This window comes from Leeuwenhoekiella sp. W20_SRS_FM14, assembly GCF_052119605.1.
Lineage (GTDB): Bacteria > Bacteroidota > Bacteroidia > Flavobacteriales > Flavobacteriaceae > Leeuwenhoekiella.
Window position 1 is genome coordinate 1 of the sequence record NZ_JBGQOK010000001.1, and the last position, 57,671, is coordinate 57,671.

Genomic DNA, 57,671 nt, shown 5'->3' on the forward strand with positions numbered 1-57,671 from the left:
TTTTTTTGCCCTAAACTCAGATCGTAGACTTGAGATATTAGACTTGAGACAAGAGAAAATAGAGAACAGAAAATAGAAAAATAGAAAATAGAAAGCAGAAATTAGAAAACAGAAAATTACTACCTCACTGTTTTAGGGATAGTAGTGAAAATCCCTTCTAAAGCAACAGCTTAAATAAATTAAAGTCAAAAGGCTCGACCCTAAGGGTGAGGCTATAAAAAATATATTTTATAAAAATTCTATTCAGTAATTTTACCTAATGAATTTAGACTGGAGAAATAAGGAGTTTTGGAATGCCATATCTCATGCGGTAGGAACATTACTTGGTATTTTTGGGATGTATTTGCTCCTTACTAATGATAGTGACAAATCACCGTATAGTACTCTGAGTATATATTTATATACACTATCAATATTGCTTTTATATACTGCTTCAACTGTTTATCATTTAGTTGCGCATATTCCGTGGAAGACTCTATTTAGAAAAATTGATCATATTAGTATTTATTTTTTGATAGCTGGTACATATAGCCCTGTTGCTTTAATAACATTAGAACAGGACAATGGCTGGCTTTTATTTTCTATTGTATGGGGTATAGCAGCTCTAGGTACTATTTTGAAATTGTTTTTTACGGGTCGTTTTGAAATTATTTCTTTATTACTATACCTGGCAATGGGATGGCTTATTGTTTTTGATTGGCAGAGTTTGACACAGAATACAACAGAACAAGGTATTAATTTTCTAATGCTGGGTGGGGCTTTTTATACAATAGGTATATTATTTTATGCTATTAAGAAAATTCCTTACAACCATTTAGTTTGGCATTTCTTTGTATTAGGAGGAAGTATTTCTCATTTTCTCTTTATTTTTTTAGATGTAATCTAGGCTGTAATTATATCCTGATATTCATACCAGAATAATTCAAACTTAGGCATCGTGTTATTAAAAAATTCAAAGACTTCTGGCCAATGTTTTTTATTGTGAATATTCACCTCGTACTTCGTAATATAAATTCTAGAAATAATCTTTCCGCTACTGCGTAAGTAGTCTTTTTCTAATATTATATCCTCAGAAATTTCGGCTTTTAGAAGATTTTTTAAACTTAAAAATTTTTCAAAATAGAACTCTCTAAAGATTTCATCGCGTGTTTCAATATCAAAAGATACCATAGCTTTTTGATTGTCAAAGCTGAACTTTAGATTTATTTCCTTGACTTTAGTATCGTATAACAACCATTTACGAGGATAGCGTTTTCCGAAAAAAATCCAGAATTGTTCTCGTATTTGTTTAGATTCTTCTCTACTGAACATAATTAAAGCATATAAGCTAAACCAATTCCTAATAATATCACGCCAAATTTAGTAGCGTTGAATTGATGGTTTTTTGAAGATTCAAATAAAATTGTTGTTGAGACGTGAAGTAATACGCCTACTACGAGCGCATTTATATCATTCCTAATACTTTCTGACCAAAAATTTAAGGTTGCTAAGTAACTCCCCAACGGTGTCATTAGTGCAAAGAGTAAGAGAAAAAATAAAATTTGCATTCTGCTAATATTCGAAGCCAGTAAAAATGAACTTATAATTATTGCTATAGGTATTTTATGTACTACTATGCCGTAAACTAAATCTTGATTTTGAGAAAGTGGAAAACCTTCAAAGGCAGAATGTACACATAAACTTGCGAAAAGTAGCCATGGAATTGTTTTTGTATTTTCGTCTAAGTGCAAATGACCGTGTTCTGCACCTCTAGATAAAAATTCAAGAAGTATTTGAAGTAGTAATCCCGCCATTATAAATAAGCCTATATTTTTAGAACCTGAGGCGTATAATTCTGGAAGAAATTCAAAAATTGTTATTGAAAGTAAAAAGGCTCCGCTAAAGGCTAAAAGTAACTTAACTGCATTATTGATGGTAGGTTTGAAGAGTAAAGCAAGTATAAATCCCAGCAAAACTGCTGCAACGGGTAGTATAAAAATCATAGAAATATGGGCTTGGTCGCGTTAGTCGTAATTGACCGATAAAATTAACCTATTTTTGCAATCTAAATTTTTACAATGGAAGGGAACTTTAAAATGCTGGCCAAAACAATGTTTGGCTTTGAAGAATTACTAGCTCGAGAATTACGAGAATTAGGTGCAGGAGATGTAGAAATAGGTACTAGAAGTGTTTCTTTTAGTGGGGACAAGGGGTTTATGTATAAGGCAAACCTGTGCTGCAGAACAGCTATTAAAATTCTTAAACCACTTAAAACATTTACTATTAAGGATGAGAATGCCCTGTATGATGCGGTTAAAAGCATAGACTGGAGTCAATATATGCGTGTTAATGACACGTTTGCTATAAATGCTACCATTAGTGGTGAGGAGTTTACACACTCCTTATTTGTCGCTCAAAAAGCAAAAGATGCAGTTGTAGATCAATTTAGAGAAAACACTGGTGAGCGTCCAGATGTAGATCTTAAATTCCCTAGTTTAAGTATAGATATTCATATACGTAACAATACCTGTAATATATCACTTGATAGTAGTGGAGTATCTCTACATCAACGAGGTTATCGTCTGGCCACTAATATTGCACCTATTAACGAAGTTCTTGCCGCAGGATGTTTAATGCTTGCAGGTTGGAAAGGACACAGTGATTTCTTAGATCCTATGTGTGGTAGTGGAACAATGTTGATTGAGGCCGCAATGATCGCTTGTAATATTCCGCCTAATTTAAATAGAAAGCAATTTGGTTTTGAAAATTGGCATGATTGGGATCCAGATTTGTTTGATGTTATTGAAGAGTCTGCCCTAAAGAAAATACGTGAATTTCATTTCACCATCTCAGGTTATGACAAGGCGCCTTCAGCTGTTGAAAAAGCTATTGAGAACGTAAGAAATGCTGAATTAAGCGAATTTATTACTATCAAACAGGCAGATTTCTTTAAGACTGAAAAAGAAAAGGAACGTCATTTACATATGGTATTTAACCCCCCTTATGGTGAACGTCTTGAAATTGATATGGAGCCCTTTTATAAAAGTATAGGTGATACATTAAAACAAAATTATAAAGATACAGAAGCGTGGTTTATTACTTCTAATCTTGAATCTCTTAAACATGTAGGCTTACGTACCTCACGTAAAATTAAACTTTACAATGGTTCACTAGAATCACGATTAGTAAAGTATGATATTTATGCAGGATCAAAAAAGGCAAAATTTCAGAAAGAAGAAGAGTAATCCTCTAAATACACTTTATATTAAAATGGGCAACTTAATACTGATAAGTTGCCCGTTTTTATGTTTAAACTATCCTTTTAATAACTCTCAATTTGTGAGTATGCGTGCGTTTTTCTGCATTATAAATACCGGTATGATCTATACGATCTATGCGTACCTCCCCGTGGCAATGTATGATGTAATTATCTTGAAGCATTATACCTACATGCACAATTCGGCCTTCATCATTATCAAAAAAAGCAAGATCGCCCGGCTCGCTTTCTTCAATAAAACTTAAAGCTTCTCCCTGTGCAGCTTGCTGAGAGGCATCTCGTAACAATGCATGGCCATTAAGTCTATAAACCATTTGTGTAAACCCGCTACAGTCTAAACCAAAAGGAGTTCTTCCTCCCCATAGATAGGGACTTTTTAAATAAAGTAATGCTGTATTTATAAAAGACGACTTATCATTTACAGAACCTGCCATATTACCTTCATACAAATCTCCTGTTAAATCAAGATTTGCTAATTGAGCTCCCAATGGAATGCTAAGAATATGAGAGTCTGAAGATGTTACCATTTGTAATAAATCGCTGGCAAGTACCGGCTGTTTATCTTCTGCGGCAGCATAATTATCTTCAGAAATCTCTTTATACTGCTTATTATCTATCCACCCTTCATACTTATCGTGAGCAAGGCGAATGCGACTCCATTTTTTACGAATTTCGAGTACTTTAAAATGTTCACCATAAAGTACTTGGTTAATCATCTCAGCCTGGTCTGCAGGCTCTAAACGCATAGGAACAATACTTAATGGGCAAATGCCGTAATTCATCAGGCGGTTTTGAAATTTTTGTAAAAGTAATTCAAATGCTTTTTACCCACCAATGAGATTATTAACATCTGAACTAAATTGTAAATTATTACCTGGAAATTACCATCGCCGAAGCACCACCACCACCATTACAAATAGCTGCAGCACCTAGTTTAGCATTATTTTGTTTTAAGACATTAATTAGTGTAATTAAAATACGCACCCCACTGCAACCTAAAGGATGACCAAGTGATACAGCGCCACCATTAATATTTACATTGTCTGCAGTTAAGCCTAAAATTTTCATATTCGCTAAACCTACAACAGAAAACGCCTCATTAAATTCAAAGAAATCAATCTCATCCTGATTAACTCCTGCCTTAGCTAAAGCTTTAGGTAAAGCTTTTGAAGGCGCCGTTGTAAACCATTCTGGCTCGTGTGCTGCATCAGCATATCCTTTTATTGTGCACAAGACTTCAAGGCCTAATTCAGTTGCCTTTTCTTTGCTCATAACAACTACCGCACCGGCACCATCATTTATGGTAGAAGCGTTAGCTGCAGTTACAGTGCCATCTTTTGAAAAGGCGGGACGTAAACCAGCAATTTTATCTATTCTTACATTTTTAAACTCTTCATCTTCATTAACAATAATAGGTTCGCCGCGACGCTGCGGAACTTCTACAGGTATTACCTCGTCTTTAAATTTACCGGCTTCCCAGGCGGCAGCAGAGCGCTTGTAGCTTTCAATTGCAAACGCATCTTGATCTTCTCTAGAAAAATTATATTCTTTAGCGCATAGGTCTGCACATACTCCCATTGCATTACCATCATAAGCATCTACAAGACCATCTTTTTGCATTCCGTCTATAAGTGTTGCCGGGCCAAATTTGTTTCCGTTGCGCATATGTACATAATGAGGAATTTGACTCATACTCTCCATACCACCGGCAATAACAATCTCATTATCTCCAAGTGCGATTGATTGCGCTGCAAGCATTACTGCTTTCATCCCAGAAGAACACACTTTATTAATAGTTGTACATGGGACAGTGTCTGGTATTCCTGCATTTAAAGCAGCCTGTCGAGCAGGAGCTTGCCCTACACCAGCTTGTACCACATTACCCATAAAAACTTCAGTAACCAGGGTTGGGTCTAAATTAATTTTAGACAATGCACCTTTAATTGCAGCTGTACCTAAATTTACAGCAGTTAAGGATGATAAACTTCCTAAAAAACTCCCTATAGGCGTACGAACAGCTGATACGATGACAACTTCTTTATGCATAATAATTGATTTTTTATTTAAAATTTTAAGCTGCGTAAATTTAGGCATTTTATTACGAAAACGTTATCATTGGACAACAGACCTGTATATAATCTCAACCATTTAATTTTAGTACTTTTACTCTTGAATTTAAGTTGAAAAAGTACCTAATCTTAATGCTCGCAGTTTTCAAAAGGAGCATTTTGACTTATGGATTGGCTTAAAATGTTTTTTCTAGCTTCACACTATAAATACTATTGTTTTCATTAATAATATGAAAGATATTTTAAATAGGTTTTACAAAAATCAAGGATCGCTATACAAGATTTTGTTATGTATTGTGAGCACTATTCTTATTGTATATCTTTTTCCGAAGAGCGGAAAGTTTCAGTTTGATTTTCAACAGAATAAACCCTGGCAGTACGATAATTTATATGCACCAGTGGATTTTGCTATCTTAAAAAGTGAAGATCAGTTAGAGCGTGAGCGTTCTGAAGCTGAAAATAATATCATTCCTTATTTTATTTATGATCAGGATATAGCAAATGAATCTAAAGCAGCTTATGAAAACCAGTTTGCGTCTGTGTTTACAGATTCAATATTTAGAGACCGGCAGAAAGAGTTAAAGGCTTTTGGTTCAAAAATTTTGGAGGATATTTATAAATACGGAGTTATAAGTGACATTGCTTCTTTTGAAGATGGAAGAAAAGTATATCTGCGACGTGGTAATGAAATTGAAGAGACTTCTATTGAGAATTTAAATACTACTGCAGAAATTACTGTTTTAATCAATAGGCGATTAGTAAACGGACCTTACGTACAAGCTGTAAATAGATTTAAAGAATTATTTTTTGATGTAGTACAACCTAATGTTGTTTATGACGAAAAACTTACTAATAAGGAGTTAAGCGCAGAACTTAGTAAAATAGCACCTACTAAAGGAGTCGTTAATAAAGGAAGTCGCATTGTTGCCAAGGGAGAGATTGTAGAGCAAAACACCTATCAAATTTTGAAGTCTCTACAGGCAGAATATGAGTCTCAGACCTGGACGGCGAGCAAGTACAATTGGGTCGTATTTGGGTATGTTCTTTTAGTTTCGGTAGCACTTACAATGCTATTGCTGTTTATACGTAATTACAGAGAGGCAGTTTTTGAAAACAATACAAAAGTGACTTTCATATTTTTCAATATAATTTTAATGGTTTTGTTAACCACAATTATTGTTAAGTATGACGCAAATTACGTTTATGTCGTACCACTTTGTATTCTTCCGCTGGTTATAAAGGCATTCTTTGATGCTAGATTGGGTTTGTTTACACACGTAATAGCTATTCTTTTATTAGGCTTCATTGTGCCTAACACTTCAGAATATATGTTTCTGCAGGTAATTGCCGGAATCGTCACTATTCTTACCGTTTCAGAATTGTATAAGAGGGCTAATTTATTCATTTCGGTAGGACAAATAACCTTTATTTATATATTAGGTTATTTTGCATTTCACATTATTCATGAAGGAACGGTAGACAATCTCGAATGGGAGACATTTAGTATGTTTATTATTACAGGGCTTGCAACACTCTTTGTGCAACCTTTAATATATGCATATGAGAAGATATTCGGTCTGGTAAGTGATCTTTCACTTCTTGAGTTAACAGATACCAACTCAAAATTACTTAAGGATTTAGCAAATAAGGCCCCTGGAACGTTTCATCACAGTTTAAATGTGGCAAACCTTGCCGAAGCCGCTGCAAATGAAATAGGAGCTAACTCAATGCTTACGCGAGTAGGTGCGTTATATCATGATATAGGCAAAATGGCTAATCCTACAGATTTTACAGAAAATCAATCTACAGGTATTAATACCCATGAAGATTTATCTCCCTATGAAAGTGCTCGTATTATTATAGATCACGTAATTAATGGTATTGAAATAGCTCGTAAAAATAACCTGCCAGATCGCGTTATTGATTTTATACGTACGCACCACGGCACCAGCACTGTTTATTATTTTTATAAGAAAGCGCAGGAACAGGATGATGATGTAAAGATTGAAGATTTTAGATATCCAGGTCCTTTACCATTTAGTAAAGAAACTGCTATTTTAATGATGGCAGATAGTGTTGAAGCTGCGAGTAAGAGTTTAAAAAATCCAACATCAGTATTAATAGATTCTTTTGTAGAGAAAATTGTTAATAAGCAGATGGACGATAATCAGTTTTTAAATGCCAACATTACGTTTAAAGAAATACAAACGATAAAGAAGGTTTTAAAGTCAAAATTGAATAATATATACCATCTGCGTATAGAATATCCAGAATAATTTTTGTGGTGATAATCTTGTTTTCAGGCTATTAAAAAATGAGTCAAAAAAAAAGCAATTAATTCTTTCAAAACCTTTGGTTGATTTAAAAGTTAGATATATATTTGCACCCGCGTTTTGAGAGAGACGCTTCGTTCTTAAGGAGAGGTGCCAGAGTGGTAATGGAGCAGATTGCTAATCTGTCGACGGGTAACTGTCGCCAGGGTTCGAGTCCCTGTCTCTCCGCAAAACTTTTTAAATATACACCTCGGGGTGTAGCGTAGCCCGGTCATCGCGCCTGCTTTGGGAGCAGGAGGTCGCAGGTTCGAATCCTGCCACCCCGACAAACCACTTTACAGTGGGTATCTAAAACCTGTTAATCAATAGATTAACAGGTTTTTTTGTTTTATACCCTATCAATTGATAGGGTTTGATATCAAGCAGTTTAGTGAATGATTCGGTGAATACTTTTTTAACATCGATTCACTATCTTAGAAGAACATTTTGAAAGGTTTGACTCTCGTCTTTGAAAAACTAATGTTTCATTAAAAGACGCTCGAAATGCCTAATTTTACTACCTTTTCCGTATTATTCTTCACTAGAAAATTAAATCGGAACAAACCGGAATTATCTATTTACGCCCGGATAACCGTAGATGGAAAATGCTCAGAAATGAGCTTAAAAAGAAAAACTTCAGTGAATAATTGGGATCCTTCCAAGGGAAGAGTCCGGGGAACCACAGCAAAAGCAAAAAATTTAAACAGTAATTTAGACCAGTATACTCCAAGTTGCTGGATGCCCATAAAAAGCTTTTGGATAAAGACTCACTCATTACAGCAGATCGAATCAAAGCTTATTATTTAGGTTTTGACGAGGATCATATGACGCTGTTGAATATCATTGACTATCACAATAACAAAATGCAAGGGGTTCTCAAGTGGGGTACGCTTAAGAACTATTATACTACAGCGGAATACCTTTCCCGGTTCTTAAAAGTAATAAAGAAAACCGACAACATATACTTAAAGCAAATCAATTATCAATTCATAACCGAATTTGAAGATTTCCTGCGTAAGGTTAAACCCAAAAAAGGACAGAAACCATGTGGACCAAATGGAACGATGAAGCACTTAGAACGCTTTAAAAAGCTCCTGAACTTAGCTATTAAACTGGAATGGTTGGTTAAAAATCCATTCCACAGTTATTCTTTTAAATTTGAGAGGAATGACCGCCAGTTTTTAACGGAACGCGAATTGCATAAACTGGAAGAGACCTTTTTCAAAAGTGCATCGCTCGAACGGGTGAAAGACCTGTTTTTGTTTTCTTGCTATTCCGGTTTATCGTATATAGATTTAAAAGAACTGACCACAGATCAATTGGTCAAGGGAGTGGACGGTAAAGATTGGATTTATACCAAGCGCGAGAAAACCCAGCAGTCGGTAAAAATACCTTTGTTGCACTCTGCAAATACGATTCTAAAGAAATATAGAGGACATAATATTTTAGAGGATTCAAATGCGGTCTTTCCAGTGATCTCTAATCAGAAAATGAATAAGTATTTAAAGGATATCATGCTGGCTATTGGAGTTCGAAAGAAAATCACCTTTCACTCTGCCCGGCACACCTTCGCTACAGTGGTTATGCTGTCCAATGGCATTCCCATTGAAACCGTTTCTAAAGTTTTAGGACACACCAAGTTATCTACTACTCAGATTTATGTGAGGGTTATGGAAGATAAGCTTAGTAAGGATATGGGAAGATTGGATCAGATGATCAGGACAAGAGGGCTGCAACAAGAAGTTAAATAGAATTAGATGTTTTATATCATAAAAGACTTTTTCTATAAGATGTTGAACTCTGAATCCGTAGAAACCTTCTTACGACAGGCTTTAAAAACCCGTATCACATTTTCCATTAGTTTAATTTTTAAGATATGGGAGTTTGCTAATTTAGATCCTTATATAAAGAAATAATTCGAAACATTATTTTATTGTGCTCAACATATAGTTTAAACTATTTTTTTTATTTTTGACTCAAGACGATTTAAATATTCACATAATATTTCAGATTGTTTTTCTCACACGTTACAATCTTTTTATCTATAAGTAGCCTTATTTAAAGCAAGATGGTTATCACTATGCTTTTAAAATTTGGTTTTAATTTCTTTATACTAGTTTATTAAATACTTTTTTAGATGAAAAGAATCGGAATAGTTTTAGTGCTTTTTAGTGCGTTTTTAACCGTATCCTGTAAACAAAAAAAACAGGCCGAAAGTTTAAAAACTCCTGATGATCATATCGCGTTTATAGAAAGTCAATTAGAATTTGCAGATAAACAACTTAGTGGTTTGCTGGTTAAAGCAGAAGCTAAAAACCAAAATCCCCGTACTTTAGAAAAGGATTCTTCTATATATTTTATAGATAGTGCTTCATTTGATTGGACCGAAGGTTTCTTTCCGGGAAGTTGCTGGTATCTATATGAAGCTACGGGAGCTGATAAGTGGAAAGATGCAGCGATGCACTTTCAGGGATTATATAAGTCTCACAAAGAGTTACCGGCGTATCATGATTTAGGCTTTGTTTTTAATTGTTCATATGGCAATGGTTATCGCTTGCTCGATAAACCCGAATATAAAACGGTATTGATGGATGCAGCCAAAACTTTGGCTAATCGTTTTGATCCAAAAGTAGGTGCGATAAAAAGCTGGGATGCAGATAGAGGTTGGCAAGCAAAACGAGGCTGGGAATACCCGGTGATTATAGATAATATGATGAATCTTGAACTGCTTTACGAGGCAACTGCAATGAGTTCAGATTCGGTGTACGCTAAGATAGCTTCTGCACATGCAGATAAAACAATGGCACATCACTTTAGAGATGACTACAGCTCGTATCATGTTATAGATTATGATTCAATTACAGGTACTGTACGCAAAAAAGAAACAGCGCAAGGCTTTGCAGATTCTAGTTCGTGGGCTCGTGGTCAAGCTTGGGGACTTTATGGGTATACGATGTGTTATAAATACACTAAGGATCAAAAGTATCTTGATATGGCTAAAAAAATTGCCGACTATATTTTAAATGCTTCAGAAATCCCTAAAGATGGAATACCCTATTGGGATTACCACACATCAGATAAAGAAACAACACCCAGAGATGTTTCAGCAGCAGCTGTAACAGCTTCAGCATTGGTGTCACTTAACAATTTTACAGCTGGTAAATATGAACAAGAAGCGCTAAATCTTGTTAAAACCTTATCAACTCCTGCGTACCGTGCAGAACTAAATACGAATGAAAACTTTTTACTTAAGCATAGTGTAGGCAGTATTCCACACGATAATGAAATTGATGTGCCGCTTAACTATGCAGATTATTATTATCTGGAAGCGTTATTGCGAATAAAAACCTACTATTCAAAAAAAAAGAAATAACCAGATTTATGAATGATCCCGTATATCGTGTAAACCAAATAGAAAAAAACTTAGTAAAACTTACCGGTAGGGTAGATGCAGCACAATGGGCACAAGCTAATGCACTTACGCACTTTGTATCACCCTGGGATGAGCAGCCTATAAAACCTATAACATTTAAAGCGTTATATGACACAGACTATTTCTATTTTAGTTTTAGTGTTGAAGATGACTCGGTATTCACCGAATTAAAAGACGATTCTAAACCCAGCATAGCCCAATCAGATCGCGTAGAACTGTTTATGAGAGCAGATGCGCAAATGAGTCCATATTACTGTTTGGAGATTGATACACAGCCGCGTATTATGGATTTTAAAGCAATGCCTAATCGAAATTTTGACTTAAGTTGGAATTGGCCAGAAGGCGAAATTGATGTAAAATCTTCTGTATTAAAAGATCACTTTAAGGTAGAAGGAAAAATTAGTCTAAAATCGCTAAAAGCACTTAATCTCTTAAAACAGGATGCTCGAGGTACCTTTATGGAAATTGGTGTTTACAGAGCTAAATATAATCAAGACGAGAAGGGTAACAAACAAGCCACCTGGATTACCTGGGTAAATCCCAAAACTCCAGAACCTGAGTTTCATATAGCAGACTCTTTTGGAATTTTTCGCTTTGAATCTTAATTTAAGTATTGTGGGTAATTTTCGGTATTGATAATATCAATAGGAAGCGTTAAAGATTCTTGTAAAGGCTTATCAAATAAGAAAAACTCAATCAGATTGGTTAAACTTAAATACACTTGTTTTTTAGGATCTTGATGTATTAAAAAGGCAATTTTGTCTTCTTCTAAGTATTTGATATTTTCGGCCACGAGGTCATAACCTATAATTAAACTTTTTGGTAAATAAGCTGCAATATGATTTGCTAGTAAATAGGCTTTAGAAGTTGTAACAAATAATCCGTCAACGTCATCAATAGATTTTAAAAAGTTTTCTATAGTCTGGTCAAACGGAATTTTAGATTCTTTTTTAATGTTGTGAACGTTAATGGTAAAAGCTAATTCTTTTTGAGCAAAATAATCTTTAAAGCCGCGTTCCTTTTCCTGCATATGCGAGGCATTTTGAAAGGCCTCATCTATATGCAAAACAGCTAGCGTAGCTTTATTTCCTAATAGCATATTAAACAACTTTGCCGCAACACGTCCACTTTGAAACAAATCCTGACCAATCTCGAGGTTAATTTGTGGTTCTTTAATATAATTATTAAATGTAGCGATTTTAATACCTGCAGCTACACACATTTTTGCAACATGCTCTGCTTCCTTATAAAATAACGGAACCATTAATACAGCATCTGGTTTTTCGGCTATGACTAGATCGGCAGCTTTGGTAAATGATTTTGTAGACTTTGGTTTAAATACACCTTTATTTATTTTAATACCAAAATGACTAAATTCCTGCTCAACCTGCTTTATAGCTTCATAACAGGGAAGCCAGTAGGGGTCTGCATCAGCATCGGGTAATAATATGGCAATATTATAGATCTTATTATTTTTAAGACTTTTTGCAATAGGATTGGGTTTATACTCAATTTTATCAAGTACTTTATTTACCTGTTCCAAAGCTTTAGGAGATACTTTTCCGCGCTTATGAATTACACGATCTACAGTGCCTTTAGATACGCCAGCTAATTCTGCGATATCTTTAATGGTGTAATTTTCTTTCATTAAGACAAAGATAATAATCTATATGAATTATCAGACTAACTTGTGCTCGATAACATTTTTTAATGTGTTCGAGCACATTTTTATTGAAATTGCTTTTTTTTCACATTCTTTTTAGATAAATTGTACCAGATTTAAAGATTAATAACGTGTGAGAACAAATAATCTTTTAAATAATAAACTGATTTACAGGATTTTATGATTTGTAAATTAATAGGAAATCAAATCGTGTTAATACAGGTTTTTAAACTCAAGTTTGGAAAACTATTAACAATCAACCAAAATTTTTGAAAAACACATTTATGTCAACAGAAATGCAAAATTCTAAAGGACCTACACTTGTCATACTTGCTGCCGGAATAGGGAGTAGATATGGTGGTTTAAAACAGCTAGATACATTTTCGCCGCAAGGGGATACTATAATTGATTTTTCGATCTATGATGCAATTGAGGCTGGGTTTAAAAAAATTGTATTCATTATAAGAGAGAATTTATTAGAAGAGTTTAAGGAGGTTTTTGAACCTAAATTAAAAGGTAAAGCTGAGGTAGATTATGTATTTCAAGAATTAGACCGTGTGCCAGATCTCTATGTAGATTCTAATCGCACTAAACCTTGGGGAACAGGACACGCCTTATTACTAACTAAGGATGTGGTAAAAGAAAATTTTGCAATCATTAATGCAGATGACTTTTATGGGCGAGAGTCTTTTATAATAATGGCAAATGCTCTAAATAATATAGATAGGGATTCTTATCATTTTAATATGGTTGCTTTTCAGCTTAAGAATACAGTATCAAATCACGGGTATGTTTCTCGTGGCGAATGTAAAGTCTCTAAAGATGGCTATCTCGAGGATGTGACCGAACGTACACATATTGAGAAACAAGGGGATAAAATTTTAGTAAAAAACGAGAGTGGTGGCTTAGAGCCTATTGATCCGGAGACATTTGTGTCTATGAACTTTTGGGGTTTTACGCCTAAATGTTTTGAATTTGGATGGGAGCTTTTCAATGAATTTCTGGAGCGCAGTAAAGGCAATATAAAAGCCGAATTTTTTATACCTACCGTAGTAAATGAGATGTTACAATCTGATAAAGTAAGTGTAGAGGTATTAAGTACTCCCGAAAAATGGTTTGGAGTAACTTATAAAGAAGATAAAGCCATTGCGCAAACAGAAATTAAAAAATTAAAAGATAACACAGTTTACCCGGTGCACTTATGGGATTAAATACAAACGAATTAATAGCTTCAGTTTTTAATGCGTTTAATCATAACTGCACAATTACTGATATAGAAGAATTTTCTAGTGGTCACATTAATGATACCTATTTTATAAGCACTGCCGAAGGACAACAATTTGTATTGCAGCGTATAAATGATGAGGTTTTTAATAATGTAGAAGAGCTGGTTAATAATAAAGTTAAGGTGAGTAAGCATCTTGCTGCAAAACTTCCAGAATTAGATTCCGAAGAAAAAAACAGACGTGTTCTTACTTTTTTACCTGCCAAAACGGGTGCTTACTATTATCAAGATGCTTCCAATAAATATTGGAATTTAACTTACTACATAGCAAAGAGTGTTTCGTTTGATACGGTTACAAATAAAGAAATTGCTTATGAAGGCGGAAAGCTCTTTGGTAAATTTATCAGTCAGACTAGTGACTTTGATGCGTGCCAATTGGTAGAAATAATTCCGGGATTTCACGATGTTCCCAGACGGTTATTGCAATTTGAGCAGGCAAAGAAAAAAGCATCTGCAACGCGCTTAGAACTTGCAGCTTCTCAAATTGAAAAGGTAGCGGCATTACAAGAAGAAATGGTCTTATTACAGCAGTTAAAGGATGAAGGTAAAATTCCAACCCGAGTAACTCATAACGATACAAAAATTTCGAATGCGCTGTTTGACGCAAATAATAAGGGTTTGTGTGTTATCGATACAGATACCGTAATGCCCGGTATTGTGCATAATGACTTTGGAGATGCAATACGTACCATTTGCAATACTGCCGAAGAGGATCAAAAAGACTTAAGTCTGGTATCCTTTAATGTAGATTACTATGAAGCATATCTCAAGGGGTTTTTAGAGGAATTACGAGACTCATTAACAGAAATTGAAATCCAATTTTTGCCGCTAGGCGCAAAAACTATAATCTTCATAATGGGTTTACGATTTCTAACAGATTATCTGGCGGGCGATGTGTATTATAAAACTTCGTATGACGAGCACAATCTAGATCGGGCTAAAAACCAATTTAAACTTATCGAAAGTTTTGAAGATCAATATAACGAGATTTTAAAACTGAGTAAATCTATTGTAAAAGTAAAACAGCTATGAAAAAATATGTAATAACGGGTGGGGCCGGTTTTATAGGAAGTCACATTGCAGAACATCTTGTGGGAGAAGGTCATGATGTTGTTGTATTGGATAGTTTACGCACTGGATTTCAAAAAAATATCGATCCTTTTAATTTAAAATTTGAGATAGGCGATATTAGAAATATCGATACTGTAAATAAATTAGTTACCGGTGCATCAGCGATTTTTCATCTTGCGGCCTTAGTTAGTGTGCCAGAATCTATAAGTAAAATAGCCGAGTGTAATGCAATTAATGCTCAGGGAACAATTAATATTCTCGAAGCGGCAAAAAGGGCAGGAAATTGTAAAGTAATCCTATCTTCTTCTGCAGCAAATTATGGTGATAATCCGGTTTCTCCCAAAGTAGAAACGATGACACCAGAACCTTTAACACCCTATTCTATTACTAAGCTTGATGGGGAGTATTACCTCGATATGTACCGCAATCAGTTTGATGTACCTACCACCTCTTTGCGCTATTTTAATGTATTTGGTCCGCGTCAAAACCCCAAGTCGGCTTATGCTGCAGTAGTTCCTATTTTTATTTTAAATGCATTGCAAAACAAGCCACTTACAATTTATGGTGATGGGCAGCAAACGCGTGATTTTATCTATGTAAAAGATGTTGTAGCAGCAAATTTACTAGCATCACAAACAGGTAAAGGGGTTTATAACGTGGCATTAGGAAACAGTACTTCTGTACTGGAACTGGCAGAATTTATTATCAAAATAACCAATTCAAAGTCTGAGATACTATTTAAAGAAACGAGAGCTGGTGATATAAAGCACTCTCAGGCAAATCCAGAAAAATTTCAGAAAGAAGGGTTTAAACCAAAGTATTCTATAGAAGAAGGTTTAAAAGAAACTGTAGCATTTTATGAAAGTGAATTGCTGGCACAAGTAAAACAAGCATAATGGCCGATACTGCAACACATATAAAAGAACCACAGGATTCAAAAAAAGTTTCAATTGCTATCATAGCCGGAATGTTTTTTATACTGGGATTTGTAACCTGGATAAATGGGGCGCTTATTCCATTTATGAAAGCTATTAATGAACTCACCGACCAGCAGTCGTATCTGGTTGCATCTGCATCTTACATCTCGTTTGTGGTGATAGCGCTTCCGGCATCTGCCATATTAAAACGAATAGGCTACTGCAAAGGGATGTCACTGGGTTTATTTATTATGGGGTTAGGAGCATTGGTTTTTGTGCCGGCCGCAGAAGCACGTACATATTCTTATTTTCTCATAGGAATATTTATTCAGGGAGCAGGAATGACGTTGTTACAAACAGCGGTAAATCCTTATATCACCATTTTGGGTCCTATTAAGAGTGCTGCAAAACGCATTGCTATTATGGGGATTTCTAATAAAGTTGCCGGTGCTCTGGGATCTCTGATATTTGGTGCTTTATTACTTTCGGGGATTGAAGCAACTCAAGATAAAATTAAGCTTGTTGAAACTAGTGAGAAAAATGTATTACTAGATCAAATGGCAGATAGCGTGGTATGGCCCTATATTATTATGGCTATATGCCTATTTATTTTTGCACTGCTCATACGTAAAGCACCATTACCCGAGCTAGAAGCTACCGAATCTGATGAACCGGGAGCAGAAGTTTCAAAAAAAACGGTACTTCATTTTCCGCATTTGCTATTTGGGGTTTTAGCACTTTTTGTTTACGTAGGTGTTGAGGTTATTGCTGGTGATAGTATCATTTCTTACGGTTTGGCACAGGGGTTTCCTGCAGAACAATCTAAGTTTTTTACCTCTTATACGTTGCTTGCAATGGTTTGCTCTTATGCATTAGGAATATTTTTAATACCTAAGTACATAGAGCAACGCAACGCATTAATTATAAGTGCCACATTAGGTATTGTATTAAGTGTGTTAATCATTAATACCACAGCATTTACTTCGGTATTACTAATTGCGGCATTAGGTATTGCAAATGCAATGGTGTGGCCTGCAATATGGCCTTTATCGCTTAGTAATCTAGGAAAACATACAAAAACAGGTTCTGCATTGCTGGTAATGGGTATTTCTGGTGGTGCGTTAATTCCACCGTTATACGGTAGACTTGTAGATGTCAATAAAGCAGATTTAATACAAGAAGGAACTACCGCTGCAGTTGCTGCGGGAGAAGCAGCAAACTCAGGTTACATCTTATTAATCCCTTGTTACCTTATCATCCTGTTATTTGCAATTTGGGGATGTCGCATAAAAAGTTGGTCAAAATAAAAACAATAAAAAGAAAACAAGAATGTTCACTAGTACAATAGACACTGCTACCGAATTTGAAAAACGTTTTGAGAAAATCAATACTCATGTTTTTGATAATTCCACGAATGCGTCAAAAGCAGTAGCTCAACAAATAGCTGCACTTATTAAAGAAAAGCAAAGCCAAAATAAAACTTGTGTATTAGGATTAGCAACGGGCTCGTCGCCCAAGAGCTTGTATGCAGAACTGGTGCGATTACATCGAGAAGAACAATTGAGTTTTAAAAATGTAATCACCTTCAATCTGGATGAGTATTACCCAATGAAGGCAGAATCGATACACAGTTATGTACGATTTATGAATGAGCAGCTTTTTGATCATATAGATATTTTAAAAGAAAATATTCATATACCCGATGGAACGCTTGCAAAAAATGAGATTGCTGGTTTTTGTACTCAATATGAGGATCAAATCGAAAAAGTAGGAGGGATTGATTTACAAATCTTAGGAATAGGAGGTAACGGTCATATAGGCTTTAACGAATCTGGATCTTTGCAAAATTCTAAAACACGCCTGGTAGCACTAGACCACAGTACTCGTATTGCTGCAAGTAAAGAGTTTGAAGGCTTAAAAAACACACCCCGTACGGCAATTACACTTGGCGTTCATAAAATAATGGAGGCTAAGCGGGTTATACTTTTAGCCTGGGGCGAAAGTAAATCTGCAATTATTGCAAAAGCAGTAGAAGAAGGACTTACTAATCTTGTGCCGGCATCTTTTTTACAAGAGCATCAACATGTAGATTTTGTGTTGGATAAAGAGGCTGCGTCTAAGCTTACCCGTATTAACAAACCGTGGTTAGTAGAAGAAGTAAATTGGACGGATAAACTGATTAGTAAAGCGGTTTTAGATTTGGCCATAAGCTTAGAAAAACCCATTCTAATGCTTACCGATGCAGATTATATTGAGAACGGAATGAGCGATTTGCTGGCACAAATGGGCCTGGCATACGATATCAACATACGCATATTTAATAAACTACAAAATACCATTACGGGCTGGCCGGGAGGAAAACCGGGTGCAGATGATAGCAAGCGACCAGAGCGAGCACTGCCAGCTAAAAAACGCGTGTTAATTTTTAGTCCGCATCCTGATGACGATATCATAAGTATGGGGGGCACGTTTAAGCGATTACACGAGCAGGGACATGAAGTACATGTGGCTTACCAAACATCAGGAAATATAGCAGTAGCCGATGATGAGGCGATACGTTTTGCAAAATTTATCACAGATTATAATGAGGCATTTGGTATTTCTTGTGACGAAGCGCAAAGTATTTATAATAAGAGTTTTGATTTTCTAAAAACCAAAGAAATAGGAGGTATAGACATTCCCGAACTTCGAAAAATTAAAGGGATAATTCGTCGTGGAGAAGCTCGAGCTACCAGCCATTTTGTGGGCTTACCCGATAGTCAGATTCATTTTATGAATTTGCCGTTTTACGAAACAGGAGCAATTGAAAAAAATCCATTAGGTGTTGAAGATATAGCGCTTACAATAGATCTTATAGAGCAAATTAAGCCACATCAAATTTACGCAGCTGGAGATCTTGCAGATCCGCACGGAACCCACAAAGTGTGTCTTGATGCTGTTTTTGAGGCTTTGAAACAAATCAAGCATAAAGATTTTATGAAAGACTGCTGGTTGTGGTTATACCGTGGTGCATGGCAAGAATGGGGTATTGACGAGTTTGATATGGCGGTACCTATGGGACCAGATCAGGTAATAGAAAAGCGTTTTGGAATATTTAAGCACCAGTCCCAAAAAGACGGAGTTGTTTTTCAAGGGTCAGACAGTAGAGAGTTTTGGCAACGTGCAGAAGATCGTAACCGCGAGACCGCAGAGTTGTATGACAAGCTCGGACTTGCGCATTATGCAGCAATGGAAGCTTTTGTAAAATGGGAATATTAATAGAATAACAATGACATTAATAAAATCAATATCGGGAATACGAGGTACTATAGGCGGTGCTACGAGTGATAACTTAACACCTCTAGACACTGTAAAATTTGCAGCAGCTTACGGTACCTGGTTAAAAGCTGAGAATACAAACCAAAAAATAAAAATAGTAATAGGTCGTGACGCCCGTTTGTCTGGTAGTATGGTAAGCGGATTAATCAGCAACACATTACTAGGGCTGGGAATAGATGTGATAGATTTAGAACTATCTACCACACCTACAGTAGAACTAGCGGTCGTAAGAGAAGGGGTACATGGGGGAATAATTGTAACCGCAAGTCATAATCCCAAACAATGGAATGCCTTAAAATTACTTAATCATAAAGGCGAATTTTTAAATGCTGAAGAAGGAAGTAAAATTATAGCACTCGCTGAGAAAGAGGCTTACGATTTTGCTGAAGTAGATGATTTAGGTAGTTATTCTGTAAATACGAATGCAATTGAGGCGCATATCGATGAAGTATTGGCTTTAGAACACGTTGCTGTTGAAGCAATAAAAGCCAAAGATTTTAAGGTTGTGGTCGATGCCGTAAATTCTACGGGAGGAATCGCTATCCCTGCGTTATTAGAACGATTAGGCGTGACCTGTATACCATTGTACTGTGAGCCTACGGGACATTTCCCACATAATCCTGAGCCCCTGGCAGAACATTTAACAGCTATTTCTAAACGTGTAGTTGAGGAGCAAGCAGATTTAGGATTTGTGGTAGATCCAGATGTAGATAGGTTGGCTATTGTAAATGAAGACGGGACTATGTTTGGGGAAGAATATACACTCGTAGCTTGTGCTGATTATATTCTAGGTAAAACACCGGGAACTACAGTATCTAATTTGTCTTCAACACGCGTACTTAATGATGTATCTGTAGGCTATGACCAACCTTATTTTGCCAGCGCAGTAGGTGAAGTAAATGTGGTTACCAAGATGAAAGAAGTGGAAGCGGTAATAGGTGGAGAGGGGAATGGAGGTATTATTTACCCCGAATCACATTATGGACGTGATGCTTTGGTAGGTATTGCTCTGTTTTTATCGCATCTCGCCGAAACCGGAAAAAGCTGTAAAGAATTACGTAATTCTTATCCTGCATTTTTTATAGCCAAAGAGAAATTAGAGTTACCTGCAGCTACAGATATTGATGCATTATTAATGCAGATACAAAAGGTCTATGCCAACGAAGAAGTTAATACAATCGACGGGACTAAAATAATCTTTAAAAATAAAGAGTGGGTGCATATGCGTAAATCCAATACAGAACCTATTGTACGCATTTATGCAGAGAGTGCTTCACCAAAACAAGCAGAAGAACTTGCTCAATTGATGATAAAAACGATAACAGATTTAATTTAAAAAGCTACCACATTGCAAAATATGCGCTTCTATATATCACGTTTACTGGCTTTACTTCTTTTGATAAGTACGGCTATATATATGAGCGCATATACAGAACCGTTATTTTTTAATGATAAAGTTGATAAAGCCGTTATAAAAGCTTTTATAAAAGATTCTATTCCTGTGGAAATTGATCTTATTTATGATAATGACTCTTTGCCCGATCAATATTATAGTTATATCGAAACCCCAGTCTGTGAAGAAGGAATTTGTTACGATCTCAAAGTACATTTGTATTGGGATTTATTAGGCAACTTCGTTAACTATAAAGAGGTAGCTTCAGATCCTTTTACAAAATACGAGCACGAGCTTTTTACTGCTGAAGATCACAGTAAACTCCGTAAGATTTTAGCAGATAAAACTTCGCCACTTGCTAATTATAATCCGGATGATTTAGTCGATAAGAGTAAAACCTTGTATTCTCCATTAATAGATGCTGTGGTAGGGGCAACCTATCCTGCTTTAAAAAGTAGTGTGGTGCCGGGAGCAGTTTATAGTACACATACCTTATGGAATATTGTAAACGGTACTTTGGCAGATAAAATTAAAGCTTATACTATAGCACATAGTAATGAAGCTGTTTTATTAAAAATGGCACATTCTTCTAGTAAAGATTTACAACTTTATGCATTGCGAAATCTTGATACAACTAGTAACATTTACCCTAAAGTTTTAATACAACTTGCAAAAGACGGTATAGATTACGTTCCTTATTTCGCAATTGCGAAAATCACTCAAGAAATGTGGCTGGATGCATCCCTACAAAAAGAACTTATAAGCTTGCTTGCAACTACTGGTTTTGAAATGCAAAATGAAATATTAAACGGCTTGAGTGCTACACAGCTGAGTGCTTCAAATACTGCTGTTTTATTAGATCAATACGTTAGTTTAGAAAAGAGTCAGTTTAAAAAATTAACCTCAATTCTAAAAAATAATATTGCCCATTTCAGCCATAAAGAAATAGAAACATTACAAAAAATAGCTGCAGAAACTAACAATACGTTTGCTCCATTTGCTAACGAATTATTAAAAAGTAAAACTGAATAAACGGTTTAAAAATAACAGTATGAATAAGAGAAGAGGGTTTTTAAAAACATTAGGTATAGGGTCAGGAGCCGTTGCTCTGGGAGGTCCTATAAGTACTTTATTTGCTGCAAATAACAGCGAGTTCTCCTTTGATGGAGATAACAATACGATTAATAGAGGTGAATTTCTTTCAAAAACGGAAGCTTATACTAAAGTTACTTACAACGTAGATGTTTGTATCGTAGGCGGTGGAATGTCTGGTATTTGTGCAGCATTGGCCGCAGCGCGTAACGGTCAAAAAGTACTTTTAATGCAAGATCGTTCACGACTGGGAGGTAATGCCAGTAGTGAGATAAGAATGCATATCTCTGGAGCTAGTCAGCTTAAACAAGTATGGCGAGAAACAGGTATTCTTGAAGAGCTGGTTTTAACAGAAGCGGTAACAAACCCTCAGCGCTCTTATGAAATGTGGGACTTTGTATTGTATGATAAAATAGTTTCTGAACCTAATATAACTCTACTGTTAGATACAGCATTTTACGATGCAGAAGTAAGTAATAATACTATTAAGAAAATATGGGGAATCTGTTCTCCTACCGAAGAAATTTCAGAAATAACCGCTACCTATTTTACAGACTGTACAGGTGATGGTTCACTTGCTGCAAAAACCGGAGCAAAGTGTATGCGGGGTCGCGAAGCAAAATCAACTTTTGATGAGTCATTGGCTGTAGATGTTGCAGATCAAAAAACAATGGGTAACAGTATCCTGTTTATGGCACAACCTCATGAGGAAGAGATGCCTTATACACCACCTAGTTGGGCTCGTAAATACACAACTAAGGATTTTGTACATCGTAATATAGGTTCTTATGAGTATGGGTACTGGTGGTTAGAACTTGGTGGAGCTATAGATATAATTAGTGACGGTCAGCAAAACAGGCACGATTTACTGGCAACCTTGTTTGGAGTATGGGATTATATAAAAAATTCGGGTAATCATCCAGAATCTGCAAACTGGGCATTATCATGGGTAGGTATGATTCCTGGTAAGCGCGAAAGTCGTCGTATTGTAGGTCCTTATATTATGAAACAACAAGATATACAGGCGGCCACACTGTTTGAAGACCGAGTAGCTTATGGAGGATGGCCACTTGATGATCATCCGCCGGGAGGAATGGATACTACAGGTGATGTACCTTATGTTTCTATCCCGTTAAAAGAACCTTATTCGATACCGTTTAGATCACTTTTTAGTGTAAATATTGAGAATTTATTATTTGCAGGCAGAAATATTAGTGTATCTCACGTAGCCTTATCATCTACACGTGTTATGGCAACTTGTGCAACTTTAGGGCAGGCAGTAGGTACAGCAATGGCATATTGTTTAAACCATAAATTAACTCCGCTTAGCTTAGCAACTACCGCAGAGCAAATGTTTAAATTTCAGCAATTGCTACTTAAGCAAGATCAAGCAATTCTAGGAATACGTAATGAAGATAAAAATGATTTGGCTAAGAATGCTAAAGTAAAAAGTTCTTCTGAAACTCAGGATGGTACTGCTTCAAAAATAATTGACGGGATAAACAGAGACATAGCAGATGGCAAAGTACATCAATGGCGTGCTTCGCTAGAAGGAGGCTCACAGTGGATTGAACTGTCCTGGAAAAAGGCGGTAACGCTTAATCATATTCAGCTTACGTTTGACACAGGTCTTGATAGATTTTTACGCATGTCTCCACAAGATTGGGTTTATAATGATCAGGTGCGCGGACCACAACCCGAAACGATTAAAAGCTATACCATAGAAGCAGAAACCAGCAACGGAGCTAAAAAAATTATAGAGGTAGAAAATAACTTTTTGCGTCTAGCTAGTCACAGTTTTGATGATCTTAAGGTAAAGGCATTACGCATTACGGTAAGTAAAACTCATGGAGATAAACTAGCCAGATTATTTGAAGTGCGTTGCTACCGCGAAAACCAGATTTAATAAATATATAGTTAAAATATAAAGCCCTTTAAAATGGAAAATAAACGAAGAAAATTCATGAAGTTAACCTCTATAGGTGCAGTAGGCCTAATGGGAGGAAATATATGGTCTGCAGAAGCTGATTTATCATTGCAAAATTCTAAACGTTTAAACCCGGGTATTTCCTCTTTTAATATGTCTGGTTTTGCAGCACCAAAAATTGATGAGGTTCGTATAGGTTTTATAGGGCTGGGAATGCGTGGACCTGGAGCGGTAAAGCGCATGAGTTTAATAGAAGGAGTTTCTATAAAAGGCTTATGTGATTTGCGCGAAAAAAGTGTTTTAAAATCTAAAGAATTATTAAAAGATACCAAGCACGAACCTGATTTGTATTACGGCAGCGCCTATGCCTGGAAAGAAATGGTAGATCGCGATGATATAGATTTAATATACATCGCTACACCCTGGGATTGGCATACTCCTATGGCTGTTTATGCGATGGAAGCCGGTAAGCATGTAGCTGTAGAAGTACCAGCTGCCAAAACAATTGATGAAGCCTGGGAACTGGTAGAAACTTCAGAGCGTACGCAAAAGCATTGTATGATGCTAGAAAACTGTTGCTATGATTTCTTTGAGTTACTAACGCTTAATATGGCGCGTCAAAACTATTTTGGCGATATCATACACGGCGAAGGCGCATATATTCACAACCTGCTCGATCTTAATTTTGATAAAGAAAACGGGTATCAAAACATGTGGCGATTGGAAGAAAACGCTACCCGTAATGGTAATTTATATCCTACACATGGTCTAGGACCTGTATGCCAGATTATGAATATAAATCGGGGTGATCAAATGGATTATCTAAACTCTTTGTCATCGGCAGATTTTGATATGCAGCAACGTGCTAAAAATCGTGCAAAAACAGATCCATTTTTTTCTGATTATGCCAATAAAAATTTTAGAGGCAATATCAATACCACCCTTATAAAGACTAAAAAGGGTAGAAGTATTATGGTGCAACATGATGTGAGTTCGCCAAGACCCTACTCACGTATACATATGATTAGCGGTACAAAGGCATTCGCCCAAAAGTGGCCAACCCCGGGAAAAATTGCGGTAAACGACATCTGGCTTACCGATAAAGAAATGAGTGGAGTAGAAGATAAGTACACACCCGAAATTGTAAAAAAAGTAGGAAAGCTAGCCAAAAAGATTGGAGGACACGGTGGTATGGATTTTATTATGGACTGGCGCCTTATAGATTGTCTTCGTAATGGATTACCGCTCGATCAAGATGTATATGATGCTGCTTTATGGAGCGCTATAACTCCCCTAAGTGAGTATAGTGTTGCAAATAGATCTAACTCTGTAGATGTACCAGATTTTACACGAGGAAACTGGAAAACTAATGAACCTGTAGATATAGGCTTAAAAGGTGCTGGTAATACATCTGTGAATTTTAAGTAACAACTTATTTTATATGTTTAAGAATAGTTTTTTATTTGGCTTTTTATTCTTAATCCTTATGGAGTGTAATCCTGGGCTTTATGCTCAGGATACAACTCCTGTAAAACTTCAATTTGAGAATCCAGAAGTATTATTACAATTTGATAAAGATGCAAACAGTAAGATAGCGCTAAGCGATACGCATTATCATTTTGGCAAAAAATCATTGCAATGGGATTTTAAAAAGTCGAGCTATTTACAAACCCATAATTTTAAAATTTTATCTGAAGCTGAAAGTCCGTTGGCTTATGGAGATTATTTTCCAAACAGCCCTACAGTAGTTTTATCGATTTATAACGAACAAATTCAAGCCGGTAGTTTGCGTATATCTTATGGAGATCAAGCAAATCAAGAAGAAGTTTGGTTTGATATACCGCTTAACTTTACTGGTTGGCGCACCGTATGGGTGCCATTTTATGAAATGCAAGGGAATGCTCCACAACCCAATACTCAAATTAAATTTACCTCTTTTAAAATTCAAGCAATCGATGTAGTTGAAGGACGTGTTTTTCTAGACGATTTGGTGTTCTCTCAATATCAAGATGATCGGTATGCTTATCCAGATTTTTTAGTTCCTTTTATAAAGAAAAATTTCGCCCCCGAGCGTGATCATTGGATGCCGTCTTTAGCCTATTATGACAATTTATTAAAATTGCCCGTTAAGAGTTTATCACAATCCAGACAAGCTGAACTTGATACTATTGAAGCGCGTTTACAAGCTCGTTTAAAAAGTGCAGATACACTAGATGATAAATTAGCATATGCTACTCAAGTTTATCAGAAACTAGCGCTTGTAGAAGGAGAAACTATTAAAGGCAGACCTATAACCTTTAGAAATAGTGAGACTTATTTTGACGAAACCCCTAAATATGATGAGGATTATATTGAGGTGCATCGATTTGGTCAGATTATGTTACAATTGGCACAAATTTATAGTGTGTCTGATGCTGTAACTCAAGCTAAAATAGCCGATTATTTTACTACAGCAACACGCTATTTTTTAGATCAGGGATGGCAGGCAGGAGCTTCTGGAGGTACTCGACATCATATAGGTTATAGCCTTGAAGATATTGCTGTAGCTTTTTTTATTATGAGAAAACCTCTTGAAGATGCGCAGTTACTTAATGATGTAGGAGCAAGTATGCAATGGGTTTTTAATTTGGGTAAAATCTTGGCAGATGAAAAGGATTTTGTTGCAAATATTGATTACTTCAATACACAGTCATTTTATCATTTAATGATTATTTATATGCGTACAGACCCTGAGCAAATAGCCGCATTGCTTGAGCATTATAGTAAGTATATGTCTATCACATTGGCTCAGGATGATGTACATGGAGTTTTTAAGGTAGATGGTACTTCCTGGCATCACGGCGGACATTACCCAGCATATGGTATGGGCGCTTTTAAAAACTTACCAAAAGTATTTAGAACGCTTGCCGGCACGCATTTTCAGATAGGAACTGCAGGTCATAAAAACTTTAAAAAAGCACTTTTAACTACACGTTTATATAGCAATACCTATGATTTTGGATTTGCTAATGCGGGAAGACATCCGCTAGAAGATAACTCGATTGAATTTTTACAACCTCAATTTCTGGATATGGTTTTTTCGGGAAATCCTGAGCATACCGCTAAGGTTGATGCAGATTTTGGGAGTGCTTATTTAAGACTTTGGGGAAATGAAGATGCTAAAAATAAAGAGGTTTTGACAAACCACTATAATTTAAAACCAGAGCAGCTACCGGGATATCATACATTACCCTATGCTGCTACGGCGATACATCGTCGCAATACTTGGGCTGCAATACTAAAAGGTTACAGTAAGTATGTATGGGCATCAGAAATTTATATTGCTTCTAATCGATATGGAAGATACCCTGCAAATGGAACCATTCAATTACTATCTGAAAAAGGCGAGGAGCAAAGTGGGTACAGTCAGTTAGGCTGGGATTGGAATCGGTATCCCGGAGCTACGATTATAAATCTTCCGTTAGATAAATTAGAGTCAGATTTATCATTGTTGATGTTTAAATCAAATCAAACTTTTGCAGGAGCAGTACAGCAAGATGATAATGGGGTTTTTGCAATGATTCTTGATGAAAGCAGGGGTTCTAATGCTGATGGACAACGCGGAGCATATGGATTTTCAGGAAAATTGAAAGCACATAAATCGGTGTTTTCTTTTGGAGATAAATTAATCTGTATAGGAAGTGATATCTCAAGTGTAGATGCAAATCATGATGTAGAAACGGTATTGTTTCAAAACAACCTTGAGTATGCTATACAACAGCCTTTTAGCAAATACACAGGTACACTAGATAAATCGCCTATAGATAAGCATTGGGAAACCTCAAAACAAAAAGACTGGTTGATAGATTCTTTTGGAAATGCTTATCACATACTTTCAGATAACTCGGTACATTTAAAACAAGGTCATCAACAATCATATCATAATAAATATTCAATCAATACAGGGAAAATGAACCCTAAAGGAAATGGGGTTAAAGAAACAGAAGGAGATTATGCCGTTGCCTGGATTAATCATGGGAAAGCACCACAACAGGCAAATTATCAATATGTCATTTATCCTTTTATAAGTAAAGAGCGAATAAAAAGTATACAAACAGAAGCCTTTAAAGATGTTAGTTTTAAAATAAAAAGAGCAGATAATCAGGCACATATTGTTTATGATAAAATCTCACAATCTACCGGATATGCAATTTACGATGCCAGTTTAGATTTAAAAGAGGAGTTGTTGCAAAAAGTTAGTTTACCATCACTAATACTAATTAAAGAGGTAGATAAAAAAACCCGACAAATTAATATTGTACAGCCCGATCTTAATTTTTATGATAAAACGGGTGATTATACTAATGGATTGAGCCATCCTTTACCTTTAAAATTTAATCTAAAAGGAAAATGGAACATTGTAAATAAAACTAAAGAGGTGTCTATAGAATATAGTAAGAAGCACACCATTGTACATGTGAATTCAACACACGGTAAAACTTACGATTACATTTTTGTGAAGAACTATTAACATTACTATAGTCCCAAAAAATTATATTTAAAAATTAACTAGTGCGATAACGATATGTTAAATAAAAATTACAAAAAAATAATGTGTTCGAACACATAATTGAAAAATTATTAGTAGATTAGTAAAATATTAACAAAGTAGCTGTTGATATTTTGGGCAAGGAATCATAATCTACTCTTTATAAACCTTGAGAATACGAAAACAAATACATCAAATAATCTAAAGAAACACGAATACAAATCTAAAATCAATAATTATGAATCAACCTGCAATACGGAATTGTCTCAAAGCAAATTTCTTCAAATTCAAATTTCCTGTTCATTATGTATTAATGGGTCTGCTATTGCTTGTTTGCCAAAGTCAAGTATTTGCAGATTCTAAAAAAGATAATTCTCAAAACGAGGTACAATCTTTTTTAATTTCTGGAACTGTGCTCGATAACACTGGGATGCCATTACCTGGAGCAACGGTTATGGAAGTAGGAACTACTTCTGGTACACAAACTGATTTTGACGGAAAATTTAGTTTAAATCTATCAGCTGATGATGCAGTAATTAAAGTTACCTACGTTGGTTTTTTAGCACAAGAAATACCTGTAAATGGTCAAAAAACTATTTCGGTAAAACTTGAAGAAAATGTATCAAGTCTTGAGGAAGTTGTAGTGGTAGGGTATGGTACTCAATCTAAAAAAGATATTACAGGTTCTATAAGTGTTGTAAAAGGGGATGATATTACTTCTAGAAATGTAACAAATGTATCTAATGCATTACAAGGAGCTATAGCCGGGGTAAGTGTTACTCGAAGCAGCAGTGCTCCAGGTGCAGGTAATACAATTAATATTCGAGGTATAACCACTTTACAAGGAGACAGTTCGCCTTTAATTTTAGTTGATGATGTGCCGGTAGATAATATTAACGATGTAAATCCAGATCAGATAGAAAGTATCTCTGTATTAAAAGATGGTGCTTCATCTGCAATGTATGGGTCACGTGCTGCTGCTGGTGTAATTATTATCACTACAAAGCGTGGTAAAGAAGGTATTTATAAAGTTTCTTATAATGGAGAATTTATAATGAATACACCTACTGAAAACCGTAAAAATGTTGGGGTTACCCGTTATTTTGAAATGGATAACGAAAAAGCTTGGAATGATAACGGAAATACCGGAGTAGAAGATCCAACATGGGCTGCAGATTTTATTGCAAATTATGATGCAAATCATCTTGCAAATCCAGATCAGTATCCAGATACAAACTGGAAAGATCTTATCTTAAATGATGCTTCTTATGGTTACCGACACAATATTGCAGTAAGTGGTGGTTCAGAAAAAATTAAGTCTAGTCTTACTATGGGGTATGAGTATCAAGATGCTTTGTATGATCACAGCAACTGGAGACGCTATACCGCACGTATAAATAATGATATTAAGATTTCAGAAAAAATAGGTGCAAATGTAGATTTTGCGTTAAAGCTTACTACAAATAATAATCCTGTTATAGATCCTACTGATCTGGCTTTAAATTCTGGTCCAAATTATCCGGCTATATGGGAAGATGGAAGACTTGCTGGTGGCAAATCTGGCGAAAATGTATATGCTATTTTACAAAATGGAGGTTTTCAAACAAGTAAATCATATTTGTTTTATGGTAAAGTTGGAGCGTATTATAAGCCTACAGATTATTTAAAATTATCGGTGAATATTGCGCCAAATTTCAATTTTAATAAATACAAATTCTTTAATAAAGCGATTCCTTATTATGATTTTGATGATCCTAATCAAACTGGAGTACCTGCTTATATTTCGGGACACAATGCAAGTCAAAATTACTTGCTGGAAAACAGAACAAATGACAACACTTTAACAACACAAGCCCTTGTTAATTATGATAAAGATTTTGGTAAGCATTCATTAAGTGGAGTTTTGGGTTACGAGGAATTTGATGCAGATTATGAAACTTTAAGTGTGCGTGGTAATCAATTTGTAAGTGCAGATTATCCTTATTTAAGCCAGGCGCCTATAGATGGAGTTTTTGATAACGGTTCTACAATTTCAGAGAATGCCTATATCTCATACTTTGGAAGAATGGCTTACAATTATAATGATACGTATTATTTACAGGCAAATGTAAGGCGTGATGGCTCATCAAGATTTGGTAAAGATTACCGTTGGGGTTCTTTCCCCTCTGTTTCTGCAGGATGGGTACTATCAAACGAAAAATTTATGAGTCCGTTAGGTGAGACTATTTCTTTTCTTAAACTACGTGGTTCTTATGGTTCACTAGGTAATGATCGTCTAGGTAATTACTTATACTTATCTGTGTTGCAGTTTAGTAACGCATTAATTGCAAACGGAAGCAATGCAGAAGCTGTACGTTCTGCAGCACAGCGTTTTCTTGCAGTTGAAGATGTGACTTGGGAAACGACTATTTCAAAAAACATAGGTCTAGACCTGTCGATGTTTAATAATTCACTTTCTATTACAGCAGATTATTTTATAAAGGATACAGATGATATGTTACTTAATTTAAGTATTCCTTCATTAATAGGTTATGAAGATCCTACTGTTAATGTGGGTAGTATGAATACAAAAGGTTGGGAACTTGCACTTTCTTATAAAAATGCAATAGGAGATTTACAATATTCCGTTTCTGCTAATGTATTTGATTCTAAATCTATTGTAGGAGACATTAACGGAAAACGTTTAATATCTGGTAATGTAATTTCAGAAGAAGGACAAGAGTTTAGAACCTGGTACGGTTATGTATCTGATGGTATTTATCAAACCCAAGAAGAAGTAGATAACTCTGCTGTTACCAGTGCGTCAGTACGACCAGGTGATGTACGCTATAAAGATATAAGTGGTCCAGACGGTGTGCCAGATGGAGTTATTAATGAGCTAGACAAACAGTATCTGGGAGGTTCTTTGCCACGCTATCAATACGGAGGTACTTTAAATCTTAAATACAAAAATTTTGATTTTGGTTTAACGGTACAAGGTGTAGGAAAACAAAGTTTTTATTTGGCTCAAAATTACATACGTCCATTTTTATATAACTGGCAAGCGGTAAATACAATCTATGATGGTAATTATTATAGCGAGTATAATACTGCAGCAGAAAATGCAAATGCTACATATCCTAGATTATCAGAAAGTTCTTCTAGTAACAACTATCGTTTTTCTGATTTCTGGCTTAAAAATGGCGCCTATACACGTATAAAGAATATCACACTGGGTTATACTTTATCAGGCAGTGCAATACCTAATGCACCATTTACAAGCTTACGCATATTTGCTTCAGGAAATGACTTTTTTACGTTTGACAGCCTTCCAGACGGTATAGACCCAGAACAACAAAGCGGGTACTTAATTACCAAATCATTCATTTTAGGCTTAAAAGCTAACTTCTAAAAATTACAGAGATGAGAAAATATATATTCAATACCTATTATACGTTTTTAATATTAGGAGGTTTGCTTCTTAACTCCTGTACCGAGTTAGATCTTGTACAGCAGGATGCAGCAAGTTCGGCTACCTGGTATCAAAGCAAAGATCAATTTAGACAATCACTTAATGAGGGGTACCGAGAGGTTTTCTGGCCACTAGATGAGGTTTATGAAGGGATGGATGATGACTGGCAACGCCGTGATGTACTCAATGCTGTAAAAGCAGGAAATATATCTTCAGAGTATGCAAAGTCTAATACAGACTGGTCTAACCTATACAAAGGGATTGCTCGTGTACTTAAAGTTGTAAATCAACTGGAAAATCAAACCGTTCTTAATGAGGTTGAGGCTAGTCAATTTATGGGAGAAGCAAACTTTTTACGGGCTTCTTTTTATAGCTATTTGATCACCCATTTTGGCGATGTGCCTTTTTATGAAGAAGAGCTTACAGTAGATGAGTCTTTTGTAGTAGAACGTACATCAAAAGAGACTATAAAGCAAAAGCTTTATGAATATTATGATAATGCAGCTGCAAATTTGCCGGTCTCTTATAATGGATTAAAATATGCTACTAAAGGTGCAGCTTATGCAATGAAAGCTCGTCTAGCATTGTATATGGGTGATTATGAAATTGCCGCTGCAGCTGCACAAAATTGTATGGATCTTGATGAATATGAATTGTATCCCAATTATGCAGAGCTTTTTGCCCCTACTACAAAAAATTCGGTAGAAACCATATTCCATATTCCTCGTAATACCGATTTAAATATCATTAGAAATGACAATGTACGTGACTTTTTACCACGTAATCACGGGGGGTATGCAGGTCGTAATCCTACTTGGGAACTTCTTGCTTCATATGAATGTACAGATGGGTTGCCTATAGATGAGTCTCCGTTATTCGATCCGCAAAATCCTTTTAAAAACCGTGATCCAAGATTATTAGCTACGATAGCTCCTTTTGGCTCACTAGAAGATGGAGATGGTCTTGCGCCAGACTCAGGGTCAAACTTTATGGATATCGAGTACAACCCACATCCTGAAGCAAAACTAGTGCGTGATTATGAGAATAATGTAGATGTGCGTAACCAAGATACTCGTTCAATAGGTGCATTTGCGGCCTTTAACGGTCTTGTGTTTAAAAAAGGAGTTACCAAAGACTGGAAAGATTACAGAACAGATCCAGACCTAATTATTGTACGCTATGCAGATGTATTGCTCATGTATGCAGAGGCAAAAATTGAACTTAACCAGATAGATCAATCGGTACTAGAAGCTTTAAATGCTGTAAGAGACAGAGCCTATGCAAACTCATCATTTGTAAATCCAGAAATTACAACGACAAATCAAGAAGAGTTGCGTTATAAAGTGCGTAATGAACGTAGAGCAGAACTAGCTTTTGAGGGACGTCGCTATATGGATTTAATACGATGGAAACTGGCAGAAAAAGCGCTTACAGGCTTTACTTATGGCTTGCTAAATGTTACTGCAGATGCAAATACAGATGTTGCTCCTAGCGGTCCGTTAATGAGTGACCTGGTAGATAAAGATTTATGGTTCTGGGGTGAAACACCAGAAATAGATGAAGATGGCTTACCGGATTTTACAGGACTTCTTAACGCAGGATATTGCCGTACACTTAATGTAATTACATTTCCTGAGCGTCAATATTTATTTCCAATTCCCGAAGAAGATCGTTTGTTAAATCCAAATCTAACTCAAAATTCAGGATACTAATCATTGTCAGTTAAGCTGATAGTACAATCTCTTAGTTAAAAAAATCATCTATGATAACTTTTTGTATTGCAATAGTAGTCTTGGTGATAAGTTATTTTACCTATGGCAAACTTGTAGAATGCATTTTTGATATAGATACAAATGCAGCTACTCCTGCTGTAACATTAAGAGATGATGTGGACTATATGCCTTTACCCAGATGGCGTATATTTATAATACAATTTCTAAATATTGCTGGTTTAGGCCCCATTTTTGGGGCCATAACTGGCGCTATGTACGGTCCGTCTGCCTTTTTATGGATTGTACTAGGTAGTGTTTTTGCAGGTGGTGTACACGATTATTTTTCGGGAATGCTGTCTTTGCGTAATAAGGGTTTAAGCATTAGCGAAGTCGTTGGAGTTTATCTGGGAGTTAAAAGTAAATACCTGGTAAGAATATTTTCATTCATTCTTCTAATTTTTGTAGGTACTGTATTTGTAGTTGGTCCTGCAAAAATTATAGATGGGATGACTGCCCATGCACTGGGAATACAAATGTGGATAGGCATCATTTTAGCTTATTATATAATTTCTACCATTCTACCCATAAATAAAATCATCAGTAAGATTTACCCACTCTTTGGAGTTGCTATGGTTCTTATGGCGTTGGGACTCTTTGGCGCACTACTCATAAATGATTATTCTATTCCTGAGCTTACCTTATCTGAATTTAAAAATGGGACGTTGCAACCCGAAGATACGCCTATATTTCCCATGCTTTTTATAACTTTTAGTTGTGGGGCTATTTCAGGTTTTCATGCTACGCAATCTCCATTAATGGCGCGGTGTATGACTAATGAAAAACAAGGAAGAAGCGTTTTTTACGGTACGATGATTACCGAAGGTATTGTTGCCTTAATATGGGCAGCTGCAGCAATGGTCGTATTTAGAGGAGTACCGGGATTAAACGAGGCGATGTATGCAAATGATAACAATGCTGCCTGGGCGGCAAATGAGATTACCCGCAATTTACTGGGTAAATACGGTGGATTTTTAGCACTTATCGGTATCGTTATAGCTCCTATAACATCTGGTGATACAGCTTTTAGATCTGCACGATTAATTCTTGCCGACTCATTTAAGTTTGATCAAAAAAAGGTGAAAAACAGACTGTTGTTGAGCCTTGGGATTTTCGCAATTGCGATACTCTTAACGCAAGTAAACTTTGATGTAATATGGCGCTATTTTGCCTGGAGTAATCAGACGCTGGCAACGATGGTGCTCTGGATGATTACCATATACCTGGCACAATGCAAAAAAAACTATTGGTTTGTATTCATTCCCTCAGTTTTTATGACACTTGTATGTAGCAGCTATATTCTACTAGCTCCCGAAGGGTTACAGCTAGACAATACACTTTCTTACATTTTGGGTGCCTCTTTCACCCTAATAATAGCAATCCTGGCGTTGCGAAAAATAAATACCTATAAACATATTTAAAAGATAATGCTATGATAAATTTTAACAAGATTACTACCGCTACACGATATGGTGCTTTTATACTTATAAGTATACTTCTCTATAGCTGTAATTCTAATGAATATGATGCTTATAAGTCCCTCAAATTAGAAGAGGATGCCTATGCAATTATTCCTGCTCCTCAACAAATTACACCACAGCAGGGTGCTTTTATCTTAGATGAGAATACCGTGATTGAGGCAGCTGCATCAGCAACTAATGAGGCAAATTATCTAGCAGAAATTATTAATAATACTGCCGCACTTTCTATTACACCTGCTAAAGATGTAGAAAATAATAAACATCGTATTGTATTGGCACTTTCAGAAGAGGTTAGCGAAGAAGAAGGTTATATACTAGTAGTAAATTATGATACTATTTCGCTTAAAGCGAAAACTACAAAAGGACTCTTTTATGGGGTAGAAACACTATGTCAACTCATACTAGAAAAAGAAATAGACGGTAACAAGCACCAACTTATTCCGGCAGTAAAAATTACCGATGCCCCACGTTTTGCTTATCGCGGAATGATGCTAGATACGGGACGGTATTTTTATGATGTAGCCTTTGTAAAACAATTTATTGATCTAATTGCTTTACATAAAATGAATACGTTTCACTGGCACTTAACCGAAGATCAAGGCTGGCGAATCGAGATTAAAAAGTACCCAAAACTTACCGAAGTAGGTGCATGGCGTAATGGTACCGAAATAGGTAGAACACCCGGTGAAGAAAGCGATAATATAAAGCACGGTGGTTTTTATACCCAGGAGCAAATACGAGAAGTTGTACACTATGCAACACAACGACATATTACAATTATCCCTGAGATAGATATGCCGGGTCATAATGGAGCAGCAATCGCATCTTATCCATTTTTAAGTTGTTTTCCTGAAGAGAAAACTAAAATGAATGACAATATAATTTCTGACAAGACCAAAGAAAAAATGGATGCAGGAGTGCATAAAGTGGTACAGGAATCGTGGGGAATAAAATCGGATGTGCTATGCGCAGGCAAGGAAAGCACCTATACATTTTACGAAAATGTGCTAAGCGAAGTGATGGAGTTGTTTCCGTCTGCTTATATACATATAGGTGGTGATGAATGTTTAAAAGATAATTGGAAACGCTGTTCAGATTGTCAGCAAAAAATTAAACAATTAGAGCTCGAAGACGAAGAAGGTTTACAAAGTCACTTCATTCATCATATGGAGGCTTTTGTAAATAAAAAAGGAAAGAAGATTATAGGTTGGGACGAAATTCTCGAAGGTGGGTTAGCACCTAATGCTACGGTTATGTCTTGGCGTGGAGTGACTGGTGGCATAGAAGCAGCAAAACTAGGTCAGGACGTTATTATGACACCCCGAGAGCCCTATTATTTTGATTATTATCAAGTAAACGATACCATAAACGAACCTTTAACAATAGGAGGAAGAGGTCCTAATACGGTTAAAGATGTATACACTTTTGAACCTATCCCAGCCGAACTGTCAGAAGAGGAGCAAAAAAATATTTTGGGCATTCAGGCCAATTTATGGACTGAATATATAAGTACTCCAGACTATGCAGAATACATGTTATTACCTAGAATGACTGCGTTAGCTGAGGTTGCATGGTCACCTAAAGACCAAGAGAAAAATTATGAAGAGTTTTTAACTCGCCTAACTAAGTTTAAGAAAAACTATGAATCGCGTGAGCTTAATTACGCAAAACATGTTTTTAATTAAGTAATTAAACCTTTCAACGCGCTCAATTTTAATTTATGAAGGTATAATCAGCTCTCTATAAAATCATCATTATGTACAAAAAAACTATTTATTATCTACTGTTTTCTGTGGTTACTAGTTTGTGTTGCACAACCGGTTTAACTGCTCAGGAAACACCTCAAATCTGGAAAAAATACATTGGGGAAATCAATGATTCAGAAGTTCCGGATTTGCCAAACTATAGTTATGCAGGCTATAAACTGGGAGAAGAAGCCATACCAGATAGCAATGCTCCTGTATATGATGTTACCGATTATGGTGCAATTGCAAATGATGATTTATCTGATGTAGCTGCTATTAAAGCAGCAATTACTGCTGCAGAAAATTCTGGGGGTGGGGTTGTGTTTTTTCCTAAAGGTGAATTTATTGTCAATGCCACTGCTGGCAATGATGCGTCAATAGTAATTGGTGGTTCGCACATTGTTTTAAAGGGCAGTGGCTCAGGACAAGGAGGCACGGTAATTACTATGCAAAATGTAATGGCTCAAGAGCCGGGAATGACAGGGGAATGGGAGTGTAACCCTATGTTTCAATTTGTAACTCCGGAAAATGCTTCAGCTCCTGCTAACCTTACTGCAGACAGTGACAAAGGAACTAATTATGTAACTGTAGATGATGTAAGTGTATTAAATGGTTATAAGTATGTGCGCCTGTATATGGCTCCTAATACAGCCGCCAATAATCTGTATCTTGACGGTAAAACCCCGTTAAATAGTATATGGACGAGTATTAATCAAACCGGAGTAGAAGCAAAAGAGTTTCACGAGATAGATCATATCACAGGAAACAAAGTTTATTTTAAAGACGAATTTATAAATGATATAAAATTTGCTCACGGCTGGACGATTGAGGGATGGAATATGATTGAAGAATCGGGTTTTGAAGACATACACTTTAAAGCCAAATTTAGAGGTCCGTTTGTTCATCATAAAAACTATGAACACGATGCAGGATGGCGAGTTATTCGCCTTACAAATACTGCACACAGTTGGGTGAGACGTTCTCGGTTTTCAAATGTGTCATTAATTGCATCTACGGTAGATTGTTATGCATTGTCTTTTGTTGAGTTGCTTCTAGATGGTAATAGAGGACACAGTACCGTAGATATAGCTAAAGCATCCAGATCTTTAGCCGGTCTTATCTGGGACAATACTAATAATGGACAATTTCATGGGATTAATATGTCTGGTGCTACTACCGGGTCTGTTGCCTGGCGAGTAGAGTCTATTTATGGTAGAGGTATCGATTTTCACGGTAGTTTTCCCAGATCTAACCTTTTTGATGTATATCAAGAATTTAATGTCGTAGGTAATGGTGGTTCTACAGCATATCTGCCTAACCATCTGGGGGGATTAACACTTTAGAATCTCAGCAAAGAAGGTCCGGCTGTAACCGATTATGATTTTTGGATGTTTTGTAATTATTGTGCTGCAGTGGTAGCAAATCCTATAATTGTAGGGTTTCACGGGACTGAAACTACTTTTTTGCAAGACAATATAAAATATGAAGAAAGTAACGGTACAAAGGTCTATCCAGAATCTTTATATGAGGCACAATTAGAACACCGATTAGGTACAAAACCAGCCTGGATTGATGCTGCAATTTTAGAATTTGAAGAATTAAAACAACAGTGGTATCCCAGTGTGGGAGAATCAGATTATACAGAAACTATAAATAATTTGGTTTTAAATGGATGGGGAAGTGAGACCTACACAGGAGATAATGGTTTTGTATGGAATGTGAATGCAAAAGGAGTAACTGATTATATAGATGCATCATAAGAAGTTTATTTTCAAAAAGGGGTTACCGGTATAACTTCAAATCCTATTAGTGGAGGTATAAACTCATTTTCTATTGAATGTAAAAATCTTTGGGACATCACCGAAGAGCGTAAAGTAGAATTACTTGTAAATGGTGAAGTTGTGGGAGCTATGCAACATACAGGAGAGCGTACTTATATTTTTAAAGTTAATGATATTAATATAGAGGGAGATGTTGTAATCGCCATTAGAAATGCAAGCACCCCCGAACCTGGACAGGATTTTAGAAAATTAGCTATTGCATTTGATAACATTAACTGGACTAGAAACACTTCTCTTTCTATTGCTGATAAAAACTACGTGGAGGCTAGTTCATATCCCAATCCTTCAGACAACGGAATTTACACGTTAACTGTAAAAGAACCTGCAATTGCAAAAATTCATGATTTACAAGGACGAGTTATTAAGCAATCAATACCATTAAATACGGGTGATAATACACTAGATATATCAAATGTAGATACAGGTATCTACCTGCTTACATTAATTACTAATTCTGGGGTAACTACCAGTTTAAAGTTGATACGGAACTGATTAACTTAAAAATAATGAGGCTCTTTTATTTGTGAAAAGTTTTCAGCTTAAATTAAGTTCAGATAATATTTGTAAGGAAAAGTTCACTTTTTTAGTTTTTGTAGGAAGCATCATTTTTTAGCCACTAAATAAAAAGCTCTTTATTCCTGTAGGAGAGGGACGTAGTACACTTTATGAAATTAAATTTGAGAAAAAACCTTTCTGGGATTATTTGACCTCAACCCTACTATCCTTAAGGGATTTAGATTATTTATTATACTTTTGACACTATCAAAGACGATCAAATTAGATCATTTTAAATGTTCTTTAAAATATAGTGAGTTATTCGGTGAATAGACCCAGTAATTCATCTGTTAGATACAGGAAAAATAGGGGGTAAGGAGGTTTTCAAATTACCTGCCACCCCGACAAACTACTTTACAGTGGGCATCAAAAACCTGTTAATCTATTGATTACAGGCTTTTTTATTTTACATGATATAATATCATGCTAAAGAGGTTCAATCAACGAACTTACAGTGTTATGACAAACCTATAAAGTAGCGCAAGAGTTCCATTATTACGAACCTAATCACGCGTAGTATTGAAAAAGTGCTTTAGGTTGATAACGCTATTATAGATGCACATAAAGATCGCAATTCATTATCTACTGAAAAATACTATAGGTATTGCACGAGACAACATTAGCGTTAACCCATAATCTCGAGGTCATTTCTGAAGAAGAAATACAGTCATAATATAGTGGCGGTTATACACAGCGAAATCTGCTCGATATCATTTTAGGATTATCTCAAAAAGTGATAAGCAATCGTAAAGTTTTATGGCTACCCGGCTGTGGTTCTGTTAAAGAGATTAATGATGCCGAAGCACTGGGTTGTGAGATTATAAAATTATTTCCGGGATCTATTTATGGTCCTGAGTTTGTAAAAGCAGTTAAAGGTCCGCAACCGTGGACGTCAATTATGCCTACTGGTGGTGTAATTCCTACTCAAGAGAATTTAAAATCCTGGTTTGATGCAGGTGTTACCTGTGTTGGATTAGGCTCTCAACTAATTGGTAAATCTTCAGACGGGAGCTATGATTATAAAGCGATTGAAGCTAAAGTGAAAGACGTTATTACGTTGTTAAAAACCATCCGATCTTAATAACTTGAAAAGGTTTTTAAATTCTCTCGTTCTATTAAATGAGTATTTCTAAAACAATCTCCTTGTAATGGTACTAGGAGAAGTGGGAGTATATTAGTTATAAAAGGGGCTGCATTATATTTCAATTTGTTGAATCACTTTGATTTTTACCAAACTAGTTCTAAATAAATTTATGACCTTAAATAAGCTTTATTCAGTATTAGAATTTTTAAGAATTATTAAAAAGCCTTAATTCGGTTGTAAAACTGCATCAAGGCTTTTAAAGTGCTAATTAGTTTCTAAGTTTTTTGACTATTATAATGTGTAATTTAAGTGAATTCCCAGCCTGTATTTAGCTTCTACTTTACCTGCATTTAAATTCTGACTTACAGGAAGCATTACATTTATCCCTGTACTCAATTTTTTAAGAGTCACTTCAGTGCCTACTCTGCCAAATAGAACAGATCCTTCGGTATCTGGCACTCTCAATCCATAACTTTTATTCTCAGAATAGACTTCACCTGCCAGACCTATAAAGGGTATGATTTTATCAATCTTTAAAGTGTTGTACACTTTAGACACATTTAAGCCATAAATAAATTGATCACCAAAATGATAATCCTCCTTATTTTCGGTTTTTATAGTATAATTTGTCATTAAGCCTAATCCCCAATTTTTATATCCTACCGAGTAATTAGCTGCAAGGATGTAATCAAAACTTCCGGTGCCTACCTGGAAACTTGGGTTTACACTACCTTCATTATTAGATCGATTATACGCTCCTGTAGGTAATTTTATACCACCACCCAATTCTAAACTGTGTTTGTATTTTGACTGTTGATTTTTAAATAAACCATCGGGTACCGGGGTTATTATTGAATAGAATCCCAAAATGCTTAAATCTCCTAAACCTTCAATATTTTGTGATGTGTTATCTGCAAAATTGCGGTTATGAAAGTGGTACGGTAGAATTGCGGTCAAACTCAATTTTTTAGTAACCGGGATTTTTCCCCATAATTGGAGTGTGTTAAAATTTTCTTCTACCCAGGGCGAATTATTAAAAATTCCGTCACGTGATTGATATTGTTGATAGATATATCTCACTCCTATAAAATTTTCATTGCCCACAGTTCCGTATCCCATACCGCCACCAGAACTTCCGCAGCCGCAAAAGTCACAATCTTCTAAGGTGTATTTATAAAACGGGTTTGTATCTATACTTAGTGAATCTAATGCGGTAGTTGATTTTGCTATCGCGGAAGTTGTTATCACTAAGAATAAACTCAGCATTACTATTTTAAATATATGTAAGTTCATTTTATATTTTTTAATATTCTGAAAAACGCTTGTCGTTTATGTATTCGGTATCTGTTAGTGTTTGCAAAAAAGCAATTAACGCCTCTTGATCGTCTGCATTTAGAGCAATACCTAGTTTTCCGTTTTGTTTTAAAACCAGATCTAAGGTTTCAGAATCTTGTACACCGTTTGTGTAAAAATTAAGAACAGATTGCAAACTTCCGAAACGGCCATCGTGCATATAAGGGGCTGTTAAAGCAACATTGCGCAGGCTAGGTACTTTAAATTTGTAATTGTCAGAAATACGTCCACTTACTTCAGCACGCCCTAAATCATTTAGGCCAGGGTAGGGTGGGAGTCCATTATTTCTAAAGGTATTGTCTGTAAATAAATCGGTTTTATGACAATGCGAACATTTAGATTCAAAAAGAGCAAGACCTTTTTTTTCTAATGCCGAAAATTCACCGCCCTCTTCATTACGCACAAACTTGTCATATTTGGAATTTGCTGAAATCATCATCACCATAAATTGCGAAAGTGCTTTGAGAAAATTCTCGTTATTTACTTCACCATTTTCAAAAGCTGAAGCAAACAGACGCTGGTACTCACTATTATTTTTAAGTTTTGCTAAAACATTTGAGAGTGTTTCACCCATTTCTACTTCATTTGTAATAGGTATTATAGGAAATAAATCTAAGTGCGAAGTGGCACCATCCCAGGCAAATTCAGTTTGAAAAGCCATATTTTGAATTGCAGGAGCGTTGCGCGTACCTTCAAGATCATCTATACCGTGACTAAATTGATGGCCGTGATGTGTAAATGCAGAACTTTGCTCGTGGCAAAAACCACAGGATATAAAACCATTTGCAGATAAATTTCCGTCATAGAATAATTTTTTGCCCAATTCAAATCCATTTTTAGTTGGAGAATTTGAAGCAAGGTTATAACTCATTTCAGGAAAATTTGCAGGAATAGTAACCGTTAGGTTTTCATCTAATGCACTATAATCTGAATCGTCATTTGCAGTGCAGGACATAAAGAGTAGAATGCACAGCAACACTAAAGTATGCTTAATTAATATTCTCATAATATTAGATTAAGTGCGGTGCATTACACACCGCACTTAGTGTATTAATTAATGATCGTGATTTTCACCATTATGCACATGATCTACGCGAAACATGGTAGCAGCATTCACGGCAATTTGTGGACTCTTCACTTCATCAACCATGACAACAGATTTTTCTGAAAGTGAGATTTTATTTTGACCATCTAAAATTTGATTGGCATCTACTTCAAGGTGTACAATAGGGCTTAGATTACTACTTACAAGAGCTTTTGTAGGTAAGCTAACGGTAAGTTCTCTATAGTTGTCAAGACTGCTTCCATGACTACCCATATGTATTTTAAAGTCTTTCGCTTCAGTAATTGTAGATGATGTGAAAGTACCTTCAAAGTTTAAAAATTTATAACCAGCCTGCCAAGACCACATCATATTTGTGGTTTCTGCCAGTTGCAGAAAATCACCTTGCCCTTCTGCTCCCTGTAGATATTTCTCTTGATCTACACCTACACCAAAACGTAGTGCTACATATTCACCTGCAGGTATGTTTTTCAGTTCTATTTCATTGAGATTAATCTCTTCACTAACTATAAAATAGCTCTCATCTTTAGGATAGGTAAATTCATTACCAGCAGCATCAATAAGCACAAAATTACTTACGATATAGTTAAAACGGGTTATGCTAAGTGTTTCACTATTACCATTTGTATAAGTAGAAGAGTTAAGCAATAAATCATCTCCATTTACACTATTATCAAATTCTATTATAAGATTATTTGTTCCTGATAGACTTTCTGTTGTATCGTCGTCAGATGAGCAAGAGGTAATACTAAGAGCGAGTCCTAAAACCAGATATTTAAATGTTTTAATAGTTTTCATTCTAAAATTATATAAGTTAAATAGTATCCCTGCTAGGATACGTTTGTTTTTAAAATCAAATTTATAACACACTCAATCTGCTCTTCTAAGTTGAGAAAAGCGATAGGTGATACTTTTTAATATAATTTAGAATGTAATGGGCGGCTTAATGAGCTTGCTTCTAAAATTTGAAGATTCGTGCAAAATATAGGTGTCTTTAGCTAGACTATTTGACTCACGGGTTATAATGTCAAACTCCCAATTTAAAGTTTGATTAATGAAATAGGTTACTATAATATTTAAGTTGTTTTTGGCACCCCGCTCTTCAGCATCTTTTTTCTTTGAAGCTTCCTCTGCAAGAGCTTGCATTAGGTAGCACCTACCATTGCAACTAAGTTCTGGTTTGTCTCTGTTAACGCATAACTCATCTACTATATAATCATAATTGACTATATAGTCTAATACAGGTATGACAGGCCGCATTATAAGTAATGCAGCAAAAAAAGGCCAGAAAAGTTTCAAGAAAGCTTACTTATTAATTGACTACTTGTTTCGCTGTTTTTAAACTCTCGTAGGTAAACTCTTTAAGATTGGTTACTTCTTCAAGTTCTGTTTGAAGGCCTTTAATACCACTTTCAAGCTCTTGAGTAGACATTTTTGACACAGGAATGCGTTGTTTTACATATGAGTCTGTAAAACTGTGCATCCAGGACATCATGCGGTCATCAGATTTTTGTAGTTTTTTTAAGGCTTCATTTTTTAATTTTGGCGAAGCGGTAGTATCGTTTTTAATTTGTTCTTGTAACTGAGTAAGCTCATTCATCTTTGGCATGATCTCATCATGCACGGCAATAACTTCTTTAAATAAGGAGTTGTATTGATCTTGCAGTTCTGTATTATTATTACAAGATATTGCTGTAATAACAATAGATATGACTACAAGCGATTTTTTTAAAATGCTCATGGAGTATATTATTTAATTAGAAAAAAACGTGTATTTCAAATTAAATGATAGGAGGACGAAAAAGGGAAGTAGAGGTTTGAGACCTTAAAAATTCTGAAACAACAGGAAATTGAACAGATGTATTCTCTAAATAATCTGTTGAAAGATCAAAACTAGAATCTGTAACAACAAATGGCAGAAGCTCTACGGAAGCAGAATTATTTTTCTTTTTTTGAGTAGATTCTTTTTCTGAAGCTTCAGCAAGAGATTTCATTAAGTAACACTTACCATTACAGTTCATTTCGGGAACTTCTTTGTTTTCACAAAGAATGGTACTTATGTAATCATAATCAATTAGATACTCTATAAATGGAAATGCAGGACGCAGTACCATTAAAAAAGCAAATAAGAGGATTAGATTTTTCACGTGGCAAAAATAAGTCTTAAGTAAAAATTATAGCTCCAAAAATGGGATATTTTTTTGTGTTAAATAATGGTCGTGTAAACTAAAAACTTCATTTTTCACGGAATTTTTAATACTTGCCGTTCTTGAATGAGGTTTATAAAATTAACTTGTTAATTCTTACTTTTTGAGTTCTGGGCCATTTATAAAATCCATTTAGTTCTTAATCAAAATTGGTATAAGTACCTTTTAAGTATAACTTTAAGGAAGCCTTAAATTGTAATTGTATGAATGAGATAGAGAGATTAAAAGAGCTCTTAAACTACCATATTTTAGATACGCCTAAAGAAGAAGTATTTGATGATTTGGCATTTTTAGCTTCTGTAATTTGTGACAAGCCTATAGCGCTAATAGGTTTGTTAGATAAAGATCGCAATTGGTTTAAAGCCAAAGTAGGAGTCGATATCGTAGATTCTCCACGTGATATTTCGTTTTGTCAATATACCCTAAAAAACCCAGATGAAGTTTTAGTGATTAACGATACGTTAGAAGATTCGAGATTTCAAGAAAACCCAATGGTTATAGGTGGCCCTAAAATACGCTTCTATGCAGGTGCTCCCTTAATATCTCCTAAAGGTTTTGTGTTAGGTACTATTTGCGTATTTGATACTAAACCAGGGCAACTCAACGATGATAAAATTAAATCTTTAAAACTTCTCTCTAAAAAAGTGATGAATCATTTCAACTCTCGCAAATTGCTTATAGAACAGCAGAGTAAAATAAATTATGATGCAAAATATCTAAGGCAAATTACAGATTATGCACCGGGAGTGTTATTTCAATTTGAATTAAGTAGATCTACATTTAGCTTTCAATTTGTAAGTAAGGGAATAAAAAATCTGCATAAAGACATAGAGCCCGAATTAATAATTAAGAAGCCCGAAGCTTTTTTAAAGTATGTATATCCTTCAGATCGTGTTTTATTTCAGGCAGAGCTTAAAAAGGCTTGTTTAAATCAATCATCGTTTGAATTTGAGTTCAGAATTTTAAATGACAGGGGTGAAATTCAGTGGTATTTAGCTAAGGGTAATCCTTGTTATTTTAATGGTCAAAAAAATGGCTGGTTTGGCTCTTTTCAAAATATTACGCAGCAATTAGAATATCAACGTGCGATGGAGCAAATAAGCTTTGATATATCACATATTTTAAGAAGCCCGGTTACAAATTTATTGGGATTAGCTAATCTAATCGAAAATGAAAAAGAATGTCTAACAGATTATAAATTAAGAGAGTATAGTCATTATATACAAACAGTTTCTCGTGAATTAGATACTTTCACCAGGGGTCTTAATACGATTTATGAACAAAAGAAAGTCAACTTTCAAAAAAAAGCATTTGAATAACCTTATAATTTAATAGTTTCTCGTCTTAAGGAAGATTCTCTTATTATAAGTTTTCCTTCAAGTACATAGGCTTTCTTAGTTGTCGTTTTATCTTTGTCTTCTAAGTGCCCCAACATTGTATTCATTAATTGAGCTCCCATTTGTTCGATGGGTTGTGCAAATGTGGTTATAGAAGGTGAGTACATTTCAAAAAATATATTGTCATCAAAACTGGCTAGACCTAAAGTCTTAATCAATTTGTCATTAAGTCTCGACAAAGTTTTTAGACCATTCTGTGCAAGATAATTAGTTGCAAAAAAGATACTATCAATTTGCGGATTTTCAGATAAAAATTTTGAAATAGCAGCATTACAATTATCTGCGTGTGCCATTTCGTAGGGTATTTCTAAAATGTTAGACTTTAGATTATTTTTCTTTAATGTAGAAAGATAACCTTTACGCCTGTCATCCATTTGTATAAGATTAAGATTTATGGTAATAAAAGCAATATTCGTATAGCCCTCTTCAATTAAGTGCTCTGTAATTTTGGTAGCACCCTCGTAGTTATTTAAGGTTACAGAATCTACGTCTAAAGTATTTATTTTACGATCAAAAAGAACAACAGGAATATCATTTTCAATGAGATTTGAAATGTCTGATTCAATACCCGGAGGAGGTACTATTATAAAACCATCTACCTGACGTTCTTGAAATAGTTGTATTAAATCCTTAGCACGTTTAGTGTTATTTTCGGTGCTACAGAAAAGAACTCTATAATCGTTATTATATGCGATGTCTTCAATAATTCTACCTATTTTAGAGAAAAAGTAATTACTTATATCTTCAACCATAAATACAAGAACTCTAGAGCTGCCTGTGCGTAAACTTCTTGCCACAAGATTAGGCTTGTAATTTATTTCTTTAAGGTAATCTTCTACGCGAGCTATAAGTTGTTTAGAAATCTTTTTTTCTTCACCTTTTCCGTTAAGTACAAAAGAAACAGTCGTTGTTGAAACTTGTAAAACTTCGGCAATATCTTTTAAAGAGGGTCTCTTCTTTTTCATTTATTTTTTTGAATATGTGTTGGGCTTAGGTAAAAAAAAAATCTTTAACGTGTTGATTTTAAACGCTTTTTTTTTAGTAAAAATAATTCAGAATACTAACCAATACTAGTATTTTGAAGACTAATTCATAACGTTAATCGATTACAATTACAATTTACTAGTATAAATTAAGTCCATCAAATTAATTTTATGGATATATGCTGGTAAATTATTTAGTATTCGGTTTTAGTTTAGACACTTTCCTAATTCAAGAGGAATCGTTTCGATAAATTTTAAACTTGCCTTATCCCTAAAAACTGTAGTTGTACCTACGTTAGTAACTTCTCCAAAACCTTCTAGTAAAACAGTATCATCAATCTTAAATGCTACTTCACGTGTGCTTTCTATTCCTTCAGAAATAAACGTATACGTTCCTAAAATGATGTCATCATCTAGTGTTCCTTCAAAACTTCCAGAGTTTCGGTCTTTTTCAGCCCAGTTATAAATTAGTGTTCCCTGAACCAGCGGATCTACGCGTAAAATTCTAAATGTTATGGTAGTGCCTTCTCTATCATATCCATAACATCCTGCTACTAATTTTAATTCCTCTATGTGCTTTTGATTAGACACCTCATTTTGTTTACAATTATTAAAGAACAAAACGATTATTAGCAAATACACTGATCTCATGTTGGCCGTTTCAAAAAATATTAATTTAACTAGTCTACGCTAGCGAGACCACTAAATTAACTTTTTATTCGTGAATATATGACGATGAAGTATTGATTCTAGTAAGGTATTTCTAGTTATACCGACTCATTAACAATGAAAAATAATGCACACAACATATTAGAAAATACTAAATTTTCAGTTTTAGATTTAGTGCCTATAGTACAGGGTGCCTCTACATCTGAAGCTATAAATCGTAGTGTTGACCTTGCTCAACATACCGAAAATTTAGGTTATACCCGATTTTGGATTTCAGAACATCATAATATGGAGAGTCTTGCAAGCTCTGCACCCCCATTATTAATTGGGCATATCGCAGGAAACACCAAGAAAATTAGAGTTGGTTCTGGAGGCGTTATGCTTCCTAATCATGCTCCGTTAGTCGTTGCTGAACAATTTGGCACACTTGAGACTATATATCCCGGACGCATAGATTTGGGTTTAGGAAGAGCTCCCGGAACAGATCAACGTACGGCAATGGCTCTACGCAGGTATAGACAGGAAACCGTACAGGATTTTCCTAACAATATTAATGAACTGCAAACTTATTTCTCGATTGAGAATGCAACAGCGCCGGTGCGCGCTACCCCTGGAGAGGGTTTAGATATACCAATCTATCTTTTAGGATCAAGTACCTTTAGTGCAGAGTTAGCAGGTAAAAAGGGTTTGCCTTATGCTTTTGCCAGTCATTTTGCTCCTACCCATTTACACGATGCACTACGGTTATATCATCAAAATTTTGAGCCTTCAGCACAATTAAATGAGCCTTACACGATGGCTTGCGTTAATGTAATTGCAGCAGATACAGATGAAGAAGCAGAGCGTTTAGCGACCAGTGCTAAACGATTTATGCTGGGCGTTATTAGAAATACCAGAAAGCCACTATCGCCACCAGTAGATAGCATGGAAAGAGAATGGAGCGAACTTGAAAAAATGCAAATTGAACAAATGATGCATTACAGTTTTATAGGTTCACAAGAAAAGGTAGCCAGGGAGCTTGAGCAGTTTAAAAAAGAAACTCAAATAGACGAGATTATGGTGATTTCCCATATCTATGATCACGCAGCACGATTAAAATCGTATGAGCTGGTAGGAGAATTATTCAAGACACAAGAAATAGCAGTTTAAATCTCATATAATTCTAAAGGGAGATCATCTGGGTCTGAGAAAAAGGTAAAACGTTTGCCGGTTATAGGGTCTATGCGTATAGGCTCAGTAGGTATTGCCTTAGCTTGAAGTTCTTCAACTGCAGATTCAATATTTTCTACGGAAAATGCAAGGTGTCTTAGTCCGCAAGCTTCTGGTCTTGAAATGCGTCTAGGTGTGTTTTCAAAAGAAAATAATTCAATAATATAGTTTCCGTTAAGGGCGAGATCTAATTTGTAAGATTTTCGCTCTGCGCGATACGTTTCTTTGATGATTTCAAGATTTAAAACTTCAGTATAAAAATGTTTAGACTTTTTATAGTCTGAACAAATTATGGCAGTGTGATGTATGTTTTTAATCATAATTTAAAGAAGATAACGCTAAAGCCACAGGCAGTCCTGATAATCTGTGACCATATGAAATAGAAGTCCTGTGGCAACCACGCGGGTATTAGGAAAAATAAGAAGAACCAGATAAATTGCAATGGCCCAGTAGGTGTGTAGGGGGTGAAAATTAATACTGCAGCGATCTGGGGCAAAGATGGGGTTAGCTAATAGATGATCAAGATCTACAGCCATTGTTAAAAGCATAATCAGCCAGGCTTTTCTCCAGTTTTTTCTAAAAAACACACAGGCAATTAACCCGGGTGCTATAAAATGTAAGCTGTAATGTATTACAGTTTGCAGCATTTCTTATTTAAACATATCTAGACCGGGAATATCTGGCATTCCTTCTTTAGCAACAGCAGCTAATTCTTGATCATAACTAGATTTTGCACGTGCTAGAGCTTTATTTAGAGTTAAAATTAGATAGTCTTCTAATTGTTCTTTATCGCTAAGAAGCTCATCATTTATATCTATTTTTTTGACAGCTCCAGCAACACTTACGGTTACTGCTATGAGGTTATCACTACTTTTCTCATCAATATAAACCGTTTCTAGGCGTTGTTTTGTGTCTTCGGCTTTTTGCTGAGCTTCTTTGATTTTGCCCATCATACCCATCATATCTCCAAACATAATATTCTTTTAAAGTTAAGTTTCAAAAATACAAATTTAGCAGGCTAACTTGAAGGTAAGAATATTTAAAATATGCATAAGATATCTACGATTACCTTTACTTTTGCCAACTCTTTAATAAACAGAAAAAACATTGAAAAATCTCATTTTACCACCAGATGCTAAGCAAATTCCATACGAATTAGAAAAGCATGGTGACATACGTATAGATGAATATTACTGGATGAATGAGCGCGATGCCCCAGAAGTCATTGCCTATTTAGAAGCCGAAAATAAATATTACGAAGAGATGACGGCGCATACAAAACCTTTGCAGCAAAAGTTGTTTGAGGAAATGAAAGCCCGTATTAAGGAGGATGACGAGAGTGTGCCTTTTAAATATAATGGGTATTGGTATTACACGAAATACGAAAAGGGGAAGAACTACCCACTCTATTGCCGAAGAAAAGAATTGATGCTGGCGCCAGAGAAAATAATGTTTGATAATAACGAAATGGCTGAAGGCTTCTCATATTTTAATCAGGCAGGATACTCAATTTCAGAAAATAATGAAATCGCCGTATTTGGTATTGATACTGTGAGCCGAAGACAATATACGCTTCAATTTAAAAATTTAAGTACCGGCGAGCTGTATTCTGAACGTATTGAGAATACTACAGGAAGAGCGGTATGGGCCGGTGATAATAAAACTATTTTTTATACGCGTAAAGATCCGCAAACCTTGAGAAGTAGTCAGATATTTAAACATGTTTTAGGTACAGAAGCTATTGAAGATATTTTAGTTTTTGAAGAAAAAGATGAAACTTTTGATGTAGGTGTATTTAAATCTAAATCTAGGGAATATTTGTTTATAGGTTCTTCAAGTACGCTTACCACAGAGTATTTATATGCAGAAGCTAAAGGTCCTAATTTTGAATTTAAGATTTTACAAAAACGTACTAGAGGATTAGAATATAGTGTCTCGCATTTTGAAGATTATTTTTATTTAGTCACTAACAAAGACAATGCGACCAATTTTAAATTAATGAAAACACCCGTTTCTCAAACTTCAAAAGAGAATTGGGTTGAGGTAATACCACATCGAGAAGATACCTTACTGGAAGATGTTGAGATTTTTGAAGATTTTCTGGTTGTAGAAGAGCGTAACGATGGGTTAAATAAAATAAATATAAAGCGCTGGGATGGTACAGAAGATTATTATCTGCCCTTTGATAGTGAGACCTATACTGCTTATACGGGTATTAATCCAGATTTTGATACGCACTTTTTACGTTACTCGTTCAATTCTTTAGATACGCCTCCTTCAGTAATCTCTTTTAACATGGTTACAAAAGAGAAAGAAGTTTTAAAGGAAATTGAAGTTTTAGGGGGTAACTTTAAAAAAGAAAATTATGAGTCTAAGCGAATATGGGCTACAGCTAAAGATGGCGTAAAAGTGCCGATTTCCTTAGTTTATAAAAAAGGAATTCAGTTAGATGGAAACAATCCTCTACTACAATATGCCTACGGAAGTTATGGAATCACAACAGATCCCTCATTTTCTACCTCACGTCTGAGTTTGCTTGATGCTGGTTTTATATTTGCAATTGCGCATATACGCGGCGAAGAGTATATGGGAAGGCACTGGTATGAAGATGGTAAATTATTACGTAAAATGAACACGTTTACAGATTTTATAGCGTGCTCAGAATATCTAATAGCAGAAGGATATACAAGTAATGACAATTTGTATGCTTATGGTGGTTCTGCCGGAGGTTTGCTTATGGGAGCTGTAATAAATATGGCACCGCACTTATACAACGGTATTATTGCAGCAGTACCTTTTGTAGATGTAGTAACTACAATGCTTGATGATAGTATACCACTTACCACATCAGAATATGATGAGTGGGGAAATCCCAATGATAAGGAGTATTATGATTATATGAAATCGTATTCACCGTATGATCAGGTTAAAGTTCAGGAATACCCTAATATCCTGGTGACGACAGGTTATCACGATAGCCAGGTACAATATTGGGAACCGGCAAAATGGGTTGCTCGTCTGCGGGATAAAAACACTGCAGATACAAAAATTTACTTCAATACAAATATGGATGCAGGACACGGTGGCGCCTCAGGACGTTTTGAAGCCTTGAAGGAGACAGCGCAGGATTATGCATTTTTAATTGATTTAGCAGGAAAATCAAAGTAATTCAAATATTTCCCGTAAATTTGCAAGGTTTAAATAACGGTTTTAGGATATACTAAAAGAGCACTCGAAACGATTATTCTTCTATGAAAGAACACCTTAACGTTTATAATGACGTCTTGAAGTTGATAGGGAACACTCCCCTAATACGATTAAACAGAATTACTAAAGACCTTCCAGGTTCTTATTTTGCTAAAGTAGAAGCATATAATCCGGGTAATTCTTCAAAAGATCGTATAGCATTATACATAATAGAAGATGCAGAGCGCAAAGGTATTTTAAAACCTGGAGACACAATTATAGAAACTACATCTGGTAACACCGGCTTTAGTATTGCAATGGTAAGTATCATTAAAGGATATAAATGCATACTGGCTGTAAGTTCAAAATCTTCAAAAGACAAAATTGATGCGTTGCGTACGATGGGAGCTAAAGTATATGTTTGCCCTGCCAATGTTGCCGCAGATGATCCCAGATCGTATTATCAGGTAGCAAAACGTTTACACAGTGAGACCGAAGGTTCTGTCTATATTAATCAATATTTTAATGAATTAAATGCCGAAGCGCATTACAAATCTTCCGGCCCCGAAATTTGGGAACAAACAGAAGGTAAAATAACACATTTAGTTGCGTGCAGTGGTACAGGTGGAACGATATCTGGTACAGCACGTTACCTTAAAGAACAAAACCCAAACATTCGCATTTTAGGGATTGACGCTTTTGGAAGCGTACTTAAAAAATATCACGAGACTAAAGAGTTAGATACAAATGAAATTTACCCGTACCGTATAGAAGGACTGGGAAAAAATCTAATCCCGTCTGCTACAGATTTTGATGCTATAGATTATTTTGAAAAAGTTTCTGATGAAGATAGTGCACATACTGCACGTAGAATAGCAAGAACTGAAGGGTTATTTGTAGGTTATACAAGTGGTGCTGCTTTGCAGGGAACACTACAAATGGCAGAACAGGGAGAATTTGATGAAAATAGTAAAGTAGTTATTATTTTTCCTGATCATGGTAGAAGTTATATGAGTAAAATTTATAGCGACGATTGGATGAATGAGCAGGGCTTTTTTGATAGTCAAAACGAAATTGCTGTTGATAAAATTGAATTTGTAAAATAGTGTATTTTCGCGCATTATTTATAGGTTCGTTTTAGGCGACATTGTAAATACATAATCCTTAAATTGATAAGAAATTAGAATGAATTACAAGAAGCATAGCAATGTGTTATTGTAGGAATATTGATGTATGAGAGACTTATTTGACAAAATTTATAAGGACAAAGGTCCTTTAGGTAAATGGGCAGAGCAAGCAGAGGGATATTTTGTGTTCCCAAAATTAGAAGGGCCTATTTCTAACAGAATGAAATTTAGAGGTAAAGATGTTATTACCTGGAGTATTAATGACTACTTGGGGCTTGCAAACCATCCTGAAGTACGTAAAGTAGATGCTGAAGCAGCTGCAGATTACGGTTCGGCGTATCCAATGGGAGCACGTATGATGAGCGGTCACACTACATTACACGAGCAATTGCAGACAGAACTTGCTGCATTTGTAAATAAGGAAGCGGCCTACCTTTTAAATTTTGGTTATCAAGGTATGGTTTCTACCATAGATGCTTTAGTTTCTAAAGATGATATTATCGTTTACGATGTTGATGCACACGCCTGTATTATAGATGGTGTACGCCTGCATATGGGTAAACGTTTTACTTACAAGCACAACGATATTGAAAGTATCGAAAAGAATTTACAACGTGCAACCAAACTTGCAGAGCAAACTGGTGGAGGAATCCTTCTTATTTCAGAAGGTGTTTTTGGAATGCGTGGTGAACAAGGTCGTTTAAAAGAAATTGTTGAGCTTAAAGAAAAATACAATTTTAGACTGTTTGTTGACGATGCACACGGTTTTGGTACTTTAGGTGCAACAGGTGCCGGAGCAGGAGAAGAGCAAGGGATACAGGATAAAATAGATGTCTATTTTGCAACATTTGCTAAGTCTATGGCAAGTACTGGAGCCTTCATTGCTGCAGATAAAGAAATAATAGATTATTTAAAGTACAACTTACGTTCTCAGATGTTTGCAAAATCATTGCAGATGCAGTTAGTTGTGGGTGCATTAAAACGTTTAGATATGTTACGTTCTATGCCAGAACTACGCAGTAAGTTGTGGGAGAATGTAAATGCTTTACAAAGCGGTCTTAAAAAACGCGGATTTGATATAGGTACTACTCAGAGTTGTGTGACTCCTGTATACTTAAAAGGTAGTATACCTGAAGCAATGGCATTAGTAAAAGATCTTCGTGAAAACCATGGTATTTTTTGTTCTATAGTAGTTTATCCTGTAATACCTAAAGGATTAATCTTATTGAGATTAATACCTACAGCTTCTCATACATTAGAGGACGTTGAAGAAACTTTAGTTGCATTTGATGCTATTAGAGAGCGTCTAGTGAATGGAACATATAAAAGGTTATCTGCAGGAGTACAGGCTTCAATGGAAGCATAATAATTCCTGTAAGAAACAATATATAGAACCCGATTCAGTAATGAATCGGGTTTTTTTAGATCAAAGAATTAATTTTCAGTATGCGTTTTAAATACTTTTTGTTTTACTTCTGCTTTTAGAAATGAAACACAAGACAAATCAGATTTAAACCTTTGCAAAACAAGTTTGAGAAAAGCAAGACCTGAATTTAAATTTATATCTTACCCTTGTAAGATTTCTTTTAAAACCATTATAGAAGCTCTAAATTTTCTTCAGAGCAATTGAATCAATTACTTAAACACTACTTTCTATATTTTTCAATTTGTTAAATAAAAATCAATTATTTAACAAATTCAGTCTATAAATAACTTTAGAAAGCTCTTTTAACGCTATATCTATTAAGCGTTTTATCTTTTCCAACACCTTTAATTTCAATTGTCACGTCATTAGCCTATCCGCAGATGTTATATGTCGAAATTCTTTCTCTCAACATTGATTTATAAACAACTTTATTGTGAATTAAAATTTTAATAATTAATTAACTCAAACTTAAACAAGATGAATATAAAGCTAAAGTACATGCTTGGGTTTGTTTTGCTACTCTTTATACAAGGGGTAGTTGCACAAACCGTTACCGGTACGGTAACAGACAATACCGGTATGCCGCTTCCGGGTGCAAATGTGATCGAGAAGGGTACAAGTAATGGTGCTTCTACAGATTTTGATGGAAATTACTCTATTAACCTAACAACTGAGAACGCTGTACTAACATTCTCTTCTTTAGGCTTTGTATCAAAAGATATTACAGTGAATAGTCAACAGACTATTAATGTGCAGATGGAAGAAGATGCACAACAACTGGGAGAGGTGGTAGTAACCGCGCTGGGGATTAAGAGAGAAAAGAAAGCTATAACTTACTCTGCTCAGAATATTGAAGTAGATGAGGTATCTGAAGCGAGATCATTAAACGTTGCAAACTCACTTTCTGGTAAAGTTGCAGGTCTTAACTTTTCAACTACTTCTAATGGTGTAGGTAGTGCTTCGAGAATTACTTTACGTGGTAACCGATCGCTTACAGGAAATAATCAGCCATTGTATGTAGTTGATGGTGTGCCTATAAGTAGTGGAGCAGATGCTCGTGATCCTAACATTGATACAGGTGGAACCACCCAGCCTAGTGGTATTGCAAATATTAACCCAGATGATATTGCAAGCATTAGTGTATTAAAAGGTCCTTCTGCAGCTGCTCTTTATGGTACTAGAGCTAGTAATGGTGTTATTGTAATCACAACTAAGTCTGGTACAGGATCTCAAGGCACAAGTATAACGGTATCTTCTAACTTTATGGCTTCTTCTGCATATAACTTACTTGATTTACAAAATGAATATGGTCAGGGAACCAATGGTGTTTATGTTGCAAATTCAAGTTCTAGCTGGGGTGGTAGGTTAGATGGTAGCCAGGTTGAAGCTTGGCAACTTGTTAGAAATCCTGATTATGACGGTCCTGCAACCTATGCTTACAGTCCGCAGCCAGATAATGTTATAGATTTTTTTCAGACTGGTTATAATCTTGCAAATACAGTATCTGTAACTACGGGTACAGAAAAAACTCAAGCTTATTTCTCTTATACAAATACTACTGCCGAAGGAATTGTAGGGGGAAACAAACTAAATAGACATAATGCCAATTTGCGTTTAAACAGTAAGCTTACCGATAAGCTTTCACTTGATGTTAAAACTAATTATATCATACAGGATATAGATAATTTATTAAGAACAGGTGAAGAGTCTGTAGGTACTTCAGCATATTTATTACCACGTAGTTTACCTTTTGATCAATATAAAGACTTTGAATATGTTGATGCTGCAGGTCTATTGCAAACCAATTACTTTTTAGATGAGGTAGGTGCTCCGGGAGGAAATCCATATTGGTCAGCTTTACGTGATGACGACCGTACAGACAAAACCAATAGATTTATAGGTCTTGCTTCATTAAAGTATGATTTTACTGATAAATTAAGTTTGCAGGTGCGTACTGGTATAGATCAGTCTACCGGTAAAACATTTAGAAATAGATATGCTACAAATGCATTTAATAATAATTTAGGCTCTTACTCTGAATATTATGAGACTGTACGTGAGTTAAACTCTGATGCACTTTTATCATATAATACAGATTTTGGAGATTTTAGTTTAAGCTTAAATGCAGGTGCAAACATATTAAAGCAAGAGAGTTCTTCTTTAACTTCTGGCGGTGTATTAAGTAAGCGTAACTTTTTTGCATTGCTTAATGTAGAATCTTTAAATTCGACTTCTGCTAAAAGAGAAAAGCAAATAAACTCTTTATATAGTTTTGCTCAACTAGGATTTAGAAATCGATTATTCTTAGATGTTACAGCTCGTAATGACTGGTCGTCTACACTACCAGAAGCAAACAGATCATTCTTTTATCCTTCTGTAGGTCTTTCGGGTGTGATTTCTGAAATGGTGGAGTTGCCAGAATTTATTACCTATGCAAAAGTAAGAGCTTCTTATGCTGAAGTAGGTAATGATACAGATCCTTATCAATTAAGTCCACAACTCTCGTATATAGGTGGAAATGGCGGTATGCTTTATGGCCAAACTACAGCTGCAAATCCTAATCTTAAACCAGAAATTTCAAATTCAGTAGAATTTGGTGCAGATTTTAGATTCTTAAGTAACCGATTGGGATTAGATTTTACCTATTTTAAAACCAATACCAAAAATCAAATTTTTAGTATTAACACACCAGAATCTTCAGGTTATTCTAAAGCAGTTGTTAATGGAGGTGAGATACAAAATAGCGGTATTGAGATTACGCTAAATGCAACCCCTATAGAAACAGAAAACTTCTCCTGGGATATACTGGCCAATTACGCATCTTACAATTCTGAAATTATTTCAATATTTGAAAATAGGGA

The 57,671-nt window shown here is 35.5% G+C and carries 44 protein-coding genes, 2 tRNA genes and 2 pseudogenes (1 of these 48 running past the window's edge); 32 read left to right on the plus strand and 16 right to left on the minus strand.

Annotated features, from left to right (window positions below):
- The first annotated feature begins 259 nt into the window (after window positions 1-259).
- Window positions 260-886 carry a PAQR family membrane homeostasis protein TrhA gene (gene trhA / locus ACEN25_RS00005; RefSeq protein WP_441801071.1) on the plus strand — a complete coding sequence of 209 codons (627 nt, stop codon included), beginning with the start codon at window positions 260-262 and terminating at the stop codon, window positions 884-886.
- Here the strand turns inward: trhA and ACEN25_RS00010 are convergent.
- Both ACEN25_RS00010 and ACEN25_RS00015 read right to left on the minus strand, forming a co-directional pair.
- The gene (locus tag ACEN25_RS00010; RefSeq protein ID WP_441801072.1) at window positions 883-1,311 is read right to left on the minus strand and encodes a DUF4268 domain-containing protein; all 429 of its coding nucleotides are present in this window, start codon (window positions 1,309-1,311) and stop codon (window positions 883-885) included. The genes trhA and ACEN25_RS00010 overlap by 4 nt on opposite strands.
- A gap of 2 nt (window positions 1,312-1,313) precedes the next feature.
- On the minus strand, window positions 1,314-1,982 hold the full coding sequence (locus ACEN25_RS00015; RefSeq protein WP_441801073.1) for a ZIP family metal transporter: 669 nt from the start codon (window positions 1,980-1,982) through the stop codon (window positions 1,314-1,316).
- Window positions 1,983-2,057: 75 nt separating this feature from the next.
- Between ACEN25_RS00015 and ACEN25_RS00020 the strand changes: the two genes are divergently transcribed.
- Window positions 2,058-3,224, plus strand: coding sequence for a THUMP domain-containing class I SAM-dependent RNA methyltransferase (locus ACEN25_RS00020; protein WP_028375930.1), 1,167 nt, complete (start codon window positions 2,058-2,060; stop codon window positions 3,222-3,224).
- A 64-nt stretch (window positions 3,225-3,288) separates the two neighbouring features.
- Here the strand turns inward: ACEN25_RS00020 and ACEN25_RS00025 are convergent, their stop codons facing one another.
- A complete protein-coding gene (locus ACEN25_RS00025) occupies window positions 3,289-4,038 on the minus strand; it encodes a C40 family peptidase (protein WP_441801074.1) in 750 nt (249 codons plus the stop codon).
- Window positions 4,039-4,126: 88 nt separating this feature from the next.
- Window positions 4,127-5,302, minus strand: a complete 1,176-nt coding sequence (locus tag ACEN25_RS00030) for an acetyl-CoA C-acyltransferase (RefSeq protein WP_441801075.1) — start codon at window positions 5,300-5,302, stop codon at window positions 4,127-4,129.
- 253 nt (window positions 5,303-5,555) lie between these two features.
- Here ACEN25_RS00030 and ACEN25_RS00035 point away from each other — a divergent pair, with 253 nt between their 5' ends.
- The 7 genes from ACEN25_RS00035 (at window position 5,556) to ACEN25_RS00065 (ending at window position 11,675) form a co-directional block, all read left to right on the plus strand.
- Window positions 5,556-7,601, plus strand: coding sequence for an HD family phosphohydrolase (locus tag ACEN25_RS00035; protein ID WP_028375927.1), 2,046 nt, complete (start codon window positions 5,556-5,558; stop codon window positions 7,599-7,601).
- Window positions 7,602-7,742: 141 nt separating this feature from the next.
- A tRNA-Ser gene (locus ACEN25_RS00040) sits at window positions 7,743-7,826 on the plus strand.
- Between the two features lie 23 nt (window positions 7,827-7,849).
- Window positions 7,850-7,924 (plus strand) — tRNA-Pro (locus ACEN25_RS00045).
- 217 nt (window positions 7,925-8,141) lie between these two features.
- Window positions 8,142-8,444 carry an Arm DNA-binding domain-containing protein gene (locus ACEN25_RS00050; protein ID WP_441801076.1) on the plus strand — a complete coding sequence of 101 codons (303 nt, stop codon included), beginning with the start codon at window positions 8,142-8,144 and terminating at the stop codon, window positions 8,442-8,444.
- A complete protein-coding gene (locus tag ACEN25_RS00055; protein WP_441801077.1) occupies window positions 8,393-9,388 on the plus strand; it encodes a site-specific integrase in 996 nt (331 codons plus the stop codon). Before ACEN25_RS00050 ends, ACEN25_RS00055 begins: the two co-directional genes overlap by 52 nt.
- A gap of 386 nt (window positions 9,389-9,774) precedes the next feature.
- Window positions 9,775-11,010: a glycoside hydrolase family 88 protein gene (locus ACEN25_RS00060; RefSeq protein ID WP_441801078.1), complete on the plus strand. Its 1,236-nt coding sequence runs from the start codon at window positions 9,775-9,777 to the stop codon at window positions 11,008-11,010.
- An 8-nt stretch (window positions 11,011-11,018) separates the two neighbouring features.
- The gene (locus ACEN25_RS00065; RefSeq protein ID WP_441801079.1) at window positions 11,019-11,675 is read left to right on the plus strand and encodes a carbohydrate-binding family 9-like protein; all 657 of its coding nucleotides are present in this window, start codon (window positions 11,019-11,021) and stop codon (window positions 11,673-11,675) included.
- On the opposite strand, the gene ACEN25_RS00070 is transcribed toward ACEN25_RS00065, so the two are convergent.
- Complete coding sequence (locus ACEN25_RS00070) at window positions 11,672-12,718, minus strand: substrate-binding domain-containing protein (RefSeq protein ID WP_441801080.1); 1,047 nt, start codon at window positions 12,716-12,718, stop codon at window positions 11,672-11,674. The genes ACEN25_RS00065 and ACEN25_RS00070 overlap by 4 nt on opposite strands.
- Window positions 12,719-13,017: 299 nt before the next feature.
- On the opposite strand from ACEN25_RS00070, the gene ACEN25_RS00075 reads away from it, so the two are divergent.
- The 17 genes and pseudogenes from ACEN25_RS00075 to ACEN25_RS00155 all read left to right on the plus strand — a co-directional run bounded on the left by ACEN25_RS00075 (window position 13,018) and on the right by ACEN25_RS00155 (window position 40,187).
- Window positions 13,018-13,944 (plus strand): sugar phosphate nucleotidyltransferase, encoded by a 927-nt coding sequence (locus ACEN25_RS00075; protein WP_441801081.1) that lies wholly within the window; start codon window positions 13,018-13,020, stop codon window positions 13,942-13,944.
- Window positions 13,935-15,050, plus strand: coding sequence for a phosphotransferase enzyme family protein (locus ACEN25_RS00080; protein ID WP_441801082.1), 1,116 nt, complete (start codon window positions 13,935-13,937; stop codon window positions 15,048-15,050). The genes ACEN25_RS00075 and ACEN25_RS00080 overlap by 10 nt, the downstream gene beginning before the upstream one ends.
- The gene (locus ACEN25_RS00085; RefSeq protein ID WP_441801083.1) at window positions 15,047-15,985 is read left to right on the plus strand and encodes an NAD-dependent epimerase/dehydratase family protein; all 939 of its coding nucleotides are present in this window, start codon (window positions 15,047-15,049) and stop codon (window positions 15,983-15,985) included. The genes ACEN25_RS00080 and ACEN25_RS00085 overlap by 4 nt, the downstream gene beginning before the upstream one ends.
- Window positions 15,985-17,313: a sugar MFS transporter gene (locus ACEN25_RS00090; RefSeq protein ID WP_441801084.1), complete on the plus strand. Its 1,329-nt coding sequence runs from the start codon at window positions 15,985-15,987 to the stop codon at window positions 17,311-17,313. The genes ACEN25_RS00085 and ACEN25_RS00090 overlap by 1 nt, the downstream gene beginning before the upstream one ends.
- A pseudogene (nagB, locus tag ACEN25_RS00095) lies at window positions 17,312-19,264 on the plus strand (glucosamine-6-phosphate deaminase); the annotation flags it as partial. The gene ACEN25_RS00090 and the pseudogene nagB, both read left to right, overlap by 2 nt.
- Before the next feature lie 10 nt (window positions 19,265-19,274).
- On the plus strand, window positions 19,275-20,660 hold the full coding sequence (gene glmM, locus ACEN25_RS00100) for a phosphoglucosamine mutase (RefSeq protein WP_441801085.1): 1,386 nt from the start codon (window positions 19,275-19,277) through the stop codon (window positions 20,658-20,660).
- A 21-nt stretch (window positions 20,661-20,681) separates the two neighbouring features.
- On the plus strand, window positions 20,682-21,749 hold the full coding sequence (locus tag ACEN25_RS00105; protein WP_441801086.1) for a hypothetical protein: 1,068 nt from the start codon (window positions 20,682-20,684) through the stop codon (window positions 21,747-21,749).
- Between the two features lie 19 nt (window positions 21,750-21,768).
- Window positions 21,769-23,715, plus strand: coding sequence for an FAD-dependent oxidoreductase (locus ACEN25_RS00110; protein WP_441801087.1), 1,947 nt, complete (start codon window positions 21,769-21,771; stop codon window positions 23,713-23,715).
- Window positions 23,716-23,772: 57 nt separating this feature from the next.
- Entirely contained in the window at window positions 23,773-25,164 is a 1,392-nt protein-coding gene (locus ACEN25_RS00115; protein ID WP_441801088.1) for a Gfo/Idh/MocA family protein, read from the plus strand.
- Window positions 25,165-25,222: 58 nt separating this feature from the next.
- Window positions 25,223-28,246, plus strand: a complete 3,024-nt coding sequence (locus tag ACEN25_RS00120) for a chondroitinase family polysaccharide lyase (protein ID WP_441801089.1) — start codon at window positions 25,223-25,225, stop codon at window positions 28,244-28,246.
- Between the two features lie 256 nt (window positions 28,247-28,502).
- Window positions 28,503-31,655, plus strand: coding sequence for a SusC/RagA family TonB-linked outer membrane protein (locus ACEN25_RS00125; RefSeq protein WP_441801090.1), 3,153 nt, complete (start codon window positions 28,503-28,505; stop codon window positions 31,653-31,655).
- Window positions 31,656-31,666: 11 nt separating this feature from the next.
- On the plus strand, window positions 31,667-33,427 hold the full coding sequence (locus ACEN25_RS00130; RefSeq protein WP_441801091.1) for a RagB/SusD family nutrient uptake outer membrane protein: 1,761 nt from the start codon (window positions 31,667-31,669) through the stop codon (window positions 33,425-33,427).
- Window positions 33,428-33,477: 50 nt separating this feature from the next.
- Complete coding sequence (locus ACEN25_RS00135) at window positions 33,478-34,905, plus strand: carbon starvation CstA family protein (protein WP_441801092.1); 1,428 nt, start codon at window positions 33,478-33,480, stop codon at window positions 34,903-34,905.
- An 11-nt stretch (window positions 34,906-34,916) separates the two neighbouring features.
- Window positions 34,917-36,650 carry a beta-N-acetylhexosaminidase gene (locus ACEN25_RS00140; protein ID WP_441801093.1) on the plus strand — a complete coding sequence of 578 codons (1,734 nt, stop codon included), beginning with the start codon at window positions 34,917-34,919 and terminating at the stop codon, window positions 36,648-36,650.
- Window positions 36,651-36,721: 71 nt separating this feature from the next.
- Window positions 36,722-38,470 (plus strand): annotated as a pseudogene (locus ACEN25_RS00145) (DUF4955 domain-containing protein).
- Window positions 38,471-38,620: 150 nt separating this feature from the next.
- Entirely contained in the window at window positions 38,621-39,043 is a 423-nt protein-coding gene (locus tag ACEN25_RS00150) for a T9SS type A sorting domain-containing protein (RefSeq protein WP_441801094.1), read from the plus strand.
- A gap of 796 nt (window positions 39,044-39,839) precedes the next feature.
- Complete coding sequence (locus ACEN25_RS00155) at window positions 39,840-40,187, plus strand: hypothetical protein (RefSeq protein WP_441801095.1); 348 nt, start codon at window positions 39,840-39,842, stop codon at window positions 40,185-40,187.
- Window positions 40,188-40,481: 294 nt separating this feature from the next.
- Here ACEN25_RS00155 and ACEN25_RS00160 read toward each other — a convergent pair whose 3' ends face one another.
- The 6 genes from ACEN25_RS00160 to ACEN25_RS00185 form a co-directional block, all read right to left on the minus strand.
- Entirely contained in the window at window positions 40,482-41,483 is a 1,002-nt protein-coding gene (locus ACEN25_RS00160) for a transporter (RefSeq protein WP_441801096.1), read from the minus strand.
- 10 nt (window positions 41,484-41,493) lie between these two features.
- On the minus strand, window positions 41,494-42,549 hold the full coding sequence (locus ACEN25_RS00165; RefSeq protein WP_441801097.1) for a cytochrome-c peroxidase: 1,056 nt from the start codon (window positions 42,547-42,549) through the stop codon (window positions 41,494-41,496).
- Window positions 42,550-42,597: 48 nt separating this feature from the next.
- A complete protein-coding gene (locus tag ACEN25_RS00170; protein WP_441801098.1) occupies window positions 42,598-43,404 on the minus strand; it encodes an MbnP family protein in 807 nt (268 codons plus the stop codon).
- A gap of 126 nt (window positions 43,405-43,530) precedes the next feature.
- Window positions 43,531-43,905 (minus strand): hypothetical protein, encoded by a 375-nt coding sequence (locus tag ACEN25_RS00175; RefSeq protein ID WP_441801099.1) that lies wholly within the window; start codon window positions 43,903-43,905, stop codon window positions 43,531-43,533.
- A gap of 13 nt (window positions 43,906-43,918) precedes the next feature.
- Window positions 43,919-44,347, minus strand: a complete 429-nt coding sequence (locus tag ACEN25_RS00180; protein ID WP_441801100.1) for a hypothetical protein — start codon at window positions 44,345-44,347, stop codon at window positions 43,919-43,921.
- A 40-nt stretch (window positions 44,348-44,387) separates the two neighbouring features.
- A complete protein-coding gene (locus tag ACEN25_RS00185; RefSeq protein ID WP_441801101.1) occupies window positions 44,388-44,753 on the minus strand; it encodes a hypothetical protein in 366 nt (121 codons plus the stop codon).
- Between the two features lie 263 nt (window positions 44,754-45,016).
- Here ACEN25_RS00185 and ACEN25_RS00190 point away from each other — a divergent pair, with 263 nt between their 5' ends.
- Window positions 45,017-46,132, plus strand: coding sequence for a GAF domain-containing protein (locus ACEN25_RS00190; protein WP_441801102.1), 1,116 nt, complete (start codon window positions 45,017-45,019; stop codon window positions 46,130-46,132).
- Window positions 46,133-46,134: 2 nt separating this feature from the next.
- Here the strand turns inward: ACEN25_RS00190 and ACEN25_RS00195 are convergent, their stop codons facing one another.
- Window positions 46,135-47,175, minus strand: a complete 1,041-nt coding sequence (locus tag ACEN25_RS00195) for a LacI family DNA-binding transcriptional regulator (RefSeq protein ID WP_441801103.1) — start codon at window positions 47,173-47,175, stop codon at window positions 46,135-46,137.
- A 225-nt stretch (window positions 47,176-47,400) separates the two neighbouring features.
- Window positions 47,401-47,784: a hypothetical protein gene (locus tag ACEN25_RS00200; protein ID WP_441801104.1), complete on the minus strand. Its 384-nt coding sequence runs from the start codon at window positions 47,782-47,784 to the stop codon at window positions 47,401-47,403.
- Window positions 47,785-47,979: 195 nt separating this feature from the next.
- Between ACEN25_RS00200 and ACEN25_RS00205 the strand changes: the two genes are divergently transcribed.
- Complete coding sequence (locus ACEN25_RS00205) at window positions 47,980-49,011, plus strand: LLM class flavin-dependent oxidoreductase (protein WP_441801105.1); 1,032 nt, start codon at window positions 47,980-47,982, stop codon at window positions 49,009-49,011.
- Here the strand turns inward: ACEN25_RS00205 and gloA2 are convergent.
- From gloA2 to ACEN25_RS00220, 3 genes are read right to left on the minus strand one after another with little or no spacing between them, the layout of a single operon-like run.
- Window positions 49,008-49,391 (minus strand): SMU1112c/YaeR family gloxylase I-like metalloprotein, encoded by a 384-nt coding sequence (gene gloA2, locus ACEN25_RS00210; protein ID WP_441801106.1) that lies wholly within the window; start codon window positions 49,389-49,391, stop codon window positions 49,008-49,010. The two genes, ACEN25_RS00205 and gloA2, sit on opposite strands and share 4 nt — an antisense overlap.
- Before the next feature lie 18 nt (window positions 49,392-49,409).
- Entirely contained in the window at window positions 49,410-49,718 is a 309-nt protein-coding gene (locus ACEN25_RS00215) for a DUF6122 family protein (RefSeq protein WP_441801107.1), read from the minus strand.
- A gap of 3 nt (window positions 49,719-49,721) precedes the next feature.
- Entirely contained in the window at window positions 49,722-50,045 is a 324-nt protein-coding gene (locus ACEN25_RS00220; protein ID WP_441801108.1) for a YbaB/EbfC family nucleoid-associated protein, read from the minus strand.
- 133 nt (window positions 50,046-50,178) lie between these two features.
- Between ACEN25_RS00220 and ACEN25_RS00225 the strand changes: the two genes are divergently transcribed.
- From ACEN25_RS00225 to ACEN25_RS00240, 4 genes are all read left to right on the plus strand, one after another.
- The gene (locus ACEN25_RS00225; RefSeq protein WP_441801109.1) at window positions 50,179-52,239 is read left to right on the plus strand and encodes a S9 family peptidase; all 2,061 of its coding nucleotides are present in this window, start codon (window positions 50,179-50,181) and stop codon (window positions 52,237-52,239) included.
- Between the two features lie 83 nt (window positions 52,240-52,322).
- Complete coding sequence (locus tag ACEN25_RS00230; RefSeq protein WP_441801110.1) at window positions 52,323-53,363, plus strand: PLP-dependent cysteine synthase family protein; 1,041 nt, start codon at window positions 52,323-52,325, stop codon at window positions 53,361-53,363.
- A 127-nt stretch (window positions 53,364-53,490) separates the two neighbouring features.
- Window positions 53,491-54,750 carry an aminotransferase class I/II-fold pyridoxal phosphate-dependent enzyme gene (locus ACEN25_RS00235; protein ID WP_441801111.1) on the plus strand — a complete coding sequence of 420 codons (1,260 nt, stop codon included), beginning with the start codon at window positions 53,491-53,493 and terminating at the stop codon, window positions 54,748-54,750.
- Between the two features lie 537 nt (window positions 54,751-55,287).
- A protein-coding gene (locus ACEN25_RS00240; protein WP_441801112.1) for a SusC/RagA family TonB-linked outer membrane protein crosses the window boundary here: on the plus strand, window positions 55,288-57,671 show its 5' portion. It continues 709 nt past the right edge of the window; 2,384 of the gene's 3,093 nt are visible here — the first part of the coding sequence; the start codon lies at window positions 55,288-55,290; the stop codon falls past the right edge of the window.

What these genes read in the sequence shown, in the direction of transcription:
- ACEN25_RS00180 (WP_441801100.1), bottom strand. Translation starts at nt 44,347, where the DNA reads ATGAGCATTTTAAAAAAATCGCTTGTAGTCATATCTATTGTTATTACA.
- ACEN25_RS00150 (WP_441801094.1), top strand. Translation starts at nt 38,621, where the DNA reads ATGCAACATACAGGAGAGCGTACTTATATTTTTAAAGTTAATGATATT.
- ACEN25_RS00080 (WP_441801082.1), top strand. Translation starts at nt 13,935, where the DNA reads ATGGGATTAAATACAAACGAATTAATAGCTTCAGTTTTTAATGCGTTT.
- ACEN25_RS00085 (WP_441801083.1), top strand. Translation starts at nt 15,047, where the DNA reads ATGAAAAAATATGTAATAACGGGTGGGGCCGGTTTTATAGGAAGTCAC.
- ACEN25_RS00030 (WP_441801075.1), bottom strand. Translation starts at nt 5,302, where the DNA reads ATGCATAAAGAAGTTGTCATCGTATCAGCTGTTCGTACGCCTATAGGG.
- gloA2 (WP_441801106.1), bottom strand. Translation starts at nt 49,391, where the DNA reads ATGATTAAAAACATACATCACACTGCCATAATTTGTTCAGACTATAAA.
- ACEN25_RS00140 (WP_441801093.1), top strand. Translation starts at nt 34,917, where the DNA reads ATGATAAATTTTAACAAGATTACTACCGCTACACGATATGGTGCTTTT.
- ACEN25_RS00230 (WP_441801110.1), top strand. Translation starts at nt 52,323, where the DNA reads ATGAAAGAACACCTTAACGTTTATAATGACGTCTTGAAGTTGATAGGG.
- ACEN25_RS00170 (WP_441801098.1), bottom strand. Translation starts at nt 43,404, where the DNA reads ATGAAAACTATTAAAACATTTAAATATCTGGTTTTAGGACTCGCTCTT.
- ACEN25_RS00115 (WP_441801088.1), top strand. Translation starts at nt 23,773, where the DNA reads ATGAAGTTAACCTCTATAGGTGCAGTAGGCCTAATGGGAGGAAATATA.
- ACEN25_RS00065 (WP_441801079.1), top strand. Translation starts at nt 11,019, where the DNA reads ATGAATGATCCCGTATATCGTGTAAACCAAATAGAAAAAAACTTAGTA.
- ACEN25_RS00195 (WP_441801103.1), bottom strand. Translation starts at nt 47,175, where the DNA reads ATGAAAAAGAAGAGACCCTCTTTAAAAGATATTGCCGAAGTTTTACAA.
- ACEN25_RS00050 (WP_441801076.1), top strand. Translation starts at nt 8,142, where the DNA reads ATGCCTAATTTTACTACCTTTTCCGTATTATTCTTCACTAGAAAATTA.
- ACEN25_RS00205 (WP_441801105.1), top strand. Translation starts at nt 47,980, where the DNA reads ATGAAAAATAATGCACACAACATATTAGAAAATACTAAATTTTCAGTT.
- ACEN25_RS00020 (WP_028375930.1), top strand. Translation starts at nt 2,058, where the DNA reads ATGGAAGGGAACTTTAAAATGCTGGCCAAAACAATGTTTGGCTTTGAA.
- ACEN25_RS00190 (WP_441801102.1), top strand. Translation starts at nt 45,017, where the DNA reads ATGAATGAGATAGAGAGATTAAAAGAGCTCTTAAACTACCATATTTTA.
- glmM (WP_441801085.1), top strand. Translation starts at nt 19,275, where the DNA reads ATGACATTAATAAAATCAATATCGGGAATACGAGGTACTATAGGCGGT.
- ACEN25_RS00060 (WP_441801078.1), top strand. Translation starts at nt 9,775, where the DNA reads ATGAAAAGAATCGGAATAGTTTTAGTGCTTTTTAGTGCGTTTTTAACC.
- ACEN25_RS00125 (WP_441801090.1), top strand. Translation starts at nt 28,503, where the DNA reads ATGAATCAACCTGCAATACGGAATTGTCTCAAAGCAAATTTCTTCAAA.
- ACEN25_RS00015 (WP_441801073.1), bottom strand. Translation starts at nt 1,982, where the DNA reads ATGATTTTTATACTACCCGTTGCAGCAGTTTTGCTGGGATTTATACTT.
- ACEN25_RS00235 (WP_441801111.1), top strand. Translation starts at nt 53,491, where the DNA reads ATGAGAGACTTATTTGACAAAATTTATAAGGACAAAGGTCCTTTAGGT.
- ACEN25_RS00105 (WP_441801086.1), top strand. Translation starts at nt 20,682, where the DNA reads ATGCGCTTCTATATATCACGTTTACTGGCTTTACTTCTTTTGATAAGT.
- ACEN25_RS00120 (WP_441801089.1), top strand. Translation starts at nt 25,223, where the DNA reads ATGGAGTGTAATCCTGGGCTTTATGCTCAGGATACAACTCCTGTAAAA.
- ACEN25_RS00165 (WP_441801097.1), bottom strand. Translation starts at nt 42,549, where the DNA reads ATGAGAATATTAATTAAGCATACTTTAGTGTTGCTGTGCATTCTACTC.
- ACEN25_RS00135 (WP_441801092.1), top strand. Translation starts at nt 33,478, where the DNA reads ATGATAACTTTTTGTATTGCAATAGTAGTCTTGGTGATAAGTTATTTT.
- ACEN25_RS00090 (WP_441801084.1), top strand. Translation starts at nt 15,985, where the DNA reads ATGGCCGATACTGCAACACATATAAAAGAACCACAGGATTCAAAAAAA.
- ACEN25_RS00025 (WP_441801074.1), bottom strand. Translation starts at nt 4,038, where the DNA reads ATGAATTACGGCATTTGCCCATTAAGTATTGTTCCTATGCGTTTAGAG.
- ACEN25_RS00010 (WP_441801072.1), bottom strand. Translation starts at nt 1,311, where the DNA reads ATGTTCAGTAGAGAAGAATCTAAACAAATACGAGAACAATTCTGGATT.
- ACEN25_RS00160 (WP_441801096.1), bottom strand. Translation starts at nt 41,483, where the DNA reads ATGAACTTACATATATTTAAAATAGTAATGCTGAGTTTATTCTTAGTG.
- trhA (WP_441801071.1), top strand. Translation starts at nt 260, where the DNA reads ATGAATTTAGACTGGAGAAATAAGGAGTTTTGGAATGCCATATCTCAT.
- ACEN25_RS00220 (WP_441801108.1), bottom strand. Translation starts at nt 50,045, where the DNA reads ATGTTTGGAGATATGATGGGTATGATGGGCAAAATCAAAGAAGCTCAG.
- ACEN25_RS00070 (WP_441801080.1), bottom strand. Translation starts at nt 12,718, where the DNA reads ATGAAAGAAAATTACACCATTAAAGATATCGCAGAATTAGCTGGCGTA.
- ACEN25_RS00130 (WP_441801091.1), top strand. Translation starts at nt 31,667, where the DNA reads ATGAGAAAATATATATTCAATACCTATTATACGTTTTTAATATTAGGA.
- ACEN25_RS00075 (WP_441801081.1), top strand. Translation starts at nt 13,018, where the DNA reads ATGTCAACAGAAATGCAAAATTCTAAAGGACCTACACTTGTCATACTT.
- ACEN25_RS00215 (WP_441801107.1), bottom strand. Translation starts at nt 49,718, where the DNA reads ATGCTGCAAACTGTAATACATTACAGCTTACATTTTATAGCACCCGGG.
- ACEN25_RS00035 (WP_028375927.1), top strand. Translation starts at nt 5,556, where the DNA reads ATGAAAGATATTTTAAATAGGTTTTACAAAAATCAAGGATCGCTATAC.
- ACEN25_RS00110 (WP_441801087.1), top strand. Translation starts at nt 21,769, where the DNA reads ATGAATAAGAGAAGAGGGTTTTTAAAAACATTAGGTATAGGGTCAGGA.